The 57,671-nt window shown below is 61.5% G+C and carries 50 protein-coding genes (1 of these 50 cut by a window edge); 14 read left to right on the forward strand and 36 right to left on the reverse strand.

Annotation, left to right across the window (positions count from 1 at the left end; all coding sequences use genetic code 11):
• From LDZ28_RS25160 to LDZ28_RS25205, 10 genes are all read right to left on the reverse strand, one after another.
• Positions 1-831, reverse strand: the beginning of a protein-coding gene (locus tag LDZ28_RS25160; RefSeq protein ID WP_244831035.1) for a GMC family oxidoreductase. The gene continues 912 nt to the left of window position 1, outside the view; the window shows 831 of its 1,743 coding nt (coding positions 1-831); its start codon is at positions 829-831; its stop codon lies beyond the left edge, outside the window.
• Between the two features lie 23 nt (positions 832-854).
• Positions 855-1,871, reverse strand: a complete 1,017-nt coding sequence (locus tag LDZ28_RS25165; protein ID WP_244830130.1) for an ABC transporter substrate-binding protein — start codon at positions 1,869-1,871, stop codon at positions 855-857.
• A gap of 243 nt (positions 1,872-2,114) precedes the next feature.
• On the reverse strand, positions 2,115-2,462 hold the full coding sequence (locus tag LDZ28_RS25170; protein ID WP_244830131.1) for a cupin domain-containing protein: 348 nt from the start codon (positions 2,460-2,462) through the stop codon (positions 2,115-2,117).
• A 25-nt stretch (positions 2,463-2,487) separates the two neighbouring features.
• On the reverse strand, positions 2,488-3,465 hold the full coding sequence (locus tag LDZ28_RS25175; protein WP_244830132.1) for a M14 family metallopeptidase: 978 nt from the start codon (positions 3,463-3,465) through the stop codon (positions 2,488-2,490).
• Entirely contained in the window at positions 3,462-4,928 is a 1,467-nt protein-coding gene (locus LDZ28_RS25180) for an NAD-dependent succinate-semialdehyde dehydrogenase (RefSeq protein WP_244830133.1), read from the reverse strand. The genes LDZ28_RS25175 and LDZ28_RS25180 overlap by 4 nt, the downstream gene beginning before the upstream one ends.
• Positions 4,929-4,938: 10 nt before the next feature.
• Positions 4,939-6,018 carry a tartrate dehydrogenase gene (locus tag LDZ28_RS25185; RefSeq protein ID WP_244830134.1) on the reverse strand — a complete coding sequence of 360 codons (1,080 nt, stop codon included), beginning with the start codon at positions 6,016-6,018 and terminating at the stop codon, positions 4,939-4,941.
• Positions 6,019-6,151: 133 nt separating this feature from the next.
• Positions 6,152-6,649, reverse strand: a complete 498-nt coding sequence (locus LDZ28_RS25190) for an Lrp/AsnC family transcriptional regulator (protein ID WP_244830135.1) — start codon at positions 6,647-6,649, stop codon at positions 6,152-6,154.
• A gap of 45 nt (positions 6,650-6,694) precedes the next feature.
• Complete coding sequence (locus LDZ28_RS25195) at positions 6,695-8,125, reverse strand: aspartate aminotransferase family protein (protein ID WP_244830136.1); 1,431 nt, start codon at positions 8,123-8,125, stop codon at positions 6,695-6,697.
• A gap of 139 nt (positions 8,126-8,264) precedes the next feature.
• The gene (locus LDZ28_RS25200) at positions 8,265-9,191 is read right to left on the reverse strand and encodes a glyoxylate/hydroxypyruvate reductase A (RefSeq protein ID WP_244830137.1); all 927 of its coding nucleotides are present in this window, start codon (positions 9,189-9,191) and stop codon (positions 8,265-8,267) included.
• 5 nt (positions 9,192-9,196) lie between these two features.
• On the reverse strand, positions 9,197-10,072 hold the full coding sequence (locus LDZ28_RS25205) for a GNAT family N-acetyltransferase (protein ID WP_244830138.1): 876 nt from the start codon (positions 10,070-10,072) through the stop codon (positions 9,197-9,199).
• A gap of 200 nt (positions 10,073-10,272) precedes the next feature.
• On the opposite strand from LDZ28_RS25205, the gene LDZ28_RS25210 reads away from it, so the two are divergent.
• Complete coding sequence (locus LDZ28_RS25210; protein ID WP_244830139.1) at positions 10,273-12,087, forward strand: DNA-binding protein; 1,815 nt, start codon at positions 10,273-10,275, stop codon at positions 12,085-12,087.
• A gap of 168 nt (positions 12,088-12,255) precedes the next feature.
• Entirely contained in the window at positions 12,256-13,278 is a 1,023-nt protein-coding gene (locus tag LDZ28_RS25215) for a polysaccharide deacetylase family protein (protein ID WP_244830140.1), read from the forward strand.
• Here the strand turns inward: LDZ28_RS25215 and LDZ28_RS25220 are convergent, their stop codons facing one another.
• The gene (locus tag LDZ28_RS25220) at positions 13,279-14,403 is read right to left on the reverse strand and encodes a glycosyltransferase (RefSeq protein ID WP_244830141.1); all 1,125 of its coding nucleotides are present in this window, start codon (positions 14,401-14,403) and stop codon (positions 13,279-13,281) included. It lies immediately after the preceding gene.
• A 917-nt stretch (positions 14,404-15,320) separates the two neighbouring features.
• On the opposite strand from LDZ28_RS25220, the gene LDZ28_RS25225 reads away from it, so the two are divergent.
• Positions 15,321-16,118, forward strand: coding sequence for a right-handed parallel beta-helix repeat-containing protein (locus LDZ28_RS25225; RefSeq protein WP_244830142.1), 798 nt, complete (start codon positions 15,321-15,323; stop codon positions 16,116-16,118).
• 192 nt (positions 16,119-16,310) lie between these two features.
• Positions 16,311-17,306, forward strand: a complete 996-nt coding sequence (locus LDZ28_RS25230; protein WP_244830143.1) for an EpsG family protein — start codon at positions 16,311-16,313, stop codon at positions 17,304-17,306.
• Between the two features lie 42 nt (positions 17,307-17,348).
• Here LDZ28_RS25230 and LDZ28_RS25235 read toward each other — a convergent pair whose 3' ends face one another.
• Complete coding sequence (locus LDZ28_RS25235; protein ID WP_244830144.1) at positions 17,349-18,311, reverse strand: GNAT family N-acetyltransferase; 963 nt, start codon at positions 18,309-18,311, stop codon at positions 17,349-17,351.
• A 524-nt stretch (positions 18,312-18,835) separates the two neighbouring features.
• Between LDZ28_RS25235 and LDZ28_RS25240 the strand changes: the two genes are divergently transcribed.
• From LDZ28_RS25240 to LDZ28_RS25250, 3 genes are all read left to right on the forward strand, one after another.
• A complete protein-coding gene (locus LDZ28_RS25240; protein WP_244830145.1) occupies positions 18,836-19,981 on the forward strand; it encodes a GNAT family N-acetyltransferase in 1,146 nt (381 codons plus the stop codon).
• A 615-nt stretch (positions 19,982-20,596) separates the two neighbouring features.
• Entirely contained in the window at positions 20,597-21,748 is a 1,152-nt protein-coding gene (locus LDZ28_RS25245; protein ID WP_244830146.1) for a hypothetical protein, read from the forward strand.
• A gap of 215 nt (positions 21,749-21,963) precedes the next feature.
• Positions 21,964-22,173, forward strand: coding sequence for a hypothetical protein (locus tag LDZ28_RS25250; RefSeq protein WP_244830147.1), 210 nt, complete (start codon positions 21,964-21,966; stop codon positions 22,171-22,173).
• 31 nt (positions 22,174-22,204) lie between these two features.
• On the opposite strand, the gene LDZ28_RS25255 is transcribed toward LDZ28_RS25250, so the two are convergent.
• From LDZ28_RS25255 to LDZ28_RS25310, 12 genes are all read right to left on the reverse strand, one after another.
• Entirely contained in the window at positions 22,205-23,425 is a 1,221-nt protein-coding gene (locus LDZ28_RS25255; protein ID WP_244830148.1) for a glycosyltransferase, read from the reverse strand.
• Positions 23,422-24,603: a glycosyltransferase family 4 protein gene (locus tag LDZ28_RS25260; RefSeq protein WP_244830149.1), complete on the reverse strand. Its 1,182-nt coding sequence runs from the start codon at positions 24,601-24,603 to the stop codon at positions 23,422-23,424. Before LDZ28_RS25260 ends, LDZ28_RS25255 begins: the two co-directional genes overlap by 4 nt.
• Positions 24,604-24,620: 17 nt before the next feature.
• Positions 24,621-25,799 (reverse strand): glycosyltransferase family 4 protein, encoded by a 1,179-nt coding sequence (locus tag LDZ28_RS25265; protein WP_244830150.1) that lies wholly within the window; start codon positions 25,797-25,799, stop codon positions 24,621-24,623.
• Positions 25,796-27,091, reverse strand: a complete 1,296-nt coding sequence (murJ, locus tag LDZ28_RS25270) for a murein biosynthesis integral membrane protein MurJ (protein WP_244830151.1) — start codon at positions 27,089-27,091, stop codon at positions 25,796-25,798. The genes LDZ28_RS25265 and murJ overlap by 4 nt, the downstream gene beginning before the upstream one ends.
• Before the next feature lie 85 nt (positions 27,092-27,176).
• A complete protein-coding gene (locus LDZ28_RS25275; protein WP_244830152.1) occupies positions 27,177-28,262 on the reverse strand; it encodes an SDR family oxidoreductase in 1,086 nt (361 codons plus the stop codon).
• 19 nt (positions 28,263-28,281) lie between these two features.
• Entirely contained in the window at positions 28,282-29,559 is a 1,278-nt protein-coding gene (gene tviB, locus LDZ28_RS25280) for a Vi polysaccharide biosynthesis UDP-N-acetylglucosamine C-6 dehydrogenase TviB (RefSeq protein WP_244830153.1), read from the reverse strand.
• A 79-nt stretch (positions 29,560-29,638) separates the two neighbouring features.
• The gene (locus LDZ28_RS25285; protein WP_244830154.1) at positions 29,639-31,885 is read right to left on the reverse strand and encodes a polysaccharide biosynthesis tyrosine autokinase; all 2,247 of its coding nucleotides are present in this window, start codon (positions 31,883-31,885) and stop codon (positions 29,639-29,641) included.
• A gap of 506 nt (positions 31,886-32,391) precedes the next feature.
• Positions 32,392-33,870: an efflux transporter outer membrane subunit gene (locus LDZ28_RS25290; protein WP_255784717.1), complete on the reverse strand. Its 1,479-nt coding sequence runs from the start codon at positions 33,868-33,870 to the stop codon at positions 32,392-32,394.
• Positions 33,871-33,887: 17 nt separating this feature from the next.
• Positions 33,888-34,865, reverse strand: a complete 978-nt coding sequence (locus tag LDZ28_RS25295) for an HlyD family secretion protein (protein ID WP_244830155.1) — start codon at positions 34,863-34,865, stop codon at positions 33,888-33,890.
• On the reverse strand, positions 34,862-35,071 hold the full coding sequence (locus tag LDZ28_RS25300) for a DUF1656 domain-containing protein (RefSeq protein ID WP_244830156.1): 210 nt from the start codon (positions 35,069-35,071) through the stop codon (positions 34,862-34,864). Before LDZ28_RS25300 ends, LDZ28_RS25295 begins: the two co-directional genes overlap by 4 nt.
• A gap of 34 nt (positions 35,072-35,105) precedes the next feature.
• Positions 35,106-37,208 carry an FUSC family protein gene (locus LDZ28_RS25305; protein WP_244830157.1) on the reverse strand — a complete coding sequence of 701 codons (2,103 nt, stop codon included), beginning with the start codon at positions 37,206-37,208 and terminating at the stop codon, positions 35,106-35,108.
• Positions 37,205-37,684 carry a MarR family winged helix-turn-helix transcriptional regulator gene (locus LDZ28_RS25310; RefSeq protein ID WP_244830158.1) on the reverse strand — a complete coding sequence of 160 codons (480 nt, stop codon included), beginning with the start codon at positions 37,682-37,684 and terminating at the stop codon, positions 37,205-37,207. The genes LDZ28_RS25305 and LDZ28_RS25310 overlap by 4 nt, the downstream gene beginning before the upstream one ends.
• A 106-nt stretch (positions 37,685-37,790) precedes the next feature.
• On the opposite strand from LDZ28_RS25310, the gene LDZ28_RS25315 reads away from it, so the two are divergent.
• The 7 genes from LDZ28_RS25315 to LDZ28_RS25345 all read left to right on the forward strand — a co-directional run bounded on the left by LDZ28_RS25315 (position 37,791) and on the right by LDZ28_RS25345 (position 45,582).
• Positions 37,791-38,552, forward strand: coding sequence for a YoaK family protein (locus LDZ28_RS25315; protein WP_244830159.1), 762 nt, complete (start codon positions 37,791-37,793; stop codon positions 38,550-38,552).
• Positions 38,553-38,575: 23 nt separating this feature from the next.
• A complete protein-coding gene (gene ampC, locus LDZ28_RS25320; protein ID WP_284503438.1) occupies positions 38,576-39,751 on the forward strand; it encodes a class C beta-lactamase in 1,176 nt (391 codons plus the stop codon).
• A 477-nt stretch (positions 39,752-40,228) separates the two neighbouring features.
• Positions 40,229-41,314: a linear amide C-N hydrolase gene (locus tag LDZ28_RS25325; RefSeq protein WP_244830160.1), complete on the forward strand. Its 1,086-nt coding sequence runs from the start codon at positions 40,229-40,231 to the stop codon at positions 41,312-41,314.
• A gap of 82 nt (positions 41,315-41,396) precedes the next feature.
• The gene (locus LDZ28_RS25330) at positions 41,397-42,101 is read left to right on the forward strand and encodes a DUF3348 domain-containing protein (RefSeq protein ID WP_244831038.1); all 705 of its coding nucleotides are present in this window, start codon (positions 41,397-41,399) and stop codon (positions 42,099-42,101) included.
• 9 nt (positions 42,102-42,110) lie between these two features.
• Positions 42,111-44,390: a DUF802 domain-containing protein gene (locus LDZ28_RS25335; protein WP_244830161.1), complete on the forward strand. Its 2,280-nt coding sequence runs from the start codon at positions 42,111-42,113 to the stop codon at positions 44,388-44,390.
• Positions 44,387-45,028 (forward strand): OmpA family protein, encoded by a 642-nt coding sequence (locus LDZ28_RS25340; RefSeq protein WP_244830162.1) that lies wholly within the window; start codon positions 44,387-44,389, stop codon positions 45,026-45,028. Before LDZ28_RS25335 ends, LDZ28_RS25340 begins: the two co-directional genes overlap by 4 nt.
• Complete coding sequence (locus LDZ28_RS25345; RefSeq protein ID WP_244830163.1) at positions 45,025-45,582, forward strand: DUF2894 domain-containing protein; 558 nt, start codon at positions 45,025-45,027, stop codon at positions 45,580-45,582. Before LDZ28_RS25340 ends, LDZ28_RS25345 begins: the two co-directional genes overlap by 4 nt.
• A gap of 25 nt (positions 45,583-45,607) precedes the next feature.
• Here LDZ28_RS25345 and LDZ28_RS25350 read toward each other — a convergent pair whose 3' ends face one another.
• From LDZ28_RS25350 to LDZ28_RS25405, 12 genes are all read right to left on the reverse strand, one after another.
• Positions 45,608-46,609 carry a transketolase family protein gene (locus LDZ28_RS25350; RefSeq protein ID WP_244830164.1) on the reverse strand — a complete coding sequence of 334 codons (1,002 nt, stop codon included), beginning with the start codon at positions 46,607-46,609 and terminating at the stop codon, positions 45,608-45,610.
• On the reverse strand, positions 46,606-47,448 hold the full coding sequence (locus LDZ28_RS25355) for a transketolase (protein WP_244830165.1): 843 nt from the start codon (positions 47,446-47,448) through the stop codon (positions 46,606-46,608). The genes LDZ28_RS25350 and LDZ28_RS25355 overlap by 4 nt, the downstream gene beginning before the upstream one ends.
• A gap of 24 nt (positions 47,449-47,472) precedes the next feature.
• Entirely contained in the window at positions 47,473-48,801 is a 1,329-nt protein-coding gene (locus tag LDZ28_RS25360; protein ID WP_244830166.1) for an MFS transporter, read from the reverse strand.
• Between the two features lie 88 nt (positions 48,802-48,889).
• On the reverse strand, positions 48,890-49,639 hold the full coding sequence (locus LDZ28_RS25365) for an SDR family NAD(P)-dependent oxidoreductase (protein ID WP_244830167.1): 750 nt from the start codon (positions 49,637-49,639) through the stop codon (positions 48,890-48,892).
• 135 nt (positions 49,640-49,774) lie between these two features.
• Positions 49,775-50,671, reverse strand: coding sequence for a LysR substrate-binding domain-containing protein (locus LDZ28_RS25370; RefSeq protein WP_244830168.1), 897 nt, complete (start codon positions 50,669-50,671; stop codon positions 49,775-49,777).
• Positions 50,672-50,712: 41 nt separating this feature from the next.
• Positions 50,713-51,159 (reverse strand): hypothetical protein, encoded by a 447-nt coding sequence (locus tag LDZ28_RS25375; RefSeq protein WP_244830169.1) that lies wholly within the window; start codon positions 51,157-51,159, stop codon positions 50,713-50,715.
• A gap of 8 nt (positions 51,160-51,167) precedes the next feature.
• Complete coding sequence (locus tag LDZ28_RS25380; RefSeq protein WP_244830170.1) at positions 51,168-52,196, reverse strand: hypothetical protein; 1,029 nt, start codon at positions 52,194-52,196, stop codon at positions 51,168-51,170.
• Positions 52,197-52,337: 141 nt separating this feature from the next.
• Positions 52,338-52,925, reverse strand: a complete 588-nt coding sequence (locus tag LDZ28_RS25385) for a peroxidase-related enzyme (protein WP_244830171.1) — start codon at positions 52,923-52,925, stop codon at positions 52,338-52,340.
• A 19-nt stretch (positions 52,926-52,944) separates the two neighbouring features.
• Positions 52,945-55,554 carry a PAS domain-containing protein gene (locus LDZ28_RS25390; RefSeq protein ID WP_244830172.1) on the reverse strand — a complete coding sequence of 870 codons (2,610 nt, stop codon included), beginning with the start codon at positions 55,552-55,554 and terminating at the stop codon, positions 52,945-52,947.
• 221 nt (positions 55,555-55,775) lie between these two features.
• Entirely contained in the window at positions 55,776-55,952 is a 177-nt protein-coding gene (locus tag LDZ28_RS25395; protein WP_244830173.1) for a hypothetical protein, read from the reverse strand.
• Between the two features lie 62 nt (positions 55,953-56,014).
• Entirely contained in the window at positions 56,015-56,845 is an 831-nt protein-coding gene (locus LDZ28_RS25400; protein ID WP_244830174.1) for a siderophore-interacting protein, read from the reverse strand.
• A gap of 14 nt (positions 56,846-56,859) precedes the next feature.
• Positions 56,860-57,621, reverse strand: coding sequence for a PadR family transcriptional regulator (locus LDZ28_RS25405; RefSeq protein WP_244830175.1), 762 nt, complete (start codon positions 57,619-57,621; stop codon positions 56,860-56,862).
• Positions 57,622-57,671: the final 50 nt, after the last annotated feature.

Below are 57,671 nucleotides of genomic sequence, written 5' to 3' on the forward strand. Positions count from 1 at the left end.
AGCCAACGCTTGCGCCGGCCCGATGCCGCTGCGCATGAGCAACGCAGGACTGTGTATCGCACCCGCCGAGACGATCACGCGCCGCGCGTGCACATCTTCGTGGGTGCCATCCGGCCGCAGGATGCGCGCACCGATCGCGCGTTTGCCATCGAACAAAATGCGATCGACGACGAGACCCGTGCGGATCGATAGATTCACGCGCTTGCGAGTGGCATCGTCGAGATAACAGATGGACGTCGGAATACGTTCGCCCGCCGCGCTCACCGAGAGCGAGCCGATAAACGCGCCGTCTTGCCAGGGCCCGTTCTGATCGTCATGTAATGGATGGCCGCTCTTGCTAAGCGTATCCAGCACGGCGCGCACGAACGGCGAGATGCGCGCCCACTTCGGACGCTGAATGCGCAGCGGTCCGTCCGAGCCGTGATAGGGGCCGGCGAAGTCGCAATCGGCTTCGAGCTTGCGGAAGTAGGGCAGGCAGCTCTGCCAGTTCCAGCCATCGGCCCCGAGCGTGTCCCACTCGTCGTAATCGGCGGGCGCGCCGCGATTGGCCATCAGCGCGTTGATCGCGGAACCGCCGCCGAGAATGCGCGCTTGCTCATAACGTCGAACGGGCGCGAGCGCGCTCATGCGGGCCTTCAACTGCCGCCAGATGTTGTTCGTATCGAGATAAGCGCGCCCCGGATAGCGGCTGCGAACCGCGTCCGGCATGGTGCTCGCGGAGATGTCGCGGCCCGCCTCGACGAGGCATATGTGCTTGCCTGCATCCTCCGACAGGCGCGCGGCCAGCACGCAGCCCGCCGAGCCGCCGCCGAGAATCAGATAATCGATCATGCCGAAACGCGCGCGCTGCACGCTCACTGCATGAACTTGAGCCACCGCGCCTTGGCCTGAATGCCCGGGTCCGATGCCCACCATTCTTCCTGCATCAGCGCTTGTTTCGCGGCATTGGCGGGTGAACTCGGCAGCTCGGACGCGCGCTTCTCGCTGATCTTGCCGGTCTTGAACGCGGCCGGATTGCCCGGACCGTAATCGATATACGTCGGCAGGTTCGCCTGCAATTCCGGCGAAAGCGCGGTATTGAGGAAGCGCACCGCATCGTTGAGGTTCGGCGCGTTCTTCAGGATGCACAACTGCGTGTTCTGCAGGATGCCGTCGTTGAAAGTGAAGTCCACGTCCGGATCGTCCTTGCGCACGGCGCTCGCGCGGCCGTTCCAGATCATCGTCATGTCGACTTCGCCGTCGTGCAGCAACTGCGCCGACTGGCCGCCCGAGGTCCACCATACCGTGATGTTCGGCTTGATCTCTTCGAGCTTCCTGAACGCGCGATCGACATCGAGCGGATAGAGCTTGTCGCGCGCCACGCCGTCCGCGAGCAAGGCGGCTTCGAGCACGGTCTGCGGGTCGTTGCGCAAGGCGCGCGTGCCGGGGAAACCTTTCACGTCCCAGAAGTCCTTCCAGCTTTGCGGCACCTTCTTGAGCGTTTTCTTGTTGTAGCCGATGACGGTCGAATAAAACTCGTACGCCGCCGAATAGGGCGTGCGGTATTGCTCGGGCATCGCGGCCGCGTTGGGGATCTTCGAGAAGTCGAGCTTTTCCAGCAAGCCTTCGCGCCCGCCGCGCAGACAGTTCGACGTTGGGGTATCGATCACGTCCCAGATCGGCTTGCCGGTAGCGGCTTGCGCTTTGACTTGCGGCCATGCATCCGGAATGCTGTCCTGCTTGATCGTGATGCCGAGTTCTTTTGCAGCGGGATCGAGAATCGCCTTGGTCTGCGCTTCCTGATAAGCGCCGCCTTGCGACACGAAAGTGATGCTGCCCGCGGCAAAAGCCGGTGCCGCGCCGCCCAGGGCCATGCCAAGCGCGAAAGTCATGGCAAGCGGGCGAAGCGTGAGACGGGAACAACTGAACCTTGCAATATTGATCACGGCGTTTCCTCGACAAGGTTGAAGCGAAGGACGTCTTGCAGGTCGCGCCGTCACTGCGGATGAGCATGTCATCGCGCAAGAACGACGCGGGTCTGAGCAAAAATATATTGGGTCAAATTCGCTGGAGCAACGCCGCAATTGTTGGAGGCTCCATGACCCTAGGTTATGCCCTGCAATTCAAGAAACGCTTCACTGGAAAATCACGTAGACCTTGCGCATGGTCTCCTCGACTTCCCATGTTCCTTCGGTGTTCGCCGCGAAAAACAGCGTGTCGCCGCCCGTGAAGTGCACGGTGTCTTCGCCATCGGGCGTGAAGCGTCCGCTTCCGGCAAGAAAGTGCATGACTTCCGCTTCCTTGACCGAGCGACGATACGTGCCCGGCGTGCATTCGAACACGCCGGTGTCGATGTTCTCGCTGCCCGGAATCACGCGCTGTACGCCCGAAACCCTGATTTGCGGTGTGCCCGGAAGGCCTGCCGTGCCCCAGTCTTCCAGGCCTTGTAGCCCGATGCTCTGCTTGATCTGCTGAACTTTCATATGGTCGTGTCTTGTCGATCGAGTGTTATTGCGATGCAGCGATACGCTGTTCTATCTTCCCAAGCCTCACCACCGTCACGCCCGCGCGCAATTGGCGCAGCGAAGGCATGACGAGCATGCAATCGGCATAGGGCGTGCGGACCGCTTCGCCTTCGGACCAACCGATCACGCTACCGGCTTCCGGAAAGACTTCGAGGCCGGTGTAGGCATCGGCGAAACGGAAGTCGAGGCTCTTTGCCACGACCGGTTCCGTTACGCGCACGATCAGCATTTCCGGCGGTGACGGCTTGATCCATCCAATGGGGAGATCGGCCTCATCGAGCACGTCGGCAAGGCGGAGAAAGCGCGCCGTGACGTCGCGTGCCACGTCCACCGCGCTTGCTTCCCAATGCTGTCCGCATTCGATCAGAAGCGCGTTCTTCTCGCTGGCCGGATCGCCAAAGCCTTTGTAATCGCGCATGCGGCGGCCTTCCGGATGGCCTTCGTCGCAGATCACGGTCGCGGGCGTGCCGAGTTGCGCCGACAGCGCAATGCCTTTATCGAGCGGTCCCGCGACGATCAGCGGCGCGCTCTTCTCGTGCATCGAATGCAGGTCGAGCAGCAGATCCACCGTGTCGATGACCGGACGCATCGCGCGGGCGCGGCGCAGTTCGCTCGAATCGCGCGAGGTGTCGTCGAGCGTCTGCGCGGTCCACACGCGGTTGAAGTCCTGATCGACGAAGCGCGAGGCATCCGGCTTCGCGGCATCGAAGCGTCGATAGGCATCGACATTCGCAAACGCGAGCGTGAGCTTGCCGCGCCGCGGGCGCACTTTCGCGCGCAGGAGTTCATCGACTGCAATCGCGCCGCACACTTCGTTGCCGTGCGTGAGCGCGTTGATCATCACGTGAGGACCGGCCACGCCCGAATCGAAGGTATGCACATAAGGGATGCCGGTGTTGCCGGCCTCATGCGCGCCGATGTCCGGAAACGTGACCTGAATGGGATAAGCCGTCGCGTTCATTCGAGACCGCCCTGACAGAGATATTTGATCGACAGATAGTCGTCCAGGCCGTACTTCGAGCCTTCGCGGCCGTAGCCCGATTCCTTCACGCCGCCGAAAGGCGCGGCTTCGCTCGCGAGCGCGCCTTCGTTGATGCCGACGATGCCCGCTTCGAGCGCACGCGCCACGCGGTCGATGCGCTTCACGTCCTGGCTGTAGAAGTACGATGCGAGGCCGAAGGGCGTGTCGTTGGCGGCGCGAATGCCCTCGGCTTCGTCGTCGAAACGAAAGAGCGGCACGACAGGACCGAAGGTTTCCTCGCAGCTCAGTTGCATGTCGGGCGTGGCATCGGCGAGCACGGTCGGCGCGTAGTAGTTCGCCCCGAGTTCCGTGAGCCGCTTGCCGCCCGCGAGCACGCGTGCGCCGCGCGCGACGGCGTCATCGACATGGCGGGCGATCTTGTCGACCGCGCGCGAGTTGATCATCGGGCCGATCTGCGCTTTCGGGTCGGTCGCGGGCGCAACCTTCAATGCAGCGACGCGGTTACTGAGCAAGTCCGCGAAGCGCTCGTACACGCCGGACTGCACGAACACGCGATTCGGGCACACGCAGGTCTGTCCGCCGTTGCGGAATTTCGAGGCCATCAGGCCGGTCACCGCCGCGTCGAGATCGGCGTCATCGAACACGATGAAAGGCGCATTGCCGCCGAGTTCGAGCGAGAGCTTTTTCAGCGTATCCGCCGACTCGCGCGCGAGATACTTGCCGACAGGAGTCGAACCCGTGAAGGTGATTTTGCGTACGCGGCTGTCCTGAAGCCAGTCGGCGACCGCGGGCACCGCGCTCTCCCGCGACGAACTGATGAGATTCAACGCGCCCGCCGGCACGCCCGCCTCGTGCGCGAGCATGACGAGCGCAAGCGCGGTCAGCGGCGTGTCTTCGGCTGGCTTACCGACGACCGTGCAGCCCGCCGCGAGCGCGGGCGCGATCTTGCGCGCAATCATCGCGAGCGGAAAGTTCCACGGCGTGATGGCCGCGACGATTCCCACCGGTTCTTTCACCGCGCTCATGCGCTTGCCGCGCTGCTGTTGCGGAATGATGTCGCCGTAAATGCGCGTAGCTTCGTCGGCAAACCACGCCACATAAGACGCGCCGTACAGCACTTCGCCGCGACCTTCGGCAAGCGGCTTGCCTTGTTCGAGCGAGATGAGTTCGCCGAGCGCGTCGGCATTCTCGACGATCAGCGTGTGCCAGCGGTGCAGCACCGCCGCGCGATCCTTCGGCAGCGTGTCACGCCAAGCGGGAAACGCGCGCGCGGCGGCATCGGTGGCGGCGCGGGCATCGGCGGCGCCGCTGTCGGCTACTTCGACGATGACTTCGCCCGTCGCCGGGTTCGTCACGGCAAAGCGCTTGCCGTCGGCGGCCGCCACCCATTTGCCATCGATGAAATTATCGGCGCGGATCAGATCGCTCAATGTATGGCTCATGGCAGCTCCTTTAAAGCAGACGTTGCGCGACGGCTTGCCCGACTTGCGTCGTGTTCGCCTTCCCGCCCAGGTCGCCGGTATGCGGGCCTTCCTTGAGCGTTGCCTCGATGGCGGCGAGGATCGCGTCGTGGGCCTCGCGCTCCTTGCCCGTGCCGTTGCCGAGGAAGTCGAGCATCATCGCGGCCGACCAGATCATGGCGATCGGGTTCGCAACGCCCTTGCCCGCGATATCGGGCGCCGATCCATGCACCGGCTCGAACAGCGACGGGAAGTTGCGCTCCGGATTCATGTTGGCCGAAGGCGCGATGCCGATGGTTCCGGTGCACGCCGGCCCGAGGTCCGAAAGAATGTCGCCGAAGAGATTGGTGGCGACGACCACATCGAAGCGATCCGGGCTCAAGACGAAGCGCGCGCACAGAATGTCGATATGCTGCTTGTCCCACTTGACGTCCGGATACTGCTCCGCGATCTCCGCGGCACGCGCATCCCACCACGGCATGCTGATCGAGATACCGTTGCTCTTGGTCGCCACCGTGATGGTCTTTTCGCGGCGTTGCGCGAGATCGAACGCGAACTTCAGCACGCGCTCCGCGCCCTTGCGCGTGAAGATGGAGGTCTGCGAGACGAACTCGCGTTCCGTGCCCTCGAACATCGCGCCGCCGACAGACGAATACTCGCCTTCGGTGTTTTCACGCACGATCATGAAGTCGATATCGCCCGCCTTGCGATTCGCGAGCGGCGAGGGCACGCCTTCGAAAAGACGCGCGGGACGCAGGTTGATGTACTGGTCGAACTCGCGGCGAAACTTGAGCAGCGAACCCCACAGCGAAATATGATCGGGCACGGTCTGCGGCCAGCCCACCGCGCCGAACAGAATGGCGTCCGTGTCCTGCAGTTGCGCCTTCCAGTCGTCGGGCATCATCTGGCCGTGCGCCGCGTAGTAATCGCAGCTCGCCCATTCGATATGTTTGTATTCGAGCGCAATGTCAAAGCGCTTGCTCACGGCATCGAGCACGCGAATGGCTTCGGGCATCACTTCCTTGCCGATGCCATCGCCGGGAATAACCGCAATACGATATTTGCTGGACATGAGGATCTCCGCTTTCGTTTAGTCAGGAACCACGCGCGCGAGGGTCGTGCGCCGACCCGCCCGCGGCGCGAGCGTTCGAAGCTTCAATACAGGAAACAAGGATAACAACGCGCGTGAATGCGCGTTGCGGTGGTCAGTGCTGGCTTGGCGAGAAGAGCGTTTCGAGCGGGTAATGCGTTTTCGCGAACGCCGTCTTGATGATGACGTAGCTGAAGTACTTCTCGATGCCGATATCCCGCTCCAGCAGCCCTTCGACGATGTTTTGATAATGGCTCACGCTGCGCGTGACGAACTTCAGCAGATAGTCGTAGCCGCCGCTCGCCAGATGACATTCGACGATCTCGTCCACGTCTTTCACCGCATTCACGAACTTGATGAAGTCTTCGCGCCGGTGATCCGCCAGGGTGACTTCGGTGAAGACCACCTGAATGTCGCCGAGCTTCTCCAATTGAATCTGCGCGCCGTAGCCCACGATATAGCCCGCCTTTTCCAGACGCTTCACGCGAATCAGGCAAGGGCTTGGCGATAAGCCGACTGCATCGGCGAGTTCGACATTGGTGATGCGTCCGCGCTTTTGCAATTGCGAGAGGATGCGCAGGTCGATTCGGTCCAGCTTGCAGTCGGTGCTCATCGTGGGAGGCGGGGCGGGACATGTCGGAGAAGTCGGTCGATGTTATCACGCAGCCACGCGACGATTAAATCCCGTTGCACCGCCTGCCGCGCCGCCCAGCGCCGCGCGCACTTCCGCTTGTGCGAGGACGTCGTCGAGTGTCTTCGTGAGACGCTCGAACATCATGTCGAAATTGGCTTCCGTGTAGCACAACGCCGGTGCAAAGCCGAGGATGTTGTCGCCGAACGCGCGGAACACGAGGCCGTTGGCGTAGGCGGCAGCGGCGATGCGGTCCGGCAGCTTGAGCGAGGCGTCGAAGCCGCGCTTGGTCTCTTTGTCGGCGACGAGTTCGAGCGCGCCGAGCAGACCGCGATGCCGCGAATGTCCGACGAGCGGATGCGCAAGCAGCGAATCGAGCCCTTCGGCAAAGCGCGGCGCCCGCGCCTGGCCGTTTGCGAGCAGTCCGCCTTCGTGATAAAGCCGCATGACTTCGAGACCGATCGCCGCGCTCACCGGATGCGCCGAATAAGTGTGACCGTGACCCACGGCCACGCCATTGTTCGTACCCGACGCGATGCCTTGATAGACGGCATCGGACATGAGGACGGCGCCCATCGGCGCGTAGCCTGCCGTCAGGCCCTTGGCGACCGTCATCAAGTCCGGTTCCACGCCTTCGCCTTCGCACGCGAAGAGCGGGCCGGTGCGCCCGAAGCCGGTGATGACTTCATCGGCGACGAAGAGGATGTCCAGTTGGCGGCATGCTTCGCGCATGGCCTTGAGCCAGCCGACAGGCGGCACGATCACGCCGCCCGAACCTTGAATGGGCTCGCAGAAGAATGCGGCGACGTTCTCCGCGCCGAGCGCTTCCACCTTGGCCCGCAGCGCCGCCACCGACGCGGTGATGAGCGCGTTGTCGTCCGCGTAGTCGTTGCGATACGCATACGGCGAGGGGATGTGATGCTGCGTCGCGAGCGGCAGATCGAAGTTGCGATGGAACGCGGGCAGCGCGGTCAGCCCCGCACCGACCGACGACGAGCCGTGATAGCCGCGTTCCAGCGCGATGAAGTGCTTCTTCGCCGGACGGCCGGTCGCGTTGTAGTAGTGCGTGATGAAGCGCAGCGCGGAATCGACCGCATCCGAGCCGCCGAGCGTGAAGTACACATGCGTAAGCGATGCCGGCGCGAGATCGACCAGCTTTTCGGCCAGTTCGATAGCCGGTTCGGAGCCGAAGTGGAAGTAGCCGGTCGCGTAAGGCAGACGCGCCATCTGTTTCGAGGCCGCCTCGACGATGCTCGCATGACCATAGCCCGTGTTCACGCACCAGAGGCCGGAGAACGCGTCGAGCAGTTCCTTGCCTTCGATATCGCGCAAGAAGACGCCGTCCGCCGAATCGAGCACGGTGACGCCGCGCGCTTCATGGGCGCGGTAGCTTGCGACTGGGTGAATCAGATGTTTGCGGTCGGATTCGACCAGGGCTTGCTTGGATTGATTCGACATGAGCGGGCTCTTCTCGGAAGTAAGCTGGACCGTTCCATACTATCGGGGGAGCGCCGTCGGGCGCATCGCCAAATAAATCGCGGAAAAGCAAATATGCGGCGTTTTGCGGGGCGTGCGCAGCATTTTGTGCTGAGGCGCCTCAGTAGCCCCGGCTGCGGTCTATCTGACCGATCATCGGCTGGCCTTCGCGATGCCGGCGCAAATTGTCGAGCACCACGTCCACCGCCGTTTCCGGCCGCGTCGCGCTCGCGATATGCGGCGTCAGACGCACGCGCGGATGCGTCCAGAACGGATGCGTGTCGGGCAAAGGCTCGGGATCGGTGACATCGAGAATGGCGGCGTGCAGATGGCCGCTATCGAGCGCATCGAGCAAATCGTCCTGATTTACTTGCGGACCGCGCCCGACGTTGATGAACGACGCGCCTGGCGGCAGCGCGGCGAACACGCGCTTGTTCAGCAGGCCGCGCGTGGAATCGGTGAGCGGCAAGAGGCACACCAGCACATCGGTGCGGGCGAGGAAGGCATCGAGCGACTCGACACCCGCATGACATTCGATGCCTTCCAGTTCATGCGCCGAGCGGCTCCAGCCCGCGCACGCAAAGCCGAAACGGTGCAACTGTTTCAGCACGGCCGTGCCGAGCATGCCGAGGCCCAGCACGCCGACACGCCGCGTGGATGCCGCGCGCACCGGCCTTGCACGCCATACGCGTTCGCGTTGCTGCGCCGCGTAGTCGAAGAGATCGCGATGCACGGTGAGCACCGCCTGCGTCACGTATTCGACCATGCCCTCGACGATGCCCGGCTCGACCATCCGCACCACGGCGATGCCGGACGGCACGGCGGACAGATCGAACTGGTCGATGCCCGCGCCCACCGAGAAGATCACTTCGAGATTCGGCAGCGCGCGCGTGAGGTCGGCGGGCGGTTGCCATGCGGCCAGATAGCGGATGGACGCGGCATCGCCGATATCCGGCCACAGGCGAAACGGTGTCTCGGGCGCCTTGCTGGCGAAAAGCTGCGCCCACTGTCTGCCGCGCTCGGGGTCGGCCTTATAGAGAAGAGCCATCGTATTCAACCCACTGCCTGATTGACGATGCCGAACTGGCCCACAGACGCGTCCGGCCGCGGCGCACCATTGCGCGCCATCTTGACGACCGCATCGACCTGCCTGAGTCCCAGTTCTTCGAGCCACGGCGTGAGGCCGCTGTCGCCTGGTGTATCCATGCGGGTAAAGGCGCCTTCGTTGGCGGCAAGCCAATGCGCAACCAGCGCCTGCGCGCGCTGCAACCGCTCCTGACCTTCGCCCGTGGCGATGACCGGACCGATGGCGTGGCCGCGCCCGAATGGCCGCATCAGCGCGAAGCCGACGATCTCGCCGGCGGATTCCAGCGCGACGCCTTGCGCCACGCCGAGCAGTTGCTGCAGAATCGCGCCGCGATCCACACCGGCCGCGCGCGATGCCAGTTCGGCGAGGCGCGGCGTATCGGCGGATTCGAGCGGACGCAGGCTTTCACCGGCCTGCAGCAAAATGGCGGGTGCGCGAAAATCGGCCGATTGATGTTGATGCAAGGTGCCGATTGGCTCGAAACCGAGTTTGGCGTAGAGCGGCTGTCCGGCGGGCGTTGCGTGCAGGAGGGTGACGCGGGAGCCGAGCGCATCGAGGAGCAGTTCCATCAGCTTTCGCCCGATGCCGTGCCCTTGCCGGTCGGGCGCGACGATGACCATGCCGAGCGAGCCGGCATCCTCGCCGAACTTCCAGTAGAGGGCGGTGCCGACCACGCGCTCGCCTTCCTGCGCGATGAAGCCGGCGCCAGCGTCGAGAACGAAGCGCCAGTCGTCGGCGCGGTGCGGCCATTTCACTTCGACCGACAGCGCATGCGCGGCGTCGATGTCGCGGGCTTCGAAGGGTCGGTACAGAATGGTTGAGCGTATTTCGGCAACGGACACGGCGCACTCCAGGGACGGGGACGCATGCTACTTTGACAGCCGCGAACGACCCGGGCTAGGACGATCCTGCTGCGCCGCGAGCGCGGCTTCGCGCGATGGCAGGCACCGCGCCGTGCACGGAAAATGACGGATCTCGCGGCGAACGTAGTAACGTTACGCCAGTCGATGTTTTATCAGGCAAATACAGTGTTGAGGGGCACATGTCAGAGTCAAGCACCATTACGGATCAACAGGTCGCATCGATCGCGCAACGGTTGAGCGGAGAAGGCCGCGAGTTGTCGCCATTGACCGTCTGGAACGAAATCCGCAGCGGCTCCATCATCGAGGTGGCAAACGCGTTGCAGCGCTGGAAAGCGGCACAGGAGCCGCAAGCCGCGCCCACACCCGTCGACGACGAAGCGAGCTTGCCGCAAGGCGTCGCCGAGACGCTTCTGAACGCGGCGCATCAGCTTTGGGCGGGCGCGCATCAACAGGCCGGGCAACGCTTCCAACCGCAATTACGCACGCTGGATCAGCGGCTTACGGCCACGCTCGCGGAACGCGACGAAGCGCTCGCCGGTTTCCAGCAGGCCGACGAGGAAGCCGGCCGCGAGCGCCAGCAGCGCAACAATCTGGCGCAGGCGTTACAGGCTTCGGAACAGACAGTCGAACATCTGCGCAGTGCGCTTGCCGACGTGAGCGCCCGCGCCGAGACCGCCGAACGGCGCGTCGAGGAACTGACGCAGCGGGAATCGATGGAGCAGGGCAGGCTTGCAGCGGCGATCGCCTCCTTCGAGGAAGCGCAGCGTTCGCAGGAAGCGTTGGCCGCGTCGATCTCGGATAAGGATGACGAGCTCGCCCGAATTGCGCGGGAGCGGGACGAAGCGCGCCATGCGCATGAGGCGCTCACGGCATCCGTCGCGGCGAAGGACGACGAGATTGCGCGAATCGTCCGCGAACGCGACGACGCGTTGAACGCGGCGACAGTCGGCAAGCACGAGGAGATCGCGCGCATCGTCCAGGAGCACAACGATGCCTTGCACGCGGCCGTCTCGCAAAAGGACGAGGAGATCGCGCGCTTCGTGAGCGAGCGCGACGACGTGCGGCAGGCGCATGAAGCGCTAAGCGCGCATGTCGCGAGCAAGGACGACGAGATTGGCAGCCTCGTTCGACAACGCGACGAGGCGCGTCAAAGAGCCGAGGCGCTGCAGCATGAAAGTCAGGCGAAATCCGATGAAGCGCAACGCTACGCGCATGAAGCGGGCGTTACCGCCGAACGCGTGGCGGCGGTCGAGCAGCAAGCGAACGAGCGTTTTGCGCGTATCGCGGAACTCGAAGTCGAACTCGACGCGGCACGCGGTGCGCTAAACGAGTTGCAACAGGCTCACGCGGCCAAGCACGATGAAGCCACGGCGCAGTCCGGCGAGCTTCAGCGTGTCGCACGAGAACTCGAAGCGGCGCGTTCGCAGATCAGCGCGTTGAACGAGCAAAAGGACGCGGCAAGCGCCGACGCCGCCCAGCGCGCGCAAGATGCCGCCGCTGCCCGCGAGCGCGCGGAGAATGCCGAACAGCAGGCGGCATTGCTGCAGGAGCGTTTGGCCGAACAGGAACAACGCGAAGCCGATGCAAGAAGCACTCACGCCTCGCAGCGCATGGAACTCGAGGCACGCGGCGTCGCGGTGGAAGGCGAGATCGCCGCTTTGCAACGGCAGATCACGACACAAGCCAAGGATCATACGAAGGCCTACGACAAGCTGCGCACGCAGGCCGAAGAATGGGTCAGTTATGCCAAGGACCTGAAGCAGCGGCTCGACGGCGCGAACGAGAAACTGCTCTTCATCGATGCACGCAGCACCGGCGAAGTCGCGCTCATGCGCCGGCTTGCGCTGGAACTCGAACGGCTCAAGCCGGACCATGAACTCGTGTTGCGTGAAGCGCAGCAAAGGGTGATCGGCGACAAGATGGTCCAGCAGCTTGCGCAGAAGGGTTATCGTTATGACCCGGCTACTTCGGCGATTTCGAAGATCGAAGAGTAGGCGTTAATCAAGCGGGACTCGGTGAGAACGTCAAGCGGGCCATCGTCGATGGCCCGCTTCGTCTAAGTGCGGTAGCCCACCATCGTCGGCGGGGAAATCAGCGAACATGCGCATGCATCAAGCATCGTTCGCCTGATCCATTTCTCTTCCACGACGAAAAGCCGCTTCATGACCTTCGACCATGGGGTGTTCACGGTCTCGCTTGACTTCGAATTGCTCTGGGGCGTGCGCGAGACGCGTACCATCGAGAGCTATGGCGCGAACCTGCGCGGCGTGCGCGAGGCCATTCCGCGCATGCTCGATGTCTTTGCCGCAAACGGCATTCACGCGACATGGGCCACGGTAGGCTTTCTTTTTCATCGCAATGCGGATGAACTTCGCGCGGCTTTACCGCCGCCTTCCCTGCGGCCGAATTACGTGCGCGCAGACATTTCCCCTTATGAATATATCGATGCAGGCCAGGCGCTCGATCCGCTTTATCACTTCGCGCCCGAACTCGTCGAACGCATTGCGGAGCAGCCTGGTCAGGCTATCGGCACGCACACCTATTCGCATTACTACTGTCTAGAACAAGGTCAGGGCTTGCGCGAATTCGAAGCGGATATCGAATGCGCCACGGAGGTTGCCAGGCGCGCAGGCTTGCGGTTGAAGAGCATCGTATTTCCGCGCAACCAGTGCAATGAAGACTACCTTGCGGCGCTCGCGCGGCATGGCATCGTGTGTTATCGCGGAACACAAGGCGGTCACGCTTATGCGGCCTCCGACAAGGCAGGGCAAGGCTATCTGCGCCGCGCAACGCGTTTGCTCGATGCTTATATGAACGTGTCCGGACACAATACCCATGCGCTCGATTCATGCTTCGAAAGCGCGCCTTTCAATTTTCCGGCAAGCAGTTTTCTTAGGCCTTATTCAAGCAAATGGGCAATGCTCGATGGCTTGCGCCTTGGACGAATAAAAAATGCCATGACCGATGCGGCGCTCAACAAGCGCCTTTATCACCTCTGGTGGCATCCGCATAACTTCGGCCGCAATACCGCGCAGAACATCGCGTTTCTTGAGCGCATTGCCGAGCACTATGTTCTGCTGCGCGAACGCCACGGCTTCGCTTCGCTCAACATGGAGGAGCTTAGCGAGCTGGCGGCCACGCGATTGGTCGATCAAACAAGCTTGCCTGCCGCCGAGCCTGCGTGATCAACGGCGGGTTTCGGATGCGGTCGGAGCAATCGCCGAATGCGCGGTGAGAAAACGCGGCGTCCTGAAACGCACGATGCTTGCATAGAACCATACGTAGACCGCGATGAACATCGCGCCGGTGACGAAAAGCGCAAGCGGCCGGTCCCAGAACACCGTTGCGGGCGCGACGCCCACAGCGCACAACACCCACAGATAAGGCGATGTGCGGCCATTGCGGCGCGCACGCTGACGCACATCGGTATAGTCCGATCCTTTGAGTGCAATACGCTTGTAAATGAGCGTGTGAAGGTGCACGCCATCTGGTTCGCTCACGGGGCGGCCTCGCACGAACTTGCGGCGATAGATCGAGAACACGGTTTCGAAGAGCGGATAGATAGCGACGACAGCCGCATACCACGCCGACACGGAAGGATGTCGCGCGATCAGCAGCACGAGCAATTCGGCCATGACAAAGCCGATAAAGTATGCACCGCCATCGCCCAGGAAAATGTGGGCGCCTGGATAATTCCATACGACGAAGCCAAGGATGGTGCCGATCATGGTCAACGCGACGCTCATGACCAGCCAGTCGCCGACTTGATGCGCGACGAACCCTATCGAAGCGAAGATCAGGATGGACGAGACAGATGCGAGGCCATTCATGCCGTCGATGAGATTGATTGCGTTCGTGAGCCCCGACACGGTCAGCACGGTGAGGCCGACCGCAAGCGGCATGAGTTGAAGCCCGTGATCGACCACCGGCAGATCCACGCGAACCAATACCGCATGCAACGCATAGACGCCACCGATCGACCCTGCCATGGCCGCGAGCAGACGCGCACGCGGGCTTACATGCTTGGTCAGGTCTTCGAGACAGCCGGCCAGGAACGGTAAAGCGGCGCACGCCAATAACAGCATCGACTCGCCGCGTGGATTCGCACCGAATAGGCCGCCCATCATGAACGTAATTGCCGTTCCGCCGACGATGGCCGCACCGCCCACGCGTGGCACGGGGACCGCATGATTCTTCTGCACTCCATTGAGGTCGGTGTCGAGTAAATGCGATCCCGCATGACTCGCATAACGCACGATCCAAAGAGTCAGACAAAACGAAGTCAGGCAACCGAGAGCGAGGTTTAGCATTGTCTTATGCTCGTCTTAAACGCGGACGGTCGTTAATTTCAGTGAGGACGAACTATCGTTCGGCGAGACCGAAGCATGCAGATAGTCCAGGAAGTAAGCGGCGCAACATCGACGAAACTGAAAAACGAACAGCAACGGAATGAGATGACAAGGCGGTACATCGCGCTTACGGCTAACGGCTGTTTCATCAAGCCATTTGCTTTTTGCCGTATTTACTGATTAATTAGGGAAACCCCCATCATTAAATGCCTTTCGGAGTCCAAATATCATCTCGCGGAGTGCAGCGAAGTGAGCATCTTTTTTTGAAGATGAAATGTGGGCTAGACCGCGTATCGATTCAAATTTGCTAGCGCTTCGACGACGACTTTTGTGCTCTAAGCATTGTTGAACATTATCGAGTCAAGCCTGTGGCAAAGCGTTAGCGAAATGCTGACACTGATCGTTGATACGAGCGAAGCAGCTTGGCTTTCAATTGGACTAACAACGAATGAAATAGCGGTGGGCGTGACCCGCGTGCAAGGTCGTCGAAGATCTCTCGTCCGATGAAAACCTTTGGATCGGAGCGCTTCATTGGCCACCGCTAAGACGCGCGTCAGGCGTGACAATAGACCTAAAGGTCTTCAGAGTCGAAGATGTGAGTCGCGATGCGGGTCCATCCCGTGAATGCTTTATTCAACGCGTTGAACCATTACGATATGCTCGATAGAAGAACTGCATTAAAGGTTTTTGCATCGTGTGCATTGGTGCAAACCCTTGCGCCGCATCGCGCGCATGCGCAAACAAATGATTCGACTGAGCTTATACGGGCAAGCACGTTCGGTGTGAAAGGCGACGGTAAGAGCAATGACCGCGCGCGTCTTCAAGCCGCGATAGACAGTACCGTCGGCAAGACCTTGTTGATAGAAGGTCGGTGTCGAATGGATACGCGAGGTCTGGATCTGCACAGCAGTACGCATCTGCGTTTTGCGGATGGCGCATCGATCAAGCTGTTGCCTCACGACACGCCTTCTTATCAGATGATCCGTATCTGGGATGCGGATAACGTGCTGCTGGAAAATGCGACGCTGGATGGCAGCAAGGAGCTCAACGCAGCGCCGCCCGAAACACACGACGGTGGCTACGGTATGGGCATTTCCATCGCGGGGAGCACGAATGTCACGATAAACTCGGCCACGACGATCGGCTGTTGGGGCGATGGCCTTTATATCGCCAATAGTTATGAACGGGCGACGCGACGATCCCGCAATATTGTCGTCCGCGATCATCATGCGCGTGCGTGCAGGCGTCAGGGTGTGTCGCTCATCAGTGGAATGAACGTGCTGATCGAACGTGGTGTGTGGGAAGACATCGGTGGAACAGCGCCTTCGGCAGGCATCGATATCGAACCGAACTCCAATCGCGACGTGCTCGAAGACATTCGCATTGTCGATCCGCTTACGCGCCGATGCAGTATCGGCATTCTCGTTTATCTCGCGGAATTGCCCGGCCCCAAGCCTAAGACCGTAAGCATAGAAATAAGCGGACAGCGCGATGAATCTTCTTCCGACAATGCCTTTAGCGTATCCGGTCTCGACACTAAAGGATGGACGGTGAAAGGTAGCGTGACGAATGTCTCGCCGGTATGGGTGAATTCGCGGCTAGCCTCAGTCGAAAGCGTCGACTACGATAAGCGCGGGCCGGCTATCGTCGTGTCCGGGTTACGCCTCATCCGTTAAGCCACATGTCGTGCGACAACGTACAGACGGGTCGCATGTACTCACGACACCCTCAGCGGGTTGTCGCTAATATCATCAGAATCGCGCTAGCAAGGGAATTCCTAGATGAGAGCAAGAGCAATGGAAGCGCGAAGCGTTTCTCCTTCCCGTCCTCGTGCGCGTGCTCATTCCTATCTAGCGACGCCGAATGGCTTGCTGTTCATCATTCTCGCGCTCGTCGTCCTGTATGTGATGGCGACGGGCGTACGCAATGTGCCGACGTTGCTCGATCAGGACAATTACCTCGAATACTTTCGTAAGACCACGTGGGACTGGTTCCTCAATACTTACGAGGAACGCAAATCCACGGTTAGTTTCGTCATCAGCACGATCACCGAGGAATTCGGTTGGCGCGCTTGGGTCGTCGGTTTGAACGCATTGGGCTTTACACCCGATGCCGGTGTGCGACTTACGGTGGTGCTGCTCAACGCGCTGATCTTCATTGCGCTTCTGGAAGTACGCCGGCCATTGCTGGGTCTCGTGCTCTGGTGTGTCGTGCCGATGGCGCTCGCCACTGTCGGACTATTTCAGATTCGCCAGGGGATGGCGTTCTCTATCGCCATGCTCGTGTCCTTGCGCTATCAAAGACCCGTAACGGGATGGCTGCTCGCAAGTTTTATTCACACCACGTTCGCGGTGCCCGCGCTCCTGCTTATCGCAATGCGTCCATGGGGCAATCGCAGATGGCTCGCGTTGGGAAGCGCTTCGGCGGTGGCGGTCGTGCTGGTTTCGTCGGCGGGCTTTCTCTTCAAGAACTTTGGCGGCCGTCGTATCGACGAATATGCGGGCTACCAGAACGATTTCACGATCAAACTGGTGATTCTCCTCGTGGTTTATATGACGGCGGCACTTGTCATGCTTTATACGGAATGGAAAACGAAGCAGGCGGGCAAGGCTCAGGCATGGCGCGACCTCTGTTTCATGGACGTCGCCCTCGTGCTTTATCTGGTGCTGGCCTTCTTGCTGTTTCCCTTCGGCAAAGGGCGCGTATGGTATTGCGTGCCCTTGCTGCTGCCGTTTCTCGTCGGGCAGACGCGCTTCAAGAATCGCTTCGTATGCTGGTGGACCGTGGGAATATTGCTGGTGCTGACTGCGGAAATCATCAAGAGCTATTACGAGGGCGTGTACGCGTATTTCCTCGGCTTATGACCGCGCATGGCAAGCAATGGCGCGGTCATTCGCCTGCATGATTCACGTTTTATCGAGCGTTGCCTTGCGCAAGCGTCGCGCGCCAGTGCGGATTGCCATCTTCTCGCCTCTTAGTACGGTGCGCAGGGCGCCGTAATCCGCGCGCATGCGTTCAATTTCATAGCGCGTTACAAGGCGTCCTCCGAAGCCCGATAGAAAGTCGAGAATGGTAGCGGTGGAAATGCCGTCGAAATCGAAAATGAGTTTGCGTTCTCGCGCCACGCGCGCGCCTTCCCAAATCAGAAGACTTATTGCGCCGCCGTGTGCATCCGCCGCGCGCGATGACAGCAGGTAGTACACGGCACGCGTATCCCACACGAGCGCGGTCTCGGCGACGAGTTGGCCGTTCTCGTCGAATGCACCAAGCATGACACCTGCATTGCGCTTGATGACTTCGCCGAGCACGCGGCGCATGATCTGCGAGCCGTACACGTTATTGCGTTTGCGCACGGCGAGGTTGGCGTCGTAGAAATCCGTGAAGGCGTCGGGGCTGTTTATTTCGCGCACGGTAAGCCGTTCGGTGGCGCGACGCAGCCAATTGCGTGTATTGCGCCGCAGCGCCGACCATGCCTCGGCTTCGCTTCGATCAGCCGGCAACTCGAGCGTATAGCCTATGGAGACATCGAAGCCATGCAGCGAAAATGCAATAGCTTCGGCTTGCGACATACGCGTGTCCATCAATTGATGAAAATGCGCACACGCCGGAATCTTCGAGACGAGCTGATTCGTGATGTCCATTCGATAACACCATTCGCGCTCGCCACTACCTAAACGTTGCGGTTTGATGACAGGGCCAAGCGTGCGCGTCAAAGGCGGCAGCACGGATATGCGCCAGATGCCTTTACGCTCGAACATATAAGGCATTTCCCCAATGACGACATCGCCCTGCTTTACTTCAGCAATGCCCCATTTACCGTCGGTCGCCGCTTCAAGCCACCAGGGCTCATGAAAGATGGAGCGCTCCACGATGCCTTCTGCTTTAGTGGTGCTCGAATCGTTCTTGACGTTTTCCCTGATTTTCTTTTTAACCGGTTTTGAGCTTGGCTCGATAGGTGAAGAGCTTACTGAATAGCATTCGTTATCCATTGTCCCTCACAACTCGGTTCATGAAAGCCGTTCGCTTTGTGTGTATGCCGCTTTGATCATCCCGTTCGCCGCCAAAGATGGACGATTGCACCGGGCCGCCTCGCAGATGAAGCGCCGTGTTGCAGGCCGCTTGTCGCGGACCGGTGACAGCATGAGGATGTGCGTTCTATCGAGACGAAGTCGCGCCGTCTCCTGCGCGACCCTGTATAGGAACTTACTGGAGCGTAAAGACCAATCGCATGCACCACTGTACGCCATCGCACGTTGGGCAGTTTGCTATTCGATGCAAGATCTTGACTCGAAGGAGAGCCAAGCTTGTGCTTAAGTGCGCGCTATGAGGGCACGCTTGTGCGGTTGCAGATCCATGATCAAGCGGACCTCGAATAACGACGCCGGAGCTGCCTATGAATACGGCCAAATATGTGATCGATCTGATTAAAAGTCCTGACGAATTCGAAGCGCTGCATAAAGAATGGGATGAACTTTGGACGCTCGCTGACGGGCGGCATCATGAATCGTTTGCGGTCTGCTCATTGGTTTGGCGTCATGTCGCCAAACCTGCGGGACGGTCACTTTGCATCATTACTGCGCGGCGCGAGGAACGTATCGTCGCCATTTGGCCGCTCGTGCATTCGCGCAATCGTCTCTGGAACGTGCTTCGGCCACTTAGCTCTGAATCGGCAGACTATACGACCGTGCTGACCGATCCCGCGTATGCATCGCCGGATCTGTCGCAATCGATCTGGCAGGCGGCGCGTGACCTAGGGAAGGGCGATATTGTTTTGCTTCCGTATGTCGATTGCAAAAGCGAGTTGTATCGGCTCGCTGCGGAGCATCCGGGGATCATGCTCGCCAAGGAACATCCCTATGCCGTGGCTAAACTTTCGGAAGTGAATTGTTGGGATGAATTGGTCATTGGCTTGGGCAAGCTTTCGGGCAAGCGACCCGGCCAGTTGCGTGAACGACTCGACCGCGAAGGCAAGTTCGAGGTGTGTATTCTCGGCCCGCACGACCGTGAAGAGAACGCGCGCATGGTCGACTGGATGCTGGCGAGAAAGCGCGAGTGGGGCGAACGCGTCGACAAGAAGGGCAGTTGGCTGTGGGAGGAAACCTTCCGCAATTATCTAATCGAGCTGCTGAATCATTGTCATCCCCTCGCATGTGCAAAGCTCATGGTCCTGAAACTCGATGGCGAGATTCTCGCCGTGAACATGATCGGTCTCGGCGCAAAGAGCATGATCGGTCTGATTGCGAGTTTCGATAAGCGCTTTGGGAAATTCGCACCCGGCGCGGTTTCAACCGAGGCATGGGTTCGGTGGGCAATCGAGCAGCGTCTGGATTTCGACCTCGGCATCGGCGCAGAAACGTTCAAGCCGTACTGGAGCCGGGGCAATACCGCAATGGTTTGCAGTCTGCAACTTGCGCAAACGAACTGGGGACGCGTGGCATTCGCCATTTCTGGCGCACAACGAATGCTTAAGAAAGCGAGCGTTAATGTCTGGCGTTCGAACGTTCGGCCAGAAAAATCCTTGGGCAAAGAACAGGCGTAGAAAGGCCTAGAAGCGAATCTGTTCACAACTCAGAGCGGTTTGAAAATGACCGATTAAGCTTGTTTAATTCCGTGCGCTCAGCGTTGCGGGAAACAAGCTAAACACGAAAATCAAAGATTTTGCTGAAAGATCTACAATCAGCTGACTAGAAGAATTAACGGAAAATTTCCTTCATTAATCTGATGAATAGCCGTTGTTTCACTGCGACAAAATTACTTTTCGCAAAATATTCGAGAATGGCTGATTCATCCGATTATATGCGCAATAGAGAAGCGCTTTTCCCGCCTGACGTGCGATCGCGCGTTGCATGAGCCAGAAAATTCGGCCCTGTCCCCGTTATTCAGTTACAGATAGTTACGATTCCTCTCTATTCGTCATACAACGATCTGTATCATACGATCCGTAGTCGGTATTTAATGCCTTATTAGATGCGAAATTAATTTCGCTAAAGGTAATTAATGCCGTTCAAACGAGTGCGCGAGTTTGCTGGTCCTTCCGAGGGTCATCCGAGTCGTGAAAATCCAATCCGAAAGCTGACACGGCGAATCTGTTCGTCAGACGCCCATTGATAACTTCGAGCTCATGTCCTTGACCAAAAAAACTCCTGTTACTCCAATGCAATTTGCTGATCAGATCGATCGAATCTTCACGCGTCGCAAGTTTCTCACTGCGGTGATGGCCAGCACCGGATCGCTCGCACTTTCCGCATGCGGTGGCGGCGGTGAAGGAGATGTTGCTGATTCCGTCTCCAAGCGCCGCCGCCGTGCGTCCGGCACCAGTTCCGCCTCAAGCACCCAAGCTGCTTCGACACCGGCGGTCGCTTCGTCGACGCAGGCCGCGACGACATCCGGCACGGTCACCGACACGTCCTTCGGCGTGAAGGGCGATGGCACTACCAACGACCGCGTCGCGCTTCAGAAAGCGATCGACGGTTCAGTCGGCAAGATTCTGCTGATCACCGGCAAGAGCCGTATCGATGCGGCCGGCCTCGACCTGCGCACGAACTCGCACCTGCGTTTCGCAAGCGGCGCGTCGATCAAGCTGCTCGCCCACAACGTCGCCAGCTATCAGATCCTGCGCGTCTGGGATGCCCAGAACGTGCAGATTGAAAACGCCTCGCTCGACGGCAGCAAGGAACTCAACTCCGCGACCAACGATCCGAACGACGGCGGCCAGGGCATGGGCATCTCCATCGCGGGTTCGACCAACGTGACGATCACCTCGCCGACCACGATCAACTGCTGGGGCGACGGCATCTACATCGGCAACTCGTATCGCAGCCTGACGACGCCGAGCAACACGGTCAACATTACGAAGCACCACGCGACCGGTTGCCGCCGTCAGGGCGCAACGATCACGAGTGGCGCGAATATCACGTTCGATACGCCGACCTGGGAAAACATCGGCGGCACGTTGCCTTCGGCGGGCCTCGACATCGAACCCAACAACAACAACGCCGTGCTGCAGAACATCAAGATCATCAGCCCAACGACGAACAGCTGCCGCTATGGCATTCTGATTTATCTGGGCGCCTTGCCAGGTTCGGTGAACAAGGTAGTCTCGATCGATATCTCGAACCATCGCGACAACAACGCCAATCATGTCGCGTATGAAGTCGGTGGCCTTGCGCTAAACGGCCATTCGGTAACGGGTCATATCACGAGCGCGTCGCCAGTCTATATGCATTCAGCGCTTGGCTTTAGCAAGACTGATTGGGACAACGCCGGTCCGACGGTCGAAGTCACCAACATGGTCTACACGCGTTGAGCGTTTAGCGAGGCAACATGTCGAAAAGAGGGCGCGCGTTCAGCGCGCGCCCGGTGTCGGTGCTTGGCGCACCGATTTTTCTTTGCGCGGCGCTTTACCTTGCCAAGCTTTTTAGACGGAGATGCCGAAAACGATTGGCATGGATGGTGCTCTAAGAAAGTATCGGGCGTCACGAAACGCCATCTCCGAAAACGCAGGAAAAGTCTGGAGATTCAATGGATCTCGCCGTCATCATTGGCACGATCGCCTTCTTCGCTGTCGTCGCGCTTGCGTTGCTCGCGCTTGCCGACGTACTGCTGCCCTCGCGCCGCCGCCGGCGCGAGGAGCAAGGGCGCACGAGCATCTGGTCACGTTCGCATAAGGCGGGCGAGCTGAAGACTAAAGGCGCGGGCCATTCCGGGCCGGGTTCGGGACATCCGAAATGACGAAGCGTGTGCAAAATCTTCCGGTGCGCGGTTATTGACCGGAACCAATGTGTCGTTCATTCGCCGACACCTGTGCGACTGGCGCCGACGCTTCATCTACTGAGCCTCTTCGTTCGCTGATTCGCAAGTAGATGTCCTCATAGCGACGCCAGCTCGCTTCGATCGAAAAAAACCTGTCGATTCTCTCTCTCGCCGCCACGCCGAGCGCCGCGCGCCGCGTCCGCGGCAGCATCAACATGTCGACGAGCGCCTGCGCCAGCGCATCGGCATTCCGAGGCGGCACGACGGTTCCCGTTTCCCCGATGAGCCACGCGGTATCGCCGACGTCGGTCGCCACGCATGGCGTCTCGCATGCCATGGCTTCGCCGATGACGGTCGGCAATCCCTCGCTGCGTGACGAAAGACAGAAGACATCGAGCCCCGCCAATAGCGCTTCAGGATGCTTAAGCGGTCCAAGCAAGCGGCATGCATGTGCCACGCCTTCACTGCGAATGAGTTCGACGAGCTCGCGGTTGTCATCGTCGAGTCCATTGCCTGCCATCACGAAGCGGCACTGCGGCAACGATTGCAGCACACGCCGCACTGCCGCGATGAAGTTGGGATAGTCCTTGACCGCGTGATACCGGCCCATGATGCCGACGACCGGCGCATCCGCAGCGAAGCCGTGGTTTTCGCGTAATGCCTTGTGAGACGCTGGCGCGGGCTTGAAGACATCGAGTTCGAAGCCGTTTGGAACCGCGATCATCTTCTTCGCGCAGTAACCGCCTTCAACATGCGCGCGCCGTGCAGCTTCGCCGCAGCAGATGATCGCATCGGGCACGTGGTTCGACAGCAGCGCGCATGCTCGCGTCACCCAGCGCGTCATGCGGCTGCTGCCGCTCGAACGAAGGTCCGTGTGATGAATGCCCCAGGCGAGCGGCAGCCGTTTCTTGCGCCATGCTCTCACGGCCGTGACCGCGAGTCCGCCCATCAGATCGCCGTGATAAAGCCAGGTCTGAACGACATCGGGTTCGAGTTCGTCGATCCAGCGCACGAGTTGCACTAACTTGCGCGGCTCCGGCAGACTCTTGCTCATGCCGAGTATGCGCACTTCGGCGCCCGCCTCACGAATGCGCGCCGCCAGCGTGTCTTCGGACGACAGCGAGATGACCGCATGCTCGACGCCTTCGCCGCGCGATGCGCGAATCAGTCGATATAGCATCATCTCCGCGCCGTCCGCGGGCAATGCGGTGATGACGTGAACGATCTTCAAGGCGTGATCTCGACGGATGCGGTCGCACTCGCCGTCGATGTCGCGGGCGCGAGCGCGCGATACACCGCAAGGGTCCTGTCGATGACGATCGCTTCATCGAATTCGCGCAGCGCCTTCTCGCGCGAGGCGAGTCCGAGCTTGCGCGCGAGCGGACGATCGTCGTCGAGCAGGCGGATGGCGTCGGCCAGCGCCGTTGCATTCCGCACCGGCACCACGAGCCCGTCTTCGCCATTTCGGCTCACCACTTCGCGGCAGCCGGGTGCATCGGTCGTGATGAGCGGCAATGCGCACGCGGCCGCTTCGATCAGGGACTTTGGCAAGCCTTCGCGATAACTCGGCAGCGCCATGACATCCGTTTCTGTAAACAGACCCGGCATGTCGCTGACATGACCGCGCCATTCGACGAGGCCTTCCTTCACCCAGCCTTCTATCGTCGACTGTTCGATCGAAGCGGGATTGCCCGCGTCCGGCGTCCCCGCAAGAATGAAGCGGATGGTGCGTCCCTCGCGCTTGAGCACGCGCGCGGCCTCGATGAATTCGGCAATGCCCTTGTCCCACAGCATGCGTGCCGCAAGCAGCACGCGCAGCGGCGCGTGCGAAAGAGGCGCATCGGCGGGAGGCGCCGTGAAGCGCGCGCAATTTACCCCGGAGCCTTTGATGAGGTGGATGGCTTGTTCATCGGCAAGACGGGCGCTCTTGAACATCGCTACATCGTCCGGATTTTGCAGGATCAGCGCACAGTTCTCGCCGTCAAGAGCCAGACGCAGGACTTGGCGCACCACGGGCCGTAAAAAGCGCGCTTTCATGTCGCGGCTCGTGAAAACGTAACCCAGCCCCGCCACCGAATTCACGCGAGCGGGCACGCCTGCGAGCCTCGCGGCAAGCGACCCATAGACCGCGCTCTTGATCGTGAAGCCATGCACGAGCGAAGCCTGTTCCGCGCGAAAGAAACGCGCGAGCCAGAGCACGAGATTCAGTTCGCGCAATGGATTGAGACTGCGCCGGACCATTGGCACCGCATGCCAGCGAAAGCCGAGTTCGATCAGGCGCGGTCCATATTCGCCGGGCGGCGAAAGCAATATGACCTCATGCCCGAGATCGAGAAGTCGATTGGCAAGCGAAAGACGAAAGTTGTAGAGATACCAGTCGGTATTCGCAAAGAGAATGACTTTGTTCATCGCCTGCCTCTCAGGATCTAGTTCAACGTGCCGGGGCTGGATGCTTCTGCATGACGCAGGCCAGTATCCGTACCGGTCGATGTTTTCGTTTCGCTGATACCCACGCGCGCGAAGAGTTCGTCCCACGCCCGCAGGATGGTGCTGACGGCATAGCGCGCGCGTACCGATTGCGCGCCCTTGACGGAGAGCGCTTTGCGCAAACCTTCGTCGGCAAGCATGCGGCGCAATGCGTGCGCGAGCGCAATGGGATCGCCAGGTGGCACGAGCAAGGCGTCTTCGCCATCGCGCGTGATATCGCGTGGACCGCTCGGGCAGTCGACTGCCACTGCCGGCACGCCGAGCGCCATGCTCTCGGCCAGCGCAAGTCCAAAGCCTTCGAAGCGCGAGGACATGACGAAGGCCTGCGAGCGCAACACTTCGGTCCACGGCTTGTCGGTGACGCCAGGCATGAAGATGCGTCCGCTCATGCCGCGCTGCTGGATTCGCGATTGCAACGTCATGCGTTCCGCTCCTTCGCCCCAGATCCACACATCCCACTGTGGAAATTCATGGGCGATGGCCGCGAACGAATCGATCAATAAGCCAAAGTTTTTTTGCGGATGCAGCCGTCCGAGCGAAACGAGCCGCATGCGTTCATCGGGGCTTGCCGTTGGCGCGGGCTGGTGGAACAGCTCGTCGGGCAGCGGGTTCGGCATGACCGCCGTGTGCTTGATGCCGGGCACCATCGCGTTGAACGGCCCAACGACGTTGTCGGTCAGTACCGTGACCGCGCGCGCATGCGGATAAGCAAGGCGCGTGGCGAACTTCCAGAACGGCGTGCGGCCATCGACGGAAGGATCGTTGTGTTCGCATGCAATGACCGGAACGCGTAGACCCGCGCAAGCGAGAATGCTCGCCACGTTCACGTTGGTGAGGAAGCTGATCACTACGTCCGGATCGGTCTCGCGTATCAGCTTGCGCAACGCCCGGTGCCGTTGCATGTAGCCAAAAACCTTATTGCGCGTGGGCGTGATCCGATCCGCAAGCTGGATGAAGCGCACCTTGTCGGACAGCGCATAGAAGCACGCGCGCTTGCGGCTATACGTGGCGACGAGCGTGACCTTGTCGCCGCGCTCGCTCCATGCATCCACGAGTGTGGCGGCCACGCGCTCGGCGCCGCCGCTGCCCATCGAGCTCACCAACAGCATGATGTTCATGCAGCCAATCCTCCGGTCGGTCGCAGCGGCGGGATGCGTCGCGTGAAGAGCATTGAGAGGCAAAAGACGGATGCCTGCATCACGCCGGTCGCGACGACCACGCCCGGCATGCCGATCCAGCGCGTGAGCAATGTGTTGGCTGCGACTTTGACGATAAACCCTAGTGCGGTAATGATGGCCATCTCCTTGTAACGTCCCTCGACCGACAACAGGTTCATCATCACGAGCGAGGCGAAGTAGAACGGCAACTGCACGAGCGAAAAGCGCATGAGTTCCGCGACCAGTTCCGTGTTCTGCGCGGTGAACGCGCCACGCTGGAACAGCACGCCGACCATCCACGGCGCAAGCGGGTATGCAATCGCCGCGCAGACGGTTCCCGCGCCGAGCATCAGAAGCGACCATTGGAACGCGGTATGACGCGCGCGCTTGTGATCGTCGCGGCCGAGAATGTCGGACAGCACCGGCAAGGTGCCCTGCGCAATGGCAAGCGCGCCCATGCTGATGATCAGACCGAACACGCGGTTCGCATAGCCGAGGGTCGCGACCGCGCCATCGCCCAGATGGGCGACGAAGTATTGATCGATCGCGGGTGTGCAGCACACCACCAGTTGACCGAGCATGAAGACGCGTACCGCGTGATAGACGGGCGGCCATTTGCGCGAGCGGAACGTGAAGCTCAAGCGCGCATAGTTGTTATCGACCTTGCCGCCGAGCGGCCTCAGCACCAGAACCAGCGCGACATATCCGAGCAACGTGCCGTACATGAGCGGCTGCATTGCGCTATTGCCGGTAAAGAACAGCACGAGCAGAAGCGTCATCACGGCAGGCAGGCCGTCGAGCAAGGTCGCGATATGGCGCTCGCTCGATTGCAGACGCGTCGAGTAGGCCGTAACCATCATGATGAGCACGCCGATGGGCGCCATCACCATCATCATGTGATGCGCCATGTCCTGCGTCTCGACGGCGAGATTGCCCGCCATGAGCCGCAGAACGTATGGCCAGATCAGATACAGGATCGCGGTGAAACCGAGTCCCACCACGGCCGACCATGTAACGAGTTCGCTCAGGAATTGCGCTTCTTCGCTCGCGGATTGCTTGCGCAGATCGACGAATGCAGGCACCAGAACGATGGCGAAGATGGCGGAGCACGCCGACGGCAGCCACGAAACCAGCATGAGGGTGATCTGATAGGCATCGACCACGTTGCTGATGCCGTAGCGATATGCGATCACCATCTCCTTGAACGCGCCCGCGGAGCGCCCGATCAGCACGAACGCCGCCACTCTCGACATACCCCGCGCAGCGCGAAGATGGTCGGGATGAAGCTGCAGCAAGCGGTCTCTCAACGCGGCAAATTGTGATATCAACGTGGCGGCCTCACTTTCCGCTGGCCATGGCCGAGAGCGCGTCGACGCGGTTCGGCTCGTGGCCAGCACGTTCTGCCAGAAAGCGGATGTACCACGGCATCGCGCGCGCGAGTCCTTCCGCAAACGGCACCTTGCCGTCATATCCGAGCAGACGTTCGGCCTTGCCGACATCGGCTTGCGAATGACGGACATCGCCCGCTCGAAAAGGTCCAAACTGAGCATCGCGCGCATAAGCGATGCCGTGCGCGGCGAGCAGACGCTTGAGTTCCGCGAAGAGTTGTCCGAGCGTCGTGCGATCGCCCACGGCGACGTTGTAGACCTGACCGCGGGCCGCGGCATCCGCCTTGGCCGCGAGCAGGTTCATCTGCACGACGTTATCGACGAAACAGAAATCGCGGCTCGTTTCACCATCGCCGTTGATGGTCACGATCTCGTCGTTGATGAGCGCGGCCGTCCACTTCGGAATCACGGCGGCATAAGCGCCATCCGGGTCTTGACGCTTGCCGAAGACGTTGAAGTAGCGCAGGCCCGTCGCATTGAAGCCGTAAGCGCGCGCGAACACCGACGCATAGAGCTCGTTCGCATATTTCGTGACCGCGTAAGGCGAGAGCGGCTGGCCGATGCGATCTTCCACCTTCGGCAAGCCGGGATGATCGCCATATGTCGAACTCGATGCCGCATACGTGAAGCTCTGCACTTGCGCATCGCGCGCGGCGCATAGCACGTTCAGGAAGCCGCTCAAGTTCGTTTCGTGCGTGGCGATGGGGTCGGCCACCGAGCGCGGCACCGAACCGAGCGCCGCTTCGTGCAGCACGTGATCCACGCCTTGCATGGCCGCCTGACAATCGAGCAGATTGCGGATGTCGCCTTCGATGAAGCGAAAGCGCCGCCACTGCCTTTCATCGACGCTCTCGCGCACTTCTTCGAGATTGCGTTCGTGCCCGGTCGCGAAGTTATCGAGTCCGACCACGCGCTGATCGAGCGCGAGCAACGCTTCGAGCAAGTTGGAGCCGATGAAGCCGGCCACGCCCGTGATGAGCCATGTCTCCGGACGTGCGCGCAATTGTTCGCGCACGCTTTCGTATCGATCGTTCATTGTCATTTTCATGCCTGCACTACAGGCGCAAGTCGCTTGCGTCGGCGGGAAGAACGTATTTCAGATCGTAGACGACGTGTTGCTCCTTGCCGTAGGCATGCAGCGCGGCCGCGCCCATTTCCGTGAATTGCCGGTGCGATACCGCCACGACGATCGCGTCGTACACGCCCTTGGCAGGCTCTTCCACGGGCTGGATGCCGTATTCGTGGAACGCGTCTTCGCGTGAGATCCACGGGTCGTAGACATCGACATTCGTGCCGTATTGCGTGAGTTCAGTGACGATGTCCACCACACGCGAGTTGCGCATGTCCGGACAGTTCTCCTTGAACGCGAGTCCCATGACGAGCACGCGCGCGCCGGGAATATAGATGCGCGCACGCGTCATCGCCTTGACGAGTTGCGAGACCGCATACGTGCCCATGCTGTCGTTCAGGCGCCGTCCGGCGAGAATGATTTCCGGGTTGTAGCCGATCGACTGCGCCATGTGCGTTAGGTAATACGGGTCCACGCCGATGCAGTGACCGCCCACGAGTCCGGGCCTGAAGTTCAGGAAGTTCCATTTCGTGCCGGCGGCGAGCAGCACGGCTTCGGTGTCGATACCCATCTTGTTGAAGATGATCGACAACTCGTTGACGAGCGCGATGTTCACGTCGCGCTGTGTGTTCTCGATTGCCTTTGCCGCTTCTGCCACGCGAATGCTCGCGGCCTTGTGCGTGCCGGCGGTGATGATCTGTCTGTAGAGTTCATCCACGGCTTCGGCCACTTCGGGGGTGGACCCGGAAGTCACTTTCTTGATGTCCGGCAAGCGATGCAGCTTGTCGCCCGGGTTGATCCGCTCGGGGCTGTAGCCCGCGAAGAAATCGACATTGAAGCGCAAGCCCGACACGCGTTCGAGCTCGGGCACGCACTCCTCCTCGGTCACGCCCGGATATACGGTCGATTCATAGATCACCACGTCGCCCGGTTTGAGCGCGCCGCCTATCGTTTCGCTTGCGCGCAGCAGCATGCCGAGGTCGGGGCGCTTGTGCCGGTCGATCGGCGTCGGCACCGTGGCGATGAACACGGTGCAATCCTTGAGCGCTTCGGGATCGTCGGTGAATGCAAGCGATTGCGCCGCATGCAACTCGTCGTCGCCGACTTCCAGCGTGGCGTCGTGTCCTTCGCGCAACGAGTCGATGCGATGACGGTTCACGTCGAAGCCGACTACCGCGTGATGCTTGCTGAACTCCACCGCGAGGGGCAGGCCGACATAGCCCAGCCCGATGACGGCGATCTTCTGGTCCGTGAGCGAACGCATTGAGGTGTCTCCAGTCTCGAAGCAACGCAAGGTTGCGTTGGGTTACCGCATATCCGTTAAAGCCGGATGTCCTCTCGCTTCAGTCGGGCGCCGACTCGTAGTTATGCGCGACATAAGCGCTGCTGCCGTAGCGCCCCGCGAGCGCGGTATTGGCGGTATGCAATGCGACGCTGTTGAGCAGCACGCCCGTCACGCGTGCGCCGGTTTGATTGAGGCGCTTGATCGATTCCTTGATTTCACCGACGCGCGTCTGCCCGTAAGACGAAACCAGAAAGATGCTGCCTGCGGCCGGCGCAATGGCGCCTGCATCGGATACGGCGAGCACGGCCGGCGCGTCGACCAGCACGATGTCGTAGGCCTTCGATGCCTCGTCGATCACTTCGCGATACTTCGCTCGCAGAAGCAGTTCGGCCGGCGTCGACGGATAAGGACCGCCTTGCAGCACATCGAGGTTCGGAAACACCTGGCGATTCACGGTGGCCTCAAGCGTGCGGTTGCCCGCCAGCATGTCGGCGAGACCCGGTCCCGGATCGAGCCCGAACTGCTTGTGCAGATAACCCTTGCGCAAGTCGGCGTCGATCAGGAGCACGCGCGTGCCGCCCGAAGCCAGCACGGTGGCGAGGTTCGCCGAAAGGAACGACTTGCCCACGCCCGGCAGCGGCCCGGCGATCATCACGACGTTGTTGCGCGCGCCGACCAGCGTGAATTGCAACGCGGAGCGCAGGATGCGCAGCGCCTCCACGGTCGGATCCTTCGGGAACTGCGCGGCGAGCACGGCCTGACGCGGCGCGGAACCACCGATGGCGGTCGTCAGCGCAGCTTGCCGCGCGCTCTTCGGAATGGTTGCGAATACGGAAAGGCCCGTCTCGATCTCGATCTCCTGCGTGTCCGTGACGCCACGGAAGACGCGATCCAGAAGCATCGCGAGTCCGATGCCGAAGAAGAGACCGAGCACGAGCGCGATGGCGAGCGCCAGTAGCTTGACTGGCTTGACCGGTTGTTCAGGCACGTCGGCGATATCGATCAGTTGCACCGATGCCGCCTTGCCCGCCTTGATGAGCATCATCTCTTCGATGTTGTTGCGCAGCGCCGTATAGAGATCGGTATTCACGCGCACGTTACGCAAGAGGCGCAGTGCGCCTTGCTCGGCCATCGGCATCGAGCGGGTGCGGTCGTTGAGTTTTTCGAGGAATTGCTGAGTCGCGGCGATCTGCCGGTCCACCGCGACTACACGCGGATGCGAAGGCGAGAAGGTCGTGGCGAGATCGTCGCGGGTATGGCGCAAGGCCAGCAGTTGCCCGTTGGCGTCGGCTGTCTGCTTGAGCAGCAGACGGTTGGCTTCGTCCGAATCGAGCAGCGAGTTGGCGTCGCGGTACGTGTTGTACGCGTTCTCCGCTTCTTCCATCTGTTGCTTGAGCACGGGCAACTGGCGCTGCAGATAAGTGAGCGAGTTCTCCGCGATCACCGCCTTGCGGTCGCCGTTGAGACGCACATACTGCCGCCCGATCTCGTTGATGGTCGCGGCCACTTGCACGGGATCGGCGCTTTCCAGCGTCGCCTTCAGCACGCTCGACTTGTTGCCTTGTTCGCTGATCTTGAGCTGGTTTTGAATCGCGTCGATGGTCAATTGACGCGAGTAATGATTGACGTTGAAGCCGGCGCCAGGATTGCCCTTGAGCGAAGAGACGAAAAGCCTGACCGGCCCCTTGGCGGTTTGCGCTTCCAGAATCTCGCCCACCCTGCCCGTCACGGGCGCGCCGAGCGCCGGGTGGCCGAGCGTGTATTCGCCGTCGCTGCCGGCCGTGAGCAAAAAGTTCTGGCCTTCGAGCGAGCGCGGCACGTCGAAGTCCGTGACGCTGATGGATTCGTCGCCCCAGGTGTAATGGCCGAAGCCGAAGAGGCCCGGCTCGGATAGCGAGCCGTCGTGATGAACCAGACGGCTGCCGATGAAGGGCAGGCGCAACGGCCGCGCGCTGATATAGAGCTTGAGTGCGTCGACGGCGCGCGAGACGACGAGCTTCGAACCCAGCACCTGAATTTCGCCTTCAGCGGAAGAGCGGTCATCGAGTGTCGGCAACATATTGCTTAAAGGGTCGCCAGCGCGTGAATTGGAAACGTCCTTGTTGTCATCCACCTTGATGAGAATGGCGGATTGGAAAATCGGTGGACTTAGATAGGCATACGCGGCGCCAATCAATAGCGCGAGACAAACCACCGTGCTAATAAGAATGCGGTGGTTAATAATCGTATCAATCAGCGCAGCGAAAGGGATTTCGTCATCGGATTCAACGCCGGCTTCTTCAGACGATTTATCACTCGCAATCATGTGAGCAGATCCCGAATCTTATGGTTAATTCAAACGAGGCTTGAAGACGACATGCTGGTAACGGCCTGCCGAGCCGTCTCGCGAAGGTGCCGCCGATCGATATGGACCGTGAGAGAGGCGAGGATTGTGCGTGTCGCAACCGTATCAGCGGGTAGGTTGCTGGTATGCGCGGAAGCCCACATATCCAATCGTGGTGCATGCCAGCCTTCAAAAATTCATGCGGATTCCTGAAGGCGATTATCTGGCTTGGTGTTTCCCGGTGAATGGCTTGTGACAAGCCGGAGAAAATCAGTATTGGGATTTACACGTACAAGCCTGATTGCGTGATTATCTTCAGGCGAATTTATAAGGCTTTGATAAGCGTAATGACTTGTTCAGATTTAATACGCTATACAAACCCGCGCCAATTTGTTTTTGATTAGGGAAAACCAGTGTCGGGAATAGCGGACTGAAAGTCGATGCGCTTGGGCATCGACCTGGTTCCAGTCGATGCCCAAGGAGCACGATTACTTACCCCCGGCCCCCACCGCCACTTCTTCATCGCGTTCCCATCCGCCGCCAAGCGCAAGAAACAGCGTGACCTGATCCTGCGCAACCTGCGCTTCGGCCGCTGCCACTTGCGCGGCGACGCTCGTCAAGGTGCGCGTGGCGTCGAGATCCGAGAGAAAGGATTCGCGTCCCGCCGAATACAGCCGATGCGTTTCATCGGCCGATTCGACCGCCGACTTGTACGCGGTGCGCAACGCGTCGGCGCGCGTGGTGTCGGACGCGTAGTTCGCAAGCGCGCTTTGCGTTTCGCGCAGCGCGTTGAGCACGACGCCGTCGAAATGCGCGAGCGCGCCGCCGGATGCCGCCTCGGCCTGGCGCACGCGCGCACGCTGACCGTTGATCGGAAAGTTCCAGTTGATGAGCGGACCGAAAGCCCACCGGTTGGTCGAGGCGCCGAGCAAGTCTTCGGCAACGCCCACCGACCCGACCGATGCCCCGAAACTCACCGATGGATAAAGCGCCGCCGTCGCCACGCCGATACGCGCCGTCGATGCCGCCAGTTGCCGCTCCGCCTGCCGCACGTCGGGTCGGCGTCTGAGCAGCGCCGCGCCGTCGCCGACCGGAATCGGCTGCCGCACATGCGGCGCCTTCTTGCAGGCGAGCGTGGCACGCGGCAATTGCGCGGCAGGACGCGCGAGCAGCATGGCGAGCCGATACTGCGCCACGCGGCGACGCGCCACATAACGCGGGATGTCGGCGGCGAGCGTGTCGGACTGCGTTTGTCCGCGCGTGACCTCGGACTGATTGCCACGGCCTGCATCGCGCAGACGCTGCGAAAGCGTCACACGCTGCTTCTGCAAGGACAGCGATCGTTGCGCGATGCCGAGCTCTTCGGCGGCCGCGCACGAATCGACATACGCGCGCACGACATCGGCGACCACGGTGATGCGCGCGAGATCGAGCGCGGCTTCGATGGCTTCGTCATCGGCATTGGCGGCTTCGACACCGCGCTTGAGCTTGCCGAAGAGATCGAATTCATAGGAGACGCTCAGGTCGAGCACGCCTTCATTGACGACCGGAAGCTTTTCGGTCAGCAGATACTGCTCCGCCGATTCCTGCGCGCGCTGAAACCCCACCGACGACTTGGACGAGAAGCCGCCTTGCTGATTGGCGAATTCCACTTCGGCGCGCGAACGCGCGAGATTCGCCGCCGCCACGCGCAGATCGGAATTCGAAAGCAGCGCTTCGTTGACGAGCTCGTCGAGCGCGGGATCGTCGTAGAGACGCCACCACTTCGCGGGCACCGTGCCTTGCGTGACGGGCGCTCGATCGGCTCCATCGATGGCGGCATTCGCGTAGTCCCGGTTGACGACCGCGCCGTCGGGCAGCTTGTAATTCGGCCCGACGGTCATGCAGCCGGCAAGCGCGAGCGTCGAAGCAAGAAGCGTGAGGCCGCAGCGCTTGAGCAGCTTGGGACGCTTGGGTCGCTTAGGCATCGAGATGACGCGGTGTTTCATCGCGAAGCACCCGAAGCACCCGAAGCCGCATGCGCCGCCACCGGCGATGCAGGCGCGGTGGCCTGAGCGGGCACGGTGTTCGAAGCGGGCCGCGCGCCGACCGTCGGGCCGATGCCGCGTACCGAAACCGTCGCCGTGCGTCCCGCGATCATGCGGAAATCGGCGGGAATCTCATCGAGCGTCACGCGCACGGGGATGCGCTGCGCGAGTCGCACCCAGCTGAACGCAGGGTTCACGTTCGGCAGAAGACTCGAGCTTTGCTGACGATCGCGATCCTCGATTGCCGCCACGATGCTCTGCACATGACCGCGCAGCAGATTCGGCTCGCCCATCACCTTGATATCCACCGGTTGGCCGATGTCGATGCCATGCAGCTTGGTCTCTTCGAAGTAACCATCGACGCGGAAGGAGTTCATATCGACCACGGACAGCACGGCGCGGCCCGAGGCGACGTATTCGCCGACTTTCGGCGCGCGGTCGTTGAGATAACCGTCGACCGGGCTCAGCACTTCGGTGCGCTGCAGATTGAGCCGCGCGGTATCGATGGCGACGTCGGCATCCGCGAGCGCGGCAGCGGCCTGTTCGACGCGCGAATGCGTTTCTTCCACGACCTCGCGCGCAACGAGATTGCCGAGCGAGCGATTGCGCACGTCCTCGCGCTTCGCCTGATCGAGCGTGGCGCGGCGTTGTTGCGCGGCGGCTTGCGCGTTGCGCAGTGCGAGCGTGTAGCGCGCCTGATCGATCACGAAGAGCACGTCGCCGCGTTTGACTTGCTGATTGTCGACGACCTTGACATCGGTGATGAGACCGGCCACGTCCGGCGCGACCTGAATGACGTCGGCGCGCACGTGGCCATCGCGCGTCCAGGGCGCGAACATGTAGTAATCGACCAGCTTCCACAGGACCGCGCCTGCAATTGCGACGACGATGAGCGTGAGCAGAATCTGCCCGACGGAGAACCAGGTTTTTTTCACGGGATGAGCCGATGCGAAACGACGACGACAAGCCCCAGCACCAAGACGTAGATGCCGAGATCGAAAACGGAGCGATGCCACACGAAACGATAGAAGCCCACGCGTGCGAGCACCGTGCGAATCACGAGGTTCACCAGATAAGCGATGAACATGAGCACGAGCACGGCGGGCACGAAGACGCCGAGAATATCGATTTCGCCGATCATGCGAGTCGATCCGAAGAGAGCGTTCGAGACGGCATCACGCGGGTTCCTGACGTTCGTTGGCGGGTTTATCGACAGCGGGCGGATGCAGCGAAAGCCGGATGCCGACGAGCGCATGCAGCGTATCGCGCAACGAACGCTCGCCGCGCGACGCGACGGGCGCGGCTTCTTCCGCGACGCTGTTGGCCGCCACGACTTGCCGCGCGGCGGCGTCGATGGTCTGAATGAGCGTGCCCGGTACCGGCTGACGCGCGCGCCGTTCGAGGCAATGCTGGAAATACTGGCGAACGCCGGCGAGTACATCGTCGATGGACGATTGCACTTCCACCGACATCTTGCGGCGCGCGCGGCGCAGATCGAGCGCGTTGAGCGCCACGCGAAAATCGCGGAAACTTTCGATGGACGGATGCCGGTGCGCATCCGTTGCGGCGAGACGCGGCAGCACCTGCATCAGCCGGTCGAGCATGCGCGAGTAGAAGTTGCGCTGGTCGTGAAAGGCTTCGGGCAAGGTGCTCCTGACGATATCGCGCCACGCCGAGCGCGTGAGCCGCGCGACGGCCAGTTCCGCGCCGAAGGGCCGCGTTACGCGCGTCCAGACGAAGGCGAACAGAAGTCCCGCGACGCCTGCCAGATTGCTGTTGAGAAACACGAAGAAGTCCGCTTCGTAGGCGCTTTGGATGCTGATGAAGGTCGCCGTGTTGACGGCCACGAGCATGGTGACGAGATTGAAGCGCGGCCGCGGAATCAGCGTGCCGATGATCAGGAACGGTATCGCGAAGATCAACACGAGCATGGCGAAGTCGTGCACGTGCGGCAGCACCGCGAACACATAGAGACCGGCCAGCACCACGCTCATGCAGGTGGCGAGAAAGAACGCGAACACTTGGGGCGCGGGTTCGTCGAGCGCCGCGAAGAAGCAGCAGGCGACAGCGGCGAGCGTCACGGCGCCGGCTCCGTCGTTCCAGCCTGATTCGATCCACAAGCCGCACGCGACGATGATCGCGCTGACCGCCACGCCCGTCGAGAAGAGCATCATGCCGCGATCGAAGAAGCGCGCGGTGCCGCCAAGACGCCAGTGACGAAAGCGCGGTTGCCATTCGTGAGTGTCGTTCAGGATGGCGAGGCGCAAACTGCGGATGTCCTGCCATACGTCGATGACTTGCGTGAGCCGCCAAAGCGCGCTGGAGAGCAACGCGCCGTTCTCGCTCGCAAGTCCTTCGGCGGATGGCCGCATGGCTTCGGCGCGGGCACGCAGCGCATCCGGCATGCGCGCGAAGGCTTCGACGGCGGTCGGCTCGGCGGAATCGGGCATGGGCGCGGCGACCCACGCAGCCACGTCTTGCAGCAGCGCCTGCAACTCCGGCGTGCCCGCGCCGCGTTTATCGATCAGTTCGATGAGCGGGTCGGCCATCGACGAGATCAGCGGCAAGAAAATCTGCATGCGTCCTTGCAAGGCGCGCGCGCGGCTCACGATATCCGGCCGCGTATGGTCGTAAGTCAACTGGCTCAACAGCACTTCGAGGCCGTTGACCGTAGCGGCGAGCCGTTGCCGCGCCGCCGAGATGGCCGCCCCCGCGAGCCGCCCGGAGAGCGATTCGCTCGCGTAGAACGCGGCGTCGCGAAACCACGCGTCGGTGCGCTCGACGAGCGTCGGCGCGAGCCGGCTCGGAAACACCACGGAGCCGACGATGCTCGCCACCACGATGCCGAGCAGAATCTCTTCGGTGCGCGAGATCGCGAGATCGAACACGGTGGCCGGGTTCAACACGGAAGGCAGCGCGATCAGCGGCAGCGTATAGCCCGCGAGCAGGAACACGTAGCTGCGCGCGGTGCGGTCGAACATGGAGAGAAAGAGCAGGGAGCCCGTCCATAGCGCGACGATCACGCTGAACAGAAACGGCGACTCGACGAACGGCGGCACGATCAGCACCGCGCCCGCCGCGCCGATAGCCGTGCCGAGCGCGCGATACAAAGCTTTCGAGCGCGTCGCGCCGACGAACGGGTTCGAGACGATATAGACCGTGGCCATTGCCCAGTACGGGCGCGGCAGTTCGAGCGCGAGGCCGATATAAAGCGCGATCATCGCGGCGGCGAAGGTCTTGCCGGAGAAGAGCCACTCGCGCGCGGACGGGAAGTTCATGGCGTGCGCGCTCCGCTCTTGCCGTCATCGCGTGCGGGCACGGTGTCGAGCGTGGCGCTGAACGCGTTGAGCACGCGCAGCGTGGTTTCGAGGTCCTCGCGGCTCACGCCCTTGAGCAGCCGCGCGCGCAGCGACATCAGGCGCTCTTCCATGCGCGCGGTGACGGCGCGGCCTTCGTCGGTGAGTGTGATGGTCTTGGCGCGCTTGTCTTCGGGGTCTTCGTCGCGCCGCACGAGTCCGGCCGCGCATAGCTGGTCGAGCAGACGCACGAGCGACGGTCCCTCGATACCGACATGCTCCGCGAGGGTCACTTGCCGCACGCTCTCACCGAGCCGGTTGGCCGTGAGCAGCGGAACCGCGCACGCTTCAGAGACGCCATAGGACGCGAGCACGCCATGACTCGTACGCCGCCAGCGCCGCGCGGCAAGTACGAGTGTGCTGCTGACGGAGCGGCGCAGAAGGTCGAGATGGCTCATGGGGCGCGATTATATCGGCAGTTTTATTCGTTAGCGTCCTATCGATCAAAAATATCGCGGCACGCTCGTGTTATCTTTTTTGTCTCTTCATCGCGCGGGAAACGTCATGCCGATCGCCTATCTCCGGGGCCTGACTTCGCCCAGCCGCACGCAGTCGGCCAACCGCCGCCTCGGTTGCGCGCTGGCCTTCGTGGCGGGCGCGGCCAATGCGGGCGGCTTTCTCGCCGTGGGCCAATACACCTCGCACATGTCGGGGCTGGTGTCGTCGATCGCGGATAATTTCGTGCTCGGGCAAGCGGCGCTCGTGTTCTCGGCGATGAGCGCGGTGCTCGCGTTCGTCGCGGGAGCCGCGACTTCCGCGTTGCTCATCAACTGGGGACGCCAGCGCGCGGCGCATAGCGTGTTCGCGGTTCCGCTCGTCCTCGAAGCTTGCCTGCTGCTGGTGTTCGGCGTGCTCGGCGCGAATCTGGAGGCGCATCGTTTCTGGGACGTGCCGATGACCGTCATGCTGCTGTGCTTCGTGATGGGCCTGCAGAACGCGATGATCACCAAGATATCGAAAGCCGAGATTCGCACGACGCATGTGACGGGGCTCGTCACGGATATCGGCATAGAGCTGGGCAAGAGTCTGTATTGGAACCGGCGCGTCGGGCGCGACGACGAGCGCTATGTGCGCGCCAATCATGCGCGGCTCGCGCTCTTGAGTTCGCTTTTCGCGATGTTCATCGCGGGCGGCTTTGCAGGCGCGGTAGGCTTCGCGCATCTCGGGTTCATCGCGACCGTACCGCTTGCGGCCTTGCTGCTGCTCTTTGCGGCGGTGCCGGTGATGGACGATTTATCCGCTGGCCTGAGACGGGCGCGGAAGTAGTCACACTAAAACGGAGACGTTGCATGATCAGGATCGGGACGTTGAGCCTTTTGGCAACGGCCATTTTTTCCATCGGCGCGAGCCAAGCGGCGAATGCGGCGGCGGCGAGCGACAAGGCCATCAGGCAGACGGTCGATCGCACCATCGAGCCCTTGATGGCGCGCAATGGCATTGCGGGCATGGCGGTGGGGATCGTACTCGATGGCAAGACGCATATCTATAACTATGGCGTGGCGTCGAAGGAAGGCGCGAGGCCCGTCACGCGCGATACCTTGTTCGAACTGGGATCGGTGAGCAAGACGTTCACGGCGACGCTCGCTTCCTATGCCGAAGTGACCGGCCATCTCTCTCTCGACGATCACGTGAGCCGCTTCGTGCCGTCGCTGCGCGGCAGCCGTTTCGGCGACGACGTGACGCTCGTCGAACTCGGCACGCACACGCCGGGCGGCTTGCCGCTGCAAGTCCCCGACGACATTCACGACAACGCGCAACTGATCAAGTATTTCGAGGCGTGGAAACCTTCGTGCGAGCCGGGCACGTGCCGCACGTATGCGAATCCGGGTATCGGCATGCTGGGGTTCATCGCGGCGAAGAGCATGAATGCCGATTTCGATCAGCTCATGCAGCAGCGCATCTTTCCGGCGCTGGGATTGAAGAACACGTTCATCGACGTGCCGCCTTCGCGCAAGCACGATTACGCGCAAGGTTATGCGAAGGACGGCGCGCCCATTCGCATGGCGCCGGGCGTGTTGTCGTCGGAGGCTTATGGCGTGAAGTCGACTGCTGGCGACATGACGCGCTTCTTGCTGGCCAACATGAACGAAGCAGGACGTATCGATGCAAAGCTGCAACGCGCGATCGTCGCCACGCATACGGGCTACTTTCAAACCGGGCCAATGACGCAGGATTTGATCTGGGAGCAGTATCCGTATCCGGTCGAACTGCAGGCGTTGCTCGACGGCAATTCATCTTCGATGGCGCTGGAAGCGCATCCCGCCACGCGCCTCGACCCGCCGATGAAACCGCGTCAGGACGTGTGGATCAATAAGACGGGTTCGACCAACGGCTTTGGTGCTTATCTGGCATTCGTGCCGGAAGAGGACGTGGGCATCGTGTTTCTGGCGAACAAGAACTTCCCTATTCCGGAACGCGTCGCGGCGGCGCATGCGATCGTCAAGGCGCTGGATACCGTGAAGTAGGTAACAGATGCGCTGCATCGCGAGAAGCGCATCGACGTCCATAAAGGCGCGTGGGGTTGAGCCGATACCCACGCGCTCAGAACATCACCGTCACGATTACCGTATCGCTATGACTGCCTGGCGGCCGGGTCGGTTGCGAAGTCGATATTCGACGCCGCAATTATTTCTCCGAACATGCGTGTGATTGAAAGCGGGCCTGTTACTCTGCCGCTCCTGCTCACTTGACGACGTGCGGGAAAAAATCCTGAAGCTATTGATTCATTGTATTTGTTTAGGTAATTTTCACCGGTTGGTTAAGCTGGCTCACCTTTGGCGCCGATGTTCGGCGTGCTTGGCATTTCGTCTTTACAAACGCTGGGAATTCCCCTATTTCTGAAGACGGCGCGGCGTCACCTCTAGAAACGCGCCGCCGTTCATCGCGCGAAAGGGTTTCGCCGTCCTCATTCAGAATTCGAAACGATAAACGGAACTGTTGCCATGACCCGAGGATTCACCCGGAAGCTTTTCTGTCTCTTTGCACTTGCTTGGTTGTCCACCTCGCTTGCTCTCGCCTGTACGCGCGCGCTGTATGTCGGCGACAAACTCACCATCACGGGCCGCACGATGGACTGGTCCGAAGACATGCGGTCCAACCTTTGGGTGATGCCTGCCGGCATCGAGCGCGATGGCAACGCCGGCGAGCGTTCCACCAAATGGAAAGCGAAGTACGGGAGCGTGGTGGTATCGGGCTACGACATCGGCACCGTGGATGGCATGAACGAACGCGGACTCGTCGCGAATGCGCTTTATCTCGCCGAGAGCGACTACGGCAAACCCGACCCGAAACGCGATCCGCTCTCCATCAGCCTGTGGGCCCAGTACGCGCTCGACAATTTCGCGACGGTCGCGCAAGCGGTCTATGTGCTGAGCCGCGAGCCGTTTCAGATCATCGCGCCGCCTTTGCCGGACGGCAAGCCGCTCACCATCCATCTGGCGCTCTCGGACGCGCGCGGCGACTCCGCGATCTTCGAGTACATCAAGGGCAAACTGATCATCCATCAAAGCAAGCAGTACAAGGTGGTGACGAATTCACCGGCGTATGAAGACCAGCTCGCCATCGACGCATACTGGAAAGGCGTCAGCGGCACGGCGTTCCTGCCGGGCACGAACCGCGCGGCGGACCGCTTCGTGCGCGCGTCGTTCCTCATGAATTCGATCCCCAAGCAGGCCGACCCGAACTACATGGCGGGCGTGCCGCAGAAGTCGTATTCGTTCCAGGCGGCGGCAAGTGTGATGAGCGTGATGCGTTCGGTGAGCGTGCCGCTCGGCATTCGCTCCGACAACATGCCGAATCTCTCGTCGACGATCTGGCGCACGGTGTCCGACCAGACCAACCTCGTCTATTACTTCGATTCGGCCACGCGCCCGGACACGTTCTGGGTGTCTCTGAGCAAGGTCGATCTGCGCCCGGGCGCGCCGGTGAGGAAGCTGACCATTGACGCGGGCCAAGTGTTCTCGGGCGAGACGGCGGATAAATTCGTGACGACGCCGTCGTTCACCTTCCTGCCCGCGAAAGCGCAGTGACGCCCGTGCGGCGTCCCTCCATCTCAAAATCGAGGCCGGCGCTGCGTCAGCGGTTAAAATAGCCAGCTTTTGCCCTGGTCATATCGTGCAAGCCCAGACGCGCACGGCGCTCAGCGGCCCGGCGCTCGTGCGTCTGCTGGCACGCATCGCCAACCTAGATGTTCACGAACCCGCCGCATCGCTTTCGGACCGCCTGAGCCAATGGCTCGGCTGGACCGATGCGATCGCGCTTTCGACCGCGCTCGCCGATGCGCCGCCGGTGCCTCTCGTGCCAATGCACTCAGGTGCGCACGCGCTGGAAGAAGCCTGCATGCGCATGCGCGCGTCGCTGGTGAATGCCGTCGCGGGCGGCGTGAAGCCTACACCCGGACGGCATCGCGCACGCGTGCCGACGCCACCTCCGGACGATCTTTCGCTCGACTTTGCGGCGTTCCGCCAGCGCTATGTGTCCTTGCAGCAGACCATGGAAACCGACATCGGCCTGTTGCGCGGCCGCTTGCGCGCGGCGCTTGCGGCGCAATCGCCCAATCTGGCGCGTCTCGCCGCCGTCGATGCCGTCATGGAACAGGCGTTGAGCGCACGCGAACGCAGCCTGCTCGCGCAAGTGCCCGTGTTGCTCGGCAAGTATTTCGAGCGCATGAAGCGCACAGCCGCGGACCAAGCCGCGCCCGTGTCGAATGCCTGGCTCGAGGCCTTTCGCGACGACATGCGCCACGTCTCGCTCGCCGAACTCGAAGTCCGTTTTCAACCGGTCGAAGGGCTGCTTGCCGCCCTTCGAACCCGCTAAAGCCACGCCATGCCTCGCTATATCCTGAATGTCGCCGTCTTTCTCGCTGGTCTTGCCGCCGTTTGCGGAATCGCCATTGGCTATGTCGGCTCGAATGCGCTCGCGTTTTGCGTCACGCTCCTGATCGGCGCGTGCTACCTCGCGGGCACGGCCGAACTGCAGCGCTATCAGCAAACCACCTATGCATTCGCGCATGCGCTGCGGCAACTCGCCGTCACGCCGAAGAGCCTTGCCGTCTGGCTCGAAAGCCTGCCCGTGGGTCTGCGCAATGCGGTGCGCTTGCGGGTCGAAGGCGAGCGCGCCGCGTTGCCGGCGCCTGTGCTTGCGCCATATCTCGTCGGGTTGCTCGTGTTGCTCGGCATGCTCGGCACGCTGCTCGGCATGGTCGTGACGCTGCGCGGCACCGGCGCGGCGCTGGAAAGCGCGACCGATCTTTCGGCGATCCGCTCGTCGCTCGCGGCGCCGGTCACGGGCCTTAGTTTCGCGTTCGGCACATCGATCGCGGGTGTCGCGACATCGGCCATGCTTGGCCTGCTTTCAGCGCTGTGCCGCCGCGAACGGCTCGACGCCGTGCAGACCCTCGACCTCAAGATTGCGACGACACTGCGCGTATTTACAGAGACGCATCGGCGCGAGGAAGGCCTGAAGCTGATGCAACGGCAGGCCGAACTCATGCCGAAGCTGGTCGATCGCCTGCAAGCGATGATGCACGCCATCGAACAGCAGAGCATCGCGGCAAACGAGCGGCAACTGACCAATCAGGATGCGTTTCATGCCAAAACCGAGACTTCGTATCGGCGGCTGGCGGCATCGGTGGAACAGTCGTTGAAGCAGAGCGTCGCCGACAGCGCGCGCGCCGCGAGCAGCGCGCTGCAACCGATCATGCAATCCGCCATGGACGGCATCGCGGGCGAGACGGCAGCCTTGCACGGCAAGATCGAACAGGCCGTGGCGCGGCAGCTGGATGGCTTGTCGAGCGGCTTCGAGGCTTCGTCGGCGAAAGTCGCGGGCATCTGGCAAGACTCGCTCGATAAACATCGGCAGTCGAATGAAGCGCTCGTCACGCGCATGGGCACGTCGCTCGACGGCTTCGCGCAGGGCTTCGAAACGCGCTCGGCCGCGTTGCTCGAAGGCGTATCGGCGCGCATGGAACGCATCACGAGCGGCTTCACGACTTCGGTGACGGAGATCGCGGAGCACTGGAACCAGTCGCTCGCCGGGCATCGAAAGTCGAACGAGGCGTTGATGACGGGAACGCGCGCCGCGCTCGATGGTCTTGCCGAAACGTTCGAGCAACGCGCGGCTGGTTTGATCGAAGGCGTCGCCGCGCGGCTCGACCACACGTCATCCACGCTCGCCGAAACGTGGAGCGAAGCGCTCACGCAACAGACGCGCACCGGCGAGCATCTCGCCGCGCAACACGAGCAGGCGTTGCTTAAAGCGACGGCGAGTTTCGAGGAACACGCCGCTTCGCTGCTGCTCGCCGTCGATCGATCGCACGCCGGTTTGCGCGACGAGATCGCATCGAACAGCGAAGCGCGCCTGAACGCCTGGACCGATGCGCTCGCCACGCTCGCCGCCAACCAGCGCGAACAATGGCAAGAGACGAGCGCGTTCGCCGCCGAACGTCAGCAGAACATCTGCGACACGCTCGCGCGCACCGCGAGCGAGATGGCCGCCGATGCCGAGAAGCGCGCGAGCGGCACCATCGCGAAGATCGAAGGACTGGTCGCGGCGGCATCGGAAGCGCCGAAGCTCGCCGCCGATGTGATTGCGCAGATGCGCGAGAAACTCAGCGAATCCATGGTCCACGACAATGCCATGCTGGACGAGCGCACGCGCTTGCTCGCCACGCTCGAAACCTTGCTCGATGCGGTGAATCACACGTCGAACGAACAGCGCGTGGCCGTCGATGCGCTCGTCGCTTCGTCATCGGACCTGCTCGCGCGCGTCGGCACGCAGTTCACCGACAAGGTCGAGGCAGAGACCATCAAACTCGAAGCGGTCGCGGCGCAAGTCACGAGCGGCGCGCTCGAAGTCGCGAGTCTCGGCGATGCGCTCGGGGGCGCCGTGCAGTCTTTCGGCGCATCGAACGAACTGCTCGTCGCGCATCTCAAGAGCATCGAGGCCGCGCTCGACAAGTCGCTCGCGCGCAGCGACGAACAGCTTGCCTATTACGTGGCGCAGGCGCGTGAGGTGATCGATCTGAGCACGCTTTCGCAGAAGCAGATCGTCGAAGACCTGCAGCGTATCGCGGGGCAGCGCGCCGCCGGAGCGAAGGCCGCATGAACGAGGAGATCGATGGCGGCGTGGAGGCCGCCGCGCCCATCTGGGCTGCGTTCGCCGATCTCATGTCGGTACTGCTGGGCGCGTTCGTGCTGATCCTGGTCGGCGTCATTGGCGTGCAGTTGCAACTGTCGACGCGGCTGGAAAACGAAGTCAAGCAGCGGCAGATGGAAACGCAGCGCCGCAAGACGCTGGAGCAGGCGCTGGCTGGCCCGCTCGCGTCGGGGCGCGTGACGCTGGTGAACGGGCGCATCGGCATTAGCGGCAGCGTGTTGTTCGCGTTGAATTCCGATCAGTTGCAGCCGCAAGGGCGCGATGTGCTCAAGAGCCTTGCAGGACCGCTTTCCGCTTATCTCGGTTCGCACGAAGAGATTCTGATGGTGAGCGGTTTCGCCGACGATCAGCAGGTGCACGAAGGCAATCGCCGCTTCGCCGACAACTGGGAACTCTCGGCCAAACGCGCCTTGACGGTGACGCGCGCGCTGATCGACGCGGGTGTGCCATCGTCGTCCGTATTCGCGGCGGCGTTCGGCTCCGAGCAGCCGATCAGTTCCAATGCCGACGATCTGGGTCGCGCGAAGAATCGTCGAGTCGAGATTTCAGCGGTGCCGCGGCCGACCAACGGCGGAGTGAAGCGGTGACTGAGCGCTCGCAAGCACGCGCAATGCTCGATGAATGGCGCGTTCAGGGCGATGATCGCGTGAGTCCGCTGCGCTTCGCGTTCATCGATTCGCTCGAACGGAGAGCGAGCGCGCAGCGTGGCGAGGCGCGTCGTTTGCTCGATGCGCGCTTGCAGACCTTGCTCCATGACTACGCGCGAGAAGTCCAACTTGCCGCGCCTGTCGAGCCGTCACGAAAGGTTGAAAGCACGCCGCTCGCCGTGCTTGTCGCCGACATGAATGCGCGCGTGGCGCATGCCTCACAGAGCGAATTGCTCGAATACTTCCGTGAAGTGTGGGCCCGACTCAGCGCCGAGCAGCGCCTGAACGAGTCTCTCGCGCGGGTGCCGAAAAACGCGGGTCCGCTCAATTCGAGCAGTCTGGTGCATCGTTCGCTTGCATTGATGCGCGAAGTTTCACCCGCTTATTTGCAGCACTTTCTTGCGTATCTGGACGGGCTTTCGTGGATGGAAGAAATGGCGGGCGATGCACCCGCCGTCAAGAAACCCATGCGGGGCAAGGCGGCTCGCGGTTGAGCCGCGCCCGCCCGCATTCGTGCCGTTAGCCCAACCATCCTTTGATGGTTTCGCTCATCACGCTGGTGGAAATGCCATAACGGTCATGCAAGGTCGGTAATGCGCCGGCATCCAGAAACGCATCGGGCAGGGCGATCTGCTTGAACGGCGGCGCGACGCCAGCGTTCAGCAACGCGGCAGCGACACCTTCGCCAAGCCCTCCGATCACCGTGTGATTCTCGGCCACGAGCACGAGCCGTCCCGAACGCCGCGCTTCGCGCACGATGGTCTCGGTGTCGAGCGGCTTGATGGTCGGCACGTGCAGCACCGCGACATCCACGTTGTCGGCTTCGAGCGCCTTCGCGGTTTCCAGCGCGCGCATGGTCATGATCCCGGACGAGATCATCAGCACGTCGGCGCCATCGCGCAGAAGCTTCGCCTTGCCGAGTTCGAACTGATAGTCGTATTCGTCGAGCACGGCGGGCACGTTGCCGCGCAACAGGCGCGCGTACACCGGGCCTTTGTGCGCGGCGATGGCGGGCACCATCTGCTCGATATCGAGCGCGTCGCACGGATCGATCACGGTCATGTTGGGCATGGCGCGCATCAACGCGAGGTCTTCGGCGGCCTGATGGCTCGGACCGTAACCCGTGGTGAGCCCCGGCAATGCGCAGACGATCTTCACATCGAGATTGTCTTCGGCGATAGTCTGGTGGATGAAGTCATACGCGCGCCGCGTCGCGAATACGGCATATGTCGTGACGAACGGCTGCGCGCCTTCATGCGCGAAGCCGGATGCCGCGCCCATCAGCAACTGCTCGGCCATGCCCATCTGGTAGAAGCGCTCGGGAAACTCCTTCGCGAAGATATGCAGGTCCGTGTATTTGCCGAGGTCGGCCGTCATGCCGATCACATTGCTCTTGGTGCGTGCGAGTTCCACCAGCGCGTGTCCGAAAGGCGCCGAGCGCGTGAGCTGTCCTTCGCTCGCGATGGACGCGATCATCGCCGATGTCTTCAGGCGCGGCTTTTGTGTCAGCGTATCGCTCATGCTTGTCTCCCTTGTTCAAGTGCCTGCAGCGCCAGTTGCCATTCGTCGGCATCGACACGGATAAAGTGGTTCTTCTCGCGCTCTTCGAGAAACGGCACGCCGCAGCCCATGCGCGTATCGCACACGATGATGCGCGGCTTCGCTTCCTTCAAATTGCGCGCGTTATCGAACGCTTGTTTGACGGCGTCGATGTCGTTGCCCGTCACGCGCTGCACATACCAGCCGAACGCTTCGAGCTTCGGCACGAGCGGCTCGAACGCCATGATCTGCGTCGAGGGTCCGTCCGCCTGTTGATTGTTCACGTCGATCATGGCGATGAGGTTGTCGAGCTTCCAGTGCGATGCCGACATCAGCCCTTCCCAGATCGCGCCTTCGTCCAATTCGCCATCGGAAAAGAGCGTGTAGACAAAAGACTTCGATCCTTTACGCTTGAGACCGAGGCAACGGCCGACCGCGATCGTGAGCCCTTGTCCGAGGGAGCCGCCCGACATTTCCATGCCTGGCGTATAGCTCGCCATGCCGGACATGGGCAGACGGCTGTCGTCGCTGCCGTAGGTCTCGAGTTCCGCTTGCGGCAGGATGCCCGCTTCGAAGAGCGCAGCGTACAGCGCGATTGCATAGTGACCGTTGGACAAGAGGAAGCGGTCGCGCTCTTCCCATTCGGGATCTTCGGGGCGATAGTTCATCGCGCCGAAGTAAGCGACGGCCAGCACGTCGGCGATATCGAGCGCCTGGCCGATATACCCTTGACCTTGCACTTCGCCCATCAACAACGCATTGCGGCGGATACGGTAGGCACGCTCGGCGAGCGTGACCTCTTCGATGACTGCACTACTCATGATGTTTGTCTCCTTGAAAAATCTTTAGCGGTTCACGGTCTTGGCGGGCACGAGAAAGACCAGCGCCGCGCCCACGACGATTGCAATCGAGATGAAGATGAGACCGGCCGTCGATTTGCCCGTGAAGTCATTCAGCCAGCCGACGATGGCCGGAGAAAAGAAGCCCGCGAGATTGGCGAAGCAGTTGACCGCGGCAATGCCCGCCGCCGCCGACATGCCGCCCAGCACGGCCGTTGGCAACGACCAGAATTGCGCCGATGAACTCAGGATGCCTGCCGCCGCCACGCTCACACAGATGATCGACGCGCTCACGCTGCCAAGCGTCGGCAAGGTGGCGAACGCCGCTGCGGCGATGAGCATGGGAATGGCCAGATGCAGGCGCCGCTCGCGGCGTTTGTCGGCGCTCGAACCGATGAGCGGCAGCGCGATGATGGCGCACAGATACGGAATCGCGGTGAAGATGCCGACCCACAGCGGGTCCGCCACGCCGGCACGTCGCACGATGGTCGGCAGCCAGAACGTGAGCCCATACTGTCCGAGCACGACGCAGAAGTAGATCGATGCCATCAGCCACAAGCGACGGTCGCCGATGAACGCGCGAATCGATACGTGCTGCACGGTCTGCGCATTGTCCTTTTCGACGTTGCGGGCGAGCAGGGCTTTCTCCGCATCCGTGAGCCACTTGGCTTGCGCAATGCTGTTGTCGAGATAGAAAAGGATCGCGACGCCGAGAAAGAGCGAAGGCAACGCTTCGAGCATGAAGAGCCACTTCCATCCGGCAAGTCCGTGCGCACCGGCAAGCGCATGCATGATCCAGCCGGAGAGCGGACCGCCGACCATGCCCGCGAGCGGAATCGCCATGAAGAACAGCGACAATGCCTTGGCGCGCCGCGCAGCGGGAAACCAGTACGTGAGATAGAGAATCACGCCCGGCGCGAAGCCCGCCTCGGCGACACCGAGCAGAAAGCGCAGGACATAGAACATCGTCGGCGACTTGACGAACACGAAGCTCGCCGAGATCACCGCCCACGTGAGCATGATGCGCGCAAGCCAGTTGCGCGCGCCGACTCGATGAAGAACGAGATTGCTCGGTACCTCGAAGAGGAAGTAACCAAGGAAGAAGATGCCTGCGCCCACGCCGTAGATGGTTTCGCTGAAGCGCAGGTCATTGAGCATCTGCAATTTGGCGAAGCCGACGTTCACGCGATCCAGATACGCGCCGAGATAGCACAGCATCAGAAAGGGGATGAGCCGCCGTCCGACCTTGGCGTAAGTCTGCGCTTCGAAGCTCGTGGAATCGGCAGGCGAAGCAAATTCGGCCGTGGCGGCCGGCGCGGAATATTTCGGTTTCATGCTTGTCTCCAATGGACCGGAAAAGCGCCTGCGCGTTGATCCGGTCACGTGCCCCGGTTGGTCCGGGTGCGTATCTGAGGTCGAATGCTTAGTGAATCAGCATGCCGCCGTTCACGTCGAGTGTGACTCCGGTAAGGTAGGAAGAGAGGCCGCTCGTGAGAAAGAGGCAGGCGTTGGCGATATCGGCGGCGTCGCCCAGACGTCCGAGCGGAATGCCCTTGATGATGTCCGTGCGCATTTCAGGTGTGAGTTTGTCGCCCGTGATGTCGGTCTGGATCAGGCCCGGCGTGATGGAGTTCACGCGGATGTGGTCGGGGCCGAGTTCGCGCGCCATCGCGCGGGCAAGACCGAGCACGCCCGCTTTGGCCGCGCTGTAATGCGGGCCGCCGAAGATGCCGCCGCCGCGTTGCGCGGAGACCGAAGACATGCAGACGATCGAGCCTTGCTGCTGCTTCTTCATCTGCGGAATCACGGCTTGCGACATATAGAGCGTGCCGCGCAGATTCACGCCGATGACCGCATCGAAATTGTCCGCGCTGATTTCCAGCGTCTTGATCGGTTGCGTGATGCCCGCGTTGTTGATGAGCGCATCGATACGCCCGTATTTCTCGATGGCCGCGTTGGCGGCATCGACGCAGGCGGCTTTGTCGGTGACGTCGCAGGCAAGACCGAGATGGCCGTCGCCGAGATCGCTCGCGGCGCTTTCGGCATCGGCCTGACGCAGATCGAGAATGACGATGCGCGCGCCTTCCGCCGCGAGCGCCCTGGCCGTTGCCTTGCCGATCCCGCGCGCCGAAGCCGCGCCCGTGACGATCACTACCTGGTTGTCGAGCAGCATGTTTGTCTCCGTTGGTTGTCTGGTGTGGATGCAGTGTCTTCGCGTTCCACATGACGATCAACGGAGTTTGTCTCAGCTATTGCTGAGAAATTTTCAGGTGTTCGCGGCGCCTTTCACTACGGGCCTCGAGGGCTGTCACCGTCTCTCACGGCCTCGTTCAATCTCCTGGTCCATCCACGCGAGAAACTTCGCGACGCGCGGCAGGTCCGCGTTCTGACTGGGGTATACCAGATGATGCGCGCCGACTTCGACGGCATACTCGCGCCCGAATACAGGCACGAGCGAACCGCGTTCGAGATGCACGGAGGCGAGCATGGTGCTTTCGAGCGCGATGCCATGACCGAGCGCGGCGGCTTCGAGCGACATGTAGGAGCGATCGAAGGAGAAATCGAACGCCTTGCGCCGCGTTGCCACGCCGAACTTGCCGAACCACTGCTGCCATTGCACGAGCGGCGACTCGGAGAAGATCAGCCTGTGTTCGATCAGATCGTCGGGCGATGCGACCGGATAGCGTTCCAGATACGCGGGAGATGCGAGCGGCGCAATGGTTTCGTGACGCAGGGTTCTGACTTCGATATCGGTCCAGTGCCCGTAGCCGTGACGGACATCGACATCGTAAAAACCCGAGGTAAAGGACACGTTTTCATAGGAGCACGCGAGGTTCATCTGGATATCGCCATTCGCCTCCTGGAACGCGGCGAGGCGCGGCAAGAGCCACATGAGGCCGAAGCTCGGACTCGAATGAATGCGTAGTATCTCGACCGATGTTTCGCTCGATGCCCGCTCGGTTGCGCGGTTGAGTTCGGCGAGCGCGCCGGTGACATCGGCGAGATATTGCGTGCCGGTGGGCGTGAGAACGAGGCCGCGTCCGAGCCGCGTGAAAAGCGCGCGGCCCACGATGCTCTCTAAATTCGCGAGCTGATGACTGACCGCGGAGGGCGTGAGGCCGAGTTCATCGGCGGCGCGGTTGACGCTCTTGGTGCGGGCGACGCTTTCGAACGCGATGATCGACTTCAGGGGAGGAAGGCGCATGGATGCGAGCGTGGAGTTGTCGAGGAGCGGGGCGGTGAAGTTTAGCTCGATTCGTGGGGCATACGCAGAGCAATGGACTCGCAAAGCACAGCCATTTCAGCGCCGCAGGAGGGCTCGAGGATGAACAGCGCCTTAGTTCCTTCGCGGATGTCCAGAAAGAGACGTTCAGCAAATGCGAAATCCAATTCGCGAGCTTGCGCATCGTCCCGACTGCTTATCCAACAAACCCATTTGCGGACATCTTCTACTGAGAATTTGTGTTCCGGTGAAACCAATAGGCGCGATGCGACGTTTTGATCAGCAAAGTCGATCAGGCGTTGCCCGATAATTCCCGAAAACAGAAGTGTTTCAATCGGACCGGACGCTCTCTTGAAATCAAGCAAAAGAGTCTTTGCGTCTGGGTCGTGGAGGACGGCAAAGAGTTCAGCGTCGTGAAAGCTTGGTAAGGCAGTCAGATCTTTGACGTTTGTATAACTGAATGCAGTCATCTGCTATCTCACGGAAGGATCGAAAACGGAACGCCGGGACCACGTACATTCTTTCCCGTTAGCGGATCAATACTCCAATTATGGGCGTGCGGGATTCCCTGTCCGTGATCGTGATCGAAGTCGAAATCGACGGCGGCATTTCGACTGTCGCCATAAAGCCGCATTTGCCCGCTACCGGGATTTGTGTACCACGTTCCGGGTTCTCCGTCGTTCGGGGTCTTCGCAACATCGAAGACATCGCCATCTGGCAACTCCGGCTGATATTCGAAGGGTTCTGCGTTGTCGAGCAAACTATCGTCCACGCTCGCACCATTACCGTCGAAATTGTCGAGCATTGAGTCTGCATGGTCGGTGCCGTCCGAGCCGCCAAGCAACTCGCCACCCGCCGCTGCGATAACGCTCGGCCAGCCAAGGCCGTTGTCTTCGCTGCCGCTGATCGTGCCGCTAAGACCTGAGGTAAGACGGCGTGTTGTCCCCAAGCCGTCTGTCTCCAGAAGTGGGACCCGGCCGCCAAGCTCGCCGTTGGCACGTTGAAGCGCCTTGAAGGCACCGTACGACATGACTTCGACGTCATCGCCATGACTGCCGCGATCGCCGCCGCCCGTGCTCGGCCAGCGCTGCGGTGCGTACTGCTTGAATACGCGTCGTCCGCCATGCCAACATCGACTGATCGCTGGAACGATATGACCGTCACGAACTGCAAGGCGTAAAACGCGCGTGACGCCGTCGCCATCGAGCAAGTCCCAATTCGACACTCGCAAGTTGCGACTGATGAAATCTACGTACTCACGAAATTCGGATGAAATGCGCGCGCCGCGCTGATTGAGATGGAGTCTGAACAGTCGGTCGAAATCCTGCCGATCTTGGGCAATATGCTCTTGCTGTTCCTGCCTTTTCTTCTTGCGTTCTTCGAACGGCAGGTTCCAATTGCGATCGACCTCGTGCACTTCTCTGGTTGGCACTAACGCGCAGAACCAGTTCACGCCAAGCGGAACATAAAGGGCATTGTAGGAGTATCCCCATTCGGGAAACGACATTTCACCTCCGCTGTTTTAGCAGGATTGCTGATCTTATCCGGCCAAAGTCTTGTATTCGGCAAGGTGAATCAATTTGTGACGATTAGCGCAGCTTTGCCCGCGAAGCTTGTAGAAGGAAATACTCTGTCTCTCGACAGGCCGCTAACCGCGCTCCCTACCCACCCGTCCCATCAGATAAAACTCCTCGTTCGGCCGCATGGCGATCACGTTCGCCATGCGGTTCGACAACCCGAAAAACGCCGTGATCGCCGCGATATCCCACGCGTCTTCATCGCTGAAACCGTGTTCGCGCAGCGTGGCAAAGTCTCTATCGTCCACCGTGCCTGAAGCCTGGCAGACCTTCAACGCGAAATCGAGCATGGCCTTTTGACGCGGCGTGATGTCCGCCTTGCGATGATTCACCGCGACCTGATCCGCCACCAGCGCATTCTTCTCGTAGATGCGCAGAATCGCGCCATGCGCGACCACGCAGTAAAGGCAATCGTTCACCGCGCTCGTCGCCACCACGATCATCTCGCGCTCGCCCTTGGTCAGCCCGCCGTCCTTCAGCATCAGCGCATCGTGATACGCGAAGAACGCACGAAACTCGTCGGGCCTGTGTGCAAGCGTCAGGAACACATTCGGCACGAAGCCGGCCTTCTCCTGCACTTCGAGAATGCGCGCACGGATATCGTCCGGCCACGCTTGCGGATCGGGAACGGGGTAGCGGCTGATGGGACGCGTGGTCATCGTTTCTCCGGTCATGACTTCATCGCGCGACGGTCAGCGACGAAAGCAGCTTCAATAAACTATCCACGTTGACGGGCTTGACGAAGTGATAATCGAAACCCGCCGACTGCGCGCGCAAGCGATCCTCCGCTTGCCCGTAGCCGGTAATCGCGATCAGCATGGGCGCACGTTCGCCCTTGCGCCGCAAGCGCCGCGCCAGTTCGTATCCGTCGATATCCGGCAAGCCGATGTCGAGCAGCGCGACATCCGGATGAAACGGCGGCGCGGCATCGAGCGCTTCAGCCGACGAATACGCCACGCGCGCCTTGTGTCCTTCCGATTCGCACAGCATGGCGAGCGAATCGGCGGCATCGCGATTGTCATCGACCACGAGTATGCGCAACGAAGCATTCGCTTTCGGCGCTTCGGTATCCGACAACGCGCGCGCGGAATGCCGCTCATGATGATGAAGCCGTGGCAGCCGCACCGTAACCGTCGTGCCGAGTCCCGGTCCCGGACTTTGCACGGTGATGGTTCCCTTGTGCATCTCCACGAGCTTCTTCACGAGCGAAAGGCCGATGCCAAGCCCGCCATTCGAGCGGTCCAGCGTGCGCTCGCCCTGCGAGAACAGCTCGAAAACCTTGGGCAGAAGGTCCGCCGAAATGCCCGTGCCGCTATCCGCGATGACGATCGAAACCCACTGCGCATCCGCCTGAACACTCACCGAAATGCGCCCCTGCTCGGGCGTGTACTTGCTCGCGTTATTGAGCACGTTGACGAGGATTTGCGAGAGCCGCGTGACATCGCCGCAGACCCAGGTGGTGGCATCGGGGACATCGACGGCGATGTGCTGCGAGCGCGCCTCGACCATGCCGGCAATCGCCTCGACCGCGTGATACACCGCCGTGCCCACGAGTATCGGTTCCACTTGCAGCGCAATGCGCCCCTGCGTGATGCGCGACACTTCGAGCAGGTCATCGACGATACGCGTCATGTGTTCCACTTGTCTGCGCATGAGGTCGATCATCTCGCGCGTTTGCGTCTCGACGTCGTGATCCTTTTGCACGAGGGCAATCGCCGTGCGCAGCGGCGCGAGCGGATTGCGCAATTCATGCGCGAGCATTGCGAGAAACTCGTCCTTGCGACGGCCGGCCTCGCGCAACATGAGTTCCATGTGCTTGCGTTCGGTGATGTCGATCACGCTGCCGATGATGCGCAACGGCACGCCGTCCTTGCTGCGCTGAAGCAGGGCGCTCCCCTGCATCCACTGTTCCCCGTGCATCGTCTGCACACGAAACTCGAACTGACTGCCCGGATCTTCGCCGGATGCCACGCGCCGCACGTAGTGGTCGAGCGTCGCGGCATCGTCGGGATGCACGCGGGCGAGCGCCGCGTCATACGTGATCGTGTCGTTCACCTGCCATTCGCCGCCGGTTTCGAAGAGGAGCGTCCAGGTTTCGAGTTCGAGCGAAACGATATGAATCTTGGCCGCCTGCATCGCCACCGTAAGACGCAGGCTGCGCGCTTCGATGGCGGCCTGCGCCTCGTATTGCGGCGTGACGTCGGTGGTCGTGCCGAACCATTCCTGCAGGGCGCCCTGATGATCGTAGAGCGGCGCGGCATGCGCCTGCACGATGCGGTAGGTGCCATCGCGTCTGAACATGCGGAACGTGAGCGTGAGCGCGTTGCCTTGTCGCACGGCGTCGAGCCACGTGCTGCGCGTGCGCTCGCGGTCGTCGGGATGCACGAAGTCGAGCCAGCCGAAGCCCATCAGACGATCGGGGGGCGCGCCCGTGAACTTCTCCCAGTCGCCGCCGGAGGGGCGAATAGCGCCGTTGGCATCGGCGGACCAGACGAGCGCATCCGTCGATTCGACGAGCGCCCGATATCGTCGCTCGGAACGGCTCAGACGCTCTTCGTCCGCGCGCTGTTCGCTTATATCGAAGCTCACGCCGTAGACGCGCGTCAGCACGCCATGCCGGTCGAACTCGGGATGCCCGCGCATGCGCAGCCAGCGATGCTCGGACTGATCGCCATCGAGCATGAAATCGAACTCGAACGGACCGCCGTCGCGCAGTGCTTCGGTGAGCATGCGCTGGAACGGCTCACGATATTCCGGCGCAACGCGATCCCACACTTCCGAGAGCATGACGGCCTCGGTGCCCGGCGGAAACGAATAGAGCGCAGCGAGTTGCGCGGTCATGCGCACCACGCGCGTTTTCATGTCCCATTCCCACGCGCCCATGCGCGCGCCCGCGAACGCAGCCTGCAAACGCCGTTCGCTTGCTTCGTACAAGGCCCATGCATGCCGCGATTCGTGAATGTCGATGGCCACGCCGACCGTATCGCCGAACTCGCCTTCGTCGTCGCGACGCGCCTGTAAGTGAAGCGTATGCCAACGGTAAGCGCCGTCCGCGCGCAAGAGACGCACATCGACATTGCGCAGCAGCGTGCCGTCGCGCATTTGACGGAGCGCATCGAGCACGGGCGGGATGTCGTCGGGATGAACGAAGGCGTCCCAGTGACGGCCTTCGAGTTCCGGCATGGCAATGCCGAGATACCGGCAAGCCCACGGATTGGCGTAGCGGATAGTGCCGTCTCGCGCCGCACGCCAGACGAAGGACGGCAGGAAATGAGCAGGATCGTGCATGGGCGTCTTTGCTTCGAATCACCGGCAAGACGCGTTGCCTGGTGCGATATATGGTTGTGAGCTAGGGGTCGTACCAATAGCTTAGGGATACCATACATCAAAGCGCGGCAACATCGGCGCTTCCGAGCAAGTTCAACACTCGGTAGTCCGTGTGATTCGGTACAAAGTGCGCTGCGAACGCCCGTTCGCGGCGCTATGTACTCTGCACTTCGTTAAGAAAACTAGCCTGCTTCGCCTACGTCTTTCGGATCGGGCAGCTTGCCTCCTTCGCTGCCCTTGGCGGGTTCTGGCTCGTTCTTTAGTTCACTTTTCTGCTCATCGGAAAGACGCCGGTCAGCCACGTTCGGATCTTCGCTCGTCTGCTTCGGCGGCGTCTGTCGTTCGTTTTGCTCGCTCATGTGCGCTCCACGCGTTGGGTTCGATGGAGCATACTGCACGCGGCGTGCCCAGGCTTCTAGCGTTACTCGTCGATGGTCCCGTGCACGCCTTGCTCGCCATGCTTCCAGTATGCCGAAGCCCGAATGCGCCGCTTGTCGACACCGCGTTCGTTGCACAGCAACTGGCGCACTGCGCGCATGAGCGTGGCTTCGCCGGCGGCCCAGACGCAGCCGTCGCCTTCGGGCAGATACGTGTAGCGCAAGGCGTGCAAGAGCGCGGCCTGTGCATCGTCGCTGTCGCTGCGATAAATCCACTGCGCGAACAGATCGGCACGCGTGTCGAGTTCGATATGCGCCGATGGGTCCGCCGCCTGAATCAGCGTGGCCGCGCGTGTACCGGCAGGCAATTCATCGAGCCGCCGCGCGATGGCGGGCAGGGCGGTTTCATCGCCGATCAAGAGATGCCAGTCGAATTGCGCGGGAATGACGAACGAGCCACGCGGCCCGCCGATGCCGAGGTACTGCCCTGGCTTGGCTTGTGCCGCCCACGCGGTGGCCGGCCCGGCTTCGTGCATGGCGAACTCGAGGTCGAGCTCGCGCGCGGCGCGATCGAAGCGGCGCGGCGTGAAATCCCGCGCGACGGGGCGCGGCTTGTCTGGATCGAACACTGGACCATTCGGGCCTGCTTGCGGCACTGCGGGCTTGTCCTCGCCCGGCAGTGGGAAAAACACCTTGACGTGGTCGTCGAACGAGGCGCTTTCGAAGTCGGCGAGATCGTCGCCTCGAAGCGTCACGCGCACCAAATGCGGGTTGAGCGTGGCAACCTGCGTGACTCGCAGCAAGCGAAACTTGAGCGCATGCCGCACGCGCGTGACTTCCAGTTCGGGACGGTGTTGCAGTGCGGATTCTGTCATCGTGTGTCGCTCCTTTACGCCTGCTTGGGCGCGGGATTCTGTTCGATTTCGGCGGTCGCGCGCGCCAGAATTTCGGCGATACGGCGTTGCTCGTCCGGCGAAACATCGGTGCGCAAGACCAGCGCGCGTTTCAGCGCTCGGCGCGCGGCGATCAGCTCGGGCGTCCAGCCGTTGTCGGCGGCGGTATCGTCGCTTTCCTCGCCGGCATAGGCGCGGCGCACGAGGTCCATCTTGCGGGCAAAGTGCGTGAGCTTCGCGAGCATCAGGTCGATGCGTTCGCGGTTCGCTTCCAGATAGTCGCGGCCCGCGTCGGACAGCGCGTAGCGCTTGCGGTTGCCTTCCACTTCGACAGTCGCGTAGCCGATTTCTTCCAGGTATGTCAGCGCCGGATAGACCATGCCGGGGCTCGGGGCATAGAAACCGTTCGAACGGTCTTCGAGCGCCTTGATGAGTTCGTAACCATGACGCGGCGCCTCGGCCAGCATGGCGAGCAGCAGCAGTTGCAGGTCGTCCGAGGAGAACTTGCGGCCGCGCGGCATGCCGTCTTCGCCGCCGAAGCCACCGCGTCCGCCACGGCCACCGAAGCCGCCGCCAAAGCCGCCGCCGAAGCGGTCGTCTCCGCCGCCACCTCCGCGTCCGTGCCGGCCGATCAGCCCCAGGCGGGAAAAGGCGAAACGCTCGACCCACTCGGGCGCGTTGCGAATGTCGAAGGGAAAATCGAAGCCAGCCGCGCGAGAACCCGCGTCGCGCCCGCGATGAAAACATTTGGATCGCATGAGATCACTCCTTAGATATCGTAAAACATATCTAAAGATATATATCGTAA

Source organism: Caballeronia sp. TF1N1 (assembly GCF_022878925.1).
Lineage (GTDB): Bacteria > Pseudomonadota > Gammaproteobacteria > Burkholderiales > Burkholderiaceae > Caballeronia.

Bases quoted from the DNA above. Each gene is read 5' to 3' on its own strand.
- LDZ28_RS25165 (WP_244830130.1), bottom strand. From the start codon at position 1,871: ATGACTTTCGCGCTTGGCATGGCCCTGGGCGGCGCGGCACCGGCTTTT.
- LDZ28_RS25170 (WP_244830131.1), bottom strand. From the start codon at position 2,462: ATGAAAGTTCAGCAGATCAAGCAGAGCATCGGGCTACAAGGCCTGGAA.
- LDZ28_RS25175 (WP_244830132.1), bottom strand. From the start codon at position 3,465: ATGAACGCGACGGCTTATCCCATTCAGGTCACGTTTCCGGACATCGGC.
- LDZ28_RS25180 (WP_244830133.1), bottom strand. From the start codon at position 4,928: ATGAGCCATACATTGAGCGATCTGATCCGCGCCGATAATTTCATCGAT.
- LDZ28_RS25185 (WP_244830134.1), bottom strand. From the start codon at position 6,018: ATGTCCAGCAAATATCGTATTGCGGTTATTCCCGGCGATGGCATCGGC.
- LDZ28_RS25190 (WP_244830135.1), bottom strand. From the start codon at position 6,649: ATGAGCACCGACTGCAAGCTGGACCGAATCGACCTGCGCATCCTCTCG.
- LDZ28_RS25195 (WP_244830136.1), bottom strand. From the start codon at position 8,125: ATGTCGAATCAATCCAAGCAAGCCCTGGTCGAATCCGACCGCAAACAT.
- LDZ28_RS25200 (WP_244830137.1), bottom strand. From the start codon at position 9,191: ATGGCTCTTCTCTATAAGGCCGACCCCGAGCGCGGCAGACAGTGGGCG.
- LDZ28_RS25210 (WP_244830139.1), top strand. From the start codon at position 10,273: ATGTCAGAGTCAAGCACCATTACGGATCAACAGGTCGCATCGATCGCG.
- LDZ28_RS25215 (WP_244830140.1), top strand. From the start codon at position 12,256: ATGACCTTCGACCATGGGGTGTTCACGGTCTCGCTTGACTTCGAATTG.
- LDZ28_RS25220 (WP_244830141.1), bottom strand. From the start codon at position 14,403: ATGCTAAACCTCGCTCTCGGTTGCCTGACTTCGTTTTGTCTGACTCTT.
- LDZ28_RS25225 (WP_244830142.1), top strand. From the start codon at position 15,321: ATGGATACGCGAGGTCTGGATCTGCACAGCAGTACGCATCTGCGTTTT.
- LDZ28_RS25240 (WP_244830145.1), top strand. From the start codon at position 18,836: ATGAATACGGCCAAATATGTGATCGATCTGATTAAAAGTCCTGACGAA.
- LDZ28_RS25245 (WP_244830146.1), top strand. From the start codon at position 20,597: ATGCAATTTGCTGATCAGATCGATCGAATCTTCACGCGTCGCAAGTTT.
- LDZ28_RS25250 (WP_244830147.1), top strand. From the start codon at position 21,964: ATGGATCTCGCCGTCATCATTGGCACGATCGCCTTCTTCGCTGTCGTC.
- LDZ28_RS25260 (WP_244830149.1), bottom strand. From the start codon at position 24,603: ATGAACAAAGTCATTCTCTTTGCGAATACCGACTGGTATCTCTACAAC.
- LDZ28_RS25265 (WP_244830150.1), bottom strand. From the start codon at position 25,799: ATGAACATCATGCTGTTGGTGAGCTCGATGGGCAGCGGCGGCGCCGAG.
- murJ (WP_244830151.1), bottom strand. From the start codon at position 27,091: ATGTCGAGAGTGGCGGCGTTCGTGCTGATCGGGCGCTCCGCGGGCGCG.
- LDZ28_RS25275 (WP_244830152.1), bottom strand. From the start codon at position 28,262: ATGAACGATCGATACGAAAGCGTGCGCGAACAATTGCGCGCACGTCCG.
- tviB (WP_244830153.1), bottom strand. From the start codon at position 29,559: ATGCGTTCGCTCACGGACCAGAAGATCGCCGTCATCGGGCTGGGCTAT.
- LDZ28_RS25285 (WP_244830154.1), bottom strand. From the start codon at position 31,885: ATGATTGCGAGTGATAAATCGTCTGAAGAAGCCGGCGTTGAATCCGAT.
- LDZ28_RS25290 (WP_255784717.1), bottom strand. From the start codon at position 33,870: ATGCCTAAGCGACCCAAGCGTCCCAAGCTGCTCAAGCGCTGCGGCCTC.
- LDZ28_RS25300 (WP_244830156.1), bottom strand. From the start codon at position 35,071: ATGATCGGCGAAATCGATATTCTCGGCGTCTTCGTGCCCGCCGTGCTC.
- LDZ28_RS25305 (WP_244830157.1), bottom strand. From the start codon at position 37,208: ATGAACTTCCCGTCCGCGCGCGAGTGGCTCTTCTCCGGCAAGACCTTC.
- LDZ28_RS25310 (WP_244830158.1), bottom strand. From the start codon at position 37,684: ATGAGCCATCTCGACCTTCTGCGCCGCTCCGTCAGCAGCACACTCGTA.
- LDZ28_RS25315 (WP_244830159.1), top strand. From the start codon at position 37,791: ATGCCGATCGCCTATCTCCGGGGCCTGACTTCGCCCAGCCGCACGCAG.
- ampC (WP_284503438.1), top strand. From the start codon at position 38,576: ATGATCAGGATCGGGACGTTGAGCCTTTTGGCAACGGCCATTTTTTCC.
- LDZ28_RS25325 (WP_244830160.1), top strand. From the start codon at position 40,229: ATGACCCGAGGATTCACCCGGAAGCTTTTCTGTCTCTTTGCACTTGCT.
- LDZ28_RS25335 (WP_244830161.1), top strand. From the start codon at position 42,111: ATGCCTCGCTATATCCTGAATGTCGCCGTCTTTCTCGCTGGTCTTGCC.
- LDZ28_RS25340 (WP_244830162.1), top strand. From the start codon at position 44,387: ATGAACGAGGAGATCGATGGCGGCGTGGAGGCCGCCGCGCCCATCTGG.
- LDZ28_RS25350 (WP_244830164.1), bottom strand. From the start codon at position 46,609: ATGAGCGATACGCTGACACAAAAGCCGCGCCTGAAGACATCGGCGATG.
- LDZ28_RS25355 (WP_244830165.1), bottom strand. From the start codon at position 47,448: ATGAGTAGTGCAGTCATCGAAGAGGTCACGCTCGCCGAGCGTGCCTAC.
- LDZ28_RS25360 (WP_244830166.1), bottom strand. From the start codon at position 48,801: ATGAAACCGAAATATTCCGCGCCGGCCGCCACGGCCGAATTTGCTTCG.
- LDZ28_RS25365 (WP_244830167.1), bottom strand. From the start codon at position 49,639: ATGCTGCTCGACAACCAGGTAGTGATCGTCACGGGCGCGGCTTCGGCG.
- LDZ28_RS25370 (WP_244830168.1), bottom strand. From the start codon at position 50,671: ATGCGCCTTCCTCCCCTGAAGTCGATCATCGCGTTCGAAAGCGTCGCC.
- LDZ28_RS25375 (WP_244830169.1), bottom strand. From the start codon at position 51,159: ATGACTGCATTCAGTTATACAAACGTCAAAGATCTGACTGCCTTACCA.
- LDZ28_RS25380 (WP_244830170.1), bottom strand. From the start codon at position 52,196: ATGTCGTTTCCCGAATGGGGATACTCCTACAATGCCCTTTATGTTCCG.
- LDZ28_RS25385 (WP_244830171.1), bottom strand. From the start codon at position 52,925: ATGACCACGCGTCCCATCAGCCGCTACCCCGTTCCCGATCCGCAAGCG.
- LDZ28_RS25390 (WP_244830172.1), bottom strand. From the start codon at position 55,554: ATGCACGATCCTGCTCATTTCCTGCCGTCCTTCGTCTGGCGTGCGGCG.
- LDZ28_RS25395 (WP_244830173.1), bottom strand. From the start codon at position 55,952: ATGAGCGAGCAAAACGAACGACAGACGCCGCCGAAGCAGACGAGCGAA.
- LDZ28_RS25400 (WP_244830174.1), bottom strand. From the start codon at position 56,845: ATGACAGAATCCGCACTGCAACACCGTCCCGAACTGGAAGTCACGCGC.
- LDZ28_RS25405 (WP_244830175.1), bottom strand. From the start codon at position 57,621: ATGCGATCCAAATGTTTTCATCGCGGGCGCGACGCGGGTTCTCGCGCG.